Below are 55,601 nucleotides of genomic sequence, written 5' to 3'. Positions count from 1 at the left end.
CCGCTTCCTCGATCGCCCGTCCGGTGGCCTGTCCGCCGGGCAGAAGACGCGGGTGGCGCTGGCCAAGGCGCTGCTGAACCGGCCGGAACTGCTGCTGCTGGACGAGCCGACCGCCTCGCTCGACCCGGACACGGCCGACTGGATCCGCACCTATCTCGAGGAGTACCGGCGGGAGACCGGCGCCACGATCCTGCTGGCCTCCCACAACATGCTGGAGGTGGAGCGGCTGTGCGACACGGTCCTGATGATGCGCCAGGGGCGGATCGTGGACCGGGGGGCGCCCGTGGCCCTGCTGGCGCGCTATGGCCGCGGCTCGCTGGAAGAAGTCTTCCTCGACATCGCCCGTGCCCGTGGCACCGCCAGCGGCGCGGACAAGCCGGAGGCCGCCGATGCCGCCGAGTGAGGCCTTGGGCATGGAGCTGTCCGGCTTCTCGCCCCGGCGGGTCGGGGCCATGGTGCTGCGCTACTGGTACCTGCTGCGCGGGTCCTGGCCGCGTATCCTGGAGCTGGCCTACTGGCCGACGCTCCAGATGATCCTGTGGGGCTACATCAACCAGTTCATGGCCGGCAACAGCAGCTGGGTGGCGCAAGGGGCGGGCGTGCTGGTCAGCGGCGTGCTGCTGTGGGACGTGCTGCTGCGCGGCCAGCTCGGCGTCTCCGTCTCCTTCCTGGAGGAGATGTGGTCGCGCAACCTGGGCCATCTGTTCGTGACGCCCTTGCGCCCCGGCGAATGGGTGGCATCGCTGATGGTGATGAGCCTCTTGCGCACGCTGATCGGCGTCGCGCCGGCGGCGCTGCTGGCCATTCCCCTCTTCGGCTATTCCGTGTTCGACCTGGGCCTGCCGCTCGCCCTCTTCTTCGTCAACCTCATCCTGATGGGATGGGCCATCGGGCTGGTGATCATCGCGCTGATCCTGCGCCACGGCATGGGCGCGGAAGGGCTGGCCTGGATCGCCGTCTTCACGCTCGCGCCGGTCAGCGCGGTCTACTACCCGGTGAGCGTGCTGCCCGGATGGCTGCAATGGGTGGCGCTGTCGCTGCCCTCCACCCACGTGTTCGAGGGCATGCGCGCGGTCCTGTTCGACGGCGCGGTGCGCTGGGACCATCTGGCCTGGGCCTTCGGCCTGAACGGGCTGTTCATGGCGGCTGGGGTGACGATCTTCCTGCGTGCCCTGCACCGGGCGCGGGTTCGCGGGGCGCTGCTGCAGACCGGGGAGTAGCAGGCGCCGGGCGGCACCGAGGCGCTTCGCCCGCGCCGGTTATCCATGCTAGCGTCGCGGCCCCTCCACTGCCCCGGACTCCGTTCCCGCCATGAAGCTCTCCGAGATCGCCGCCGCCCTGGACGCCCGTGTCGAGGGCGACGGTTCCATCGAGATCCTGCGCGCCGTCCACCCGTCCGAAGCCGAGGGGCCGGGCGACCTGGCGCTCGCCATGGACAAGGCGCTGCTGGCGCTGCTGCCCGGCAGCAAGGCCCGCGCCGCCGTGGTCGCCGAGGGGGCGGAGGTTCCGGAAGGGCTCGCCGGCCTGATCGTCGTCAAGCGCCCGCGCTTCGCCATGGCGGGGCTGCTGGACGTCTTCGAGAAGCCGGTCCACGCGGAGCCCGGCGTGCACCCGAGCGCCTTCGTGGCGCCCGACGCCGTGCTGGGGCAGGGCGTGTCGGTCGGTCCCTTCGCCTATGTCGGGCCGCGGGCGGTGGTCGGCGACGGCACCATCGTCATGCCGCAGGTCACGGTGGGGGCGGAGGCGGTGATCGGCCGGGACTGCCTGCTGCATCCCGGCGTGCGCGTCGGCGAGCGGGTGGTGATGGGCGACCGCTGCATCCTCCACCCCAACGCCGCCGTCGGCAACGACGGCTTCAGCTTCGTCACGCCGGAGCCGGGCAGCGTCGAATCGGCCAAGGCGACCGGCCGGGTGGTCGGCACCAACGTGCTGATCCACCGCATCAACTCCATCGGCACGGTGATCCTCGGCGACGACGTGGAGATCGGCGCCAACGCCACCATCGACCGGGGCACGGTGAAGGCCACGCGCATCGGGTCCGGCACCAAGATCGACAACCTCGTGCAGATCGGCCACAACGTGGAGATCGGCACCAACTGCATGTTGTGCGGCCATGTCGGCGTCGCCGGCAGCACGGTCATCGGCGACCGGGTGGTGCTGGCCGGCAAGGTCGGGGTGGCCGACCATGTGCGGATCGGCAGCGACGCGGTGGTCGCCGCCAACTCCGGCGTCGGCACCGACATCCCGCCCAAATCCGTCTACATGGGCTATCCGGCGGTGCCGCGCGCCCGCGCCTTCGAGCAGTACAAGGGGCTGGCGCGGCTGAAGCGGCTCTTCGCGGAAGTGGCAGACCTAAAGAGCCGGGTGAAGGCGCTGGACGGGCGCGATAGCCTGCCCGTCGGCAGCAACGCCGCTGGCGCGCCACCGGAGGGCAGCGAATGACGGAACTGGTTGAGGACGTCCTGACGATCATCGCCGAGAAGGGCCGGGTCGGGCGCGAGCGCCTCGTCCCTGAGGCGCGGCTCATGGAGCTGAACATCGCCTCGCTGGACGTGATCGAGATCATCTTCGCGCTGGAGGAGCGGTTCGACATCGAGATCCCCTTCAACGCCAACGACGCGGCGAGCGGCTTCAACACCGTCGGCGACGTGATCGGCGCGGTGGAGCGGGCGGTGGCGTCCCCGAAGGCCGCCCCCTCCGCCACCCCGTCCGCCGCCTGATCCCCATGGCGCAGACCGGCACCGGGATCGCCGTCACCGGTATCGGCGTGGTGTCGCCGGTCGGGATCGGGCTGCCGGCCTTCGCCGAGGCCCTGTTCGCGGGGCGCCCGGGCATCGGTCCGCTGACTCTCGTGCCGACCGAGCGCCTGTCGGTGCGCATCGCCGCCGAGGTGAAGGGCTTCGATCCGGCGGCGCTGTTCGACCCCGCCCGCCTCGGGCTGCTCGACCGAGCCGCGCAGTTCGCGCTGGCCGCGGCACGGGAGGCGGTGGCGGCGTCGGGCCTGTCCTTCGACGCGGAGCTGGGCGCGCGGACCGCGACCATCCTCGGCACGGGCGTCGGCGGCATCTCGACACTCGACGACAGCTTCCACCGCCTCTACGCGCAAGGGTCGAACCGGCTGCACCCCGTCACGGTGCCGAAGCTGATGATCAGCGCACCGGCCTCCCACCTGTCCATGGAGTTCGGGCTGACCGGCCCGGCCTTCATGACGAGCAGCGCCTGCGCCTCGGCCGGGCACGCCATCGGCATGGCCTGCCAGATGCTGCGCGCGGGCATGGTGGACGCGGCGCTGACCGGCGGCACGGACGCCGCCCTGACGCTCGGCTCGCTGAAGGGGTGGGAGGCGCTGCGCGTCGTCAGCCCCGACGGCTGCCGGCCCTTCTGCCGCACCCGCAACGGCATGGTGCTGGGGGAGGGCGCGGCGGTCCTCGTGCTGGAGCGGATGGACCGCGCCCGCGCCCGCGGCGCCGAGATCCTGGGGGAGATCGCCGGCTTCGGCATGTCGGCGGACGCCAAGGACATCACCGCCCCGGACGCCGCCGGCGCCGGCCGCGCCATGGCGGCGGCCCTGACCGATGCCGGGCTGGCGCCCGAGGACATCGGCTACGTCAACGCCCACGGCACCGGCACCACCGCCAACGACGCGACGGAGGCCCGCGCGATTCACGGCCTGTTCGGCGATCACGCGCGCCGGCTGATGGTGTCGTCCAGCAAATCCATGCTGGGCCACGCGCTGGGCGCCGCCGGTGCCCTGGAGGCGGCGGCGACGCTGCTGGCCCTGCGTCATGGTGTGGTGCCGCCGACCATAGGCGTGGTCGAGCCCGACCCGGCATGCGCGCTGGACGTCGTGCCGAACGAGGCGCGGCAGGCTTCCATCGGGGCGGCCCTGTCCAACTCCTTCGCTTTCGGCGGGCTCAACGCCGCGCTGGCCTTCCGGCGGGTGTGACCGCGCGCGTGATGGCGGGCGGTTGAAAAGGCCCGCGATCCGCGCGATCCTGGGGCTACCCGCAACGCTCCCCACAACGTCCTTGAGGTCCGGCATGGCCCGCCCGGTGTCCGATCTCCACCGCTTCTGGCGCGATCCCGCTCTTCCCTTCCTGGAGGCGCGCGAGGTCGCGGACGGGCGCGACGTCTGCTACGGCCTGCACAGCCACCCGACCTTTTCCATCGGCCTCGTCACCGGCGGGCGCAGCGAATACCGGAACGGGCGCGCCCGGCACGAGGCCGCACCGGGCACGGTCGTGCTGATGAACCCGGAGGAGGCGCACGCCTGCAACCCGCTCCAGGACCTGCCCTGGTCCTACCGCATGCTCTACGCGGACGTGCCCTGGCTGACGGAGATCCAGCAGGGCGGCGGTTTCCGGCCCTATGGTGCTGTCCTCAGCACCGATCCGGCGCTCTACGGCGCGCTGAACGGGCTTTTCGACCGGCTGTTCGACGGGACGGCGGAGGTGTTGGAAAAGGAATGCGCGGCGACGTCCTTCTTCGCCGGCCTGCACCGGCGGTTGGAGCAGGGCGGCGAGCAGGCCCGGCGCATGGACGCGGACGGGACGCCCGCCGGTCTGGAGCGCGCGGCCGACTTCATCACCGCCAACTGCACCGAACCCCTCCGGCTGGCGGATGTCTGCGCGGCCTCCGGGCTTTCGCCCTCCTATCTGGTGCGCGCCTTCAAGGCCCGTTACGGGCTGACGCCCCACGCCTATCAGGTCAACCGCCGCATCCAGTACGGCCAGAGGGAGCTGCGCCGCGGCCGGCCCATCGTGGAGGTGGCGCTGGAGGCCGGCTTCGCCGACCAGGCCCATTTCCAGAGGGCCTTCAAGCGCCACCTCGCGGCGACGCCCCGCCAATACGCCGTCACCGGATACGCCGTCGCCAGGGCGGCCTGACCTCTACGGGATCGTCGTGTAGGCGGCGCCGGCGGCGAGCAGGACGGCCATCGCGCGGTTGAACAGGCGCATCCGCCCCGCGTCGGCGAAAAGATGCCGCAGGCGGGCGCCGGCATAGGCCCAGGCGGCGATGGAAGCGTAGCAGACCGCGAAATAGACCGCCGCGAACAGCAGGATGCGACCGGTGCCCTCGCCGGCCCCATAGGCGCTCATCCCGGCGACGGCGGCGATCCAGGCCTTCGGATTCAGCCATTGCAGCGCGGCGCCGTGCAGGAGCGACGGCGGGCGCACGCCGGCCGGTCCCGAGACGGCGCCCCCGGCCCTCCAGAGCGTCCAGGCCATGTAGAGCAGAAAGGCCGCCCCGGCCCAGCGCGCGGCGTCGGCCGTGGCCGGCCAGCGGGCCAGCAGTTCGGCAAGGCCGAAGCCGGACAGCAGGAGGAGCAGCGTGAAGCCCACCGTCGCCCCCGTCACATGGCGCAGGCTGGCGCGGAAGCCGTGATGGACGCCGCTGGCCAGAGCCACGACGTTGACCGGACCGGGCGAGATGGAGGCGGCCAGGGCGAAGGAGCCCATGGAGAGCCAGAGTGCGGTCGACATGGCGGGCCTACTTCATCAGGGGCAGGTTGCCGGTCAGCGACCGGACGAGATCGGCGGGGCCGTGGACGCACAGGCCGAGGTAGCGCAGGCCCTCCTGCGGGGTTTCCGCCAGCCGCGCCGCGTATGCGTCATAGCTCTTGGCCTGCTGCGCCGCGTCGGTCACGCCGATCAGCCCCAGCCCGGCGGGCTCCTGCGACGCCGCCCGGCCACGCAGGGCCTTCAGCCCCTCGGCGTCCGCGGCCAGGATCGGCATGACGACGGAGGTGATGCCCCGGTGCCGGTTGCCGTCGGCGTCCCGGACGTCGGGGCCGACCAGGTCGGGCCGCTCCATCCCCAGCGTCATGGCGAGGATGGCGGCGGTGTTGGCGACGAGCCCCTGCGGCAGGCTCCGGTCGATGATGAAGGCGCAACGTGTCACGGCCGTTCCCTTGAAGGTCTGTTCCTCCGGGGAAGATCGGCGAGGCGTGGGGTTGCGGTATTGAAGGAAATTGCCCTGGGTGCGAAGCACCTTTCCGGTTCTCAGAAAGGACGGGCGGGCATGTTGGCGTTGACGGTCACCACCCGCCAGACGCCTTCGCCGCCGGGCAGGGCGATGTGGTCCAGCCGGGTCAGCGACAGTGTGTTCACCGCCACGCGCAGGGCAGCCTCGGGCGTGAGGTCCAGCGCCAGGGCGAGAGCGGCGCGGATCGAACCGCCATGGATCACGGCGACATGGTCGCGCCCGGCCCCCTCCGCCGTCAGTCGGGGCAGGGCGCTGGCGACGCGCGCCATGACCTCGGCGAAGCTCTCGCCACCCGGCGGACGTTCCGTCGCCGGGGCGGCCCAGAAGCGGCGGGCCTCCTCGGGGAAACGGGCGCTCACCCCGTCATGGGTGAGCCCCTGCCAGGAGCCGAAATGCTGCTCGGCCAGTTCGGGCACGGCCAGCGGGTCCCGGCCGCCCAGCGCCTGGGCCGTCTGGATGGTGCGTCGCAGATGGGTGGCCACCCAGCGCGCATCCTCCGGCAGGACGGCGGCGAGCGCCGTCAGGGCGGCGCCGTCACCGAGGTCGGCGGGCGGGTCGTCCTGCCCATAGATCAGCCCCTCCGGGTTGAGGACGGGAGCGTGGCGGATCAGCCACCAGCGCGTGACGCCATCCATCATACTGTTGCTCATTGGGGGCCGCTCATCGCAAGGCCGTCAGGGTGAGCAGCACGGCGGCCTCCGCCACCTGCTGCGCCGCGCCGAACACGTCGCCCGTATGGCCGCCGATCTGCCGCCGGGCGAGTGCCGCCACCGCCCAGCCGCCCAGCGCCGCCGCTGCCAGGGCTGCGGGCGCCGCCATCCCCAGAGCCGCCGTCGCGATTGCGGCGGACAGGGCGAGCGACAGGGCGACGGTTCCGGTTCCCGGCCGGCCCTGCCGCGCGGCGAGCCCGTCGGCGCGGGCCGGAGCCATGAGCCGTGCCATCACCGCCATGCCGCCGCGCGACAGCGCGCCGGAGGCGGCCAGCGCCAGCACGGCCTCCAGCGGCCCGGCCAGCGCTGCGAGAGCGGCGGCGCGGATGCCCACGGAAAAGACGATGGCGAGCACGCCGTAGCTGCCGACGCGGCTGTCGCGCATGATCTCCAGCTTGCGGGTCCGGTCGCGGCCTCCGCCGAAGCCGTCGGCGACGTCGGCGGCCCCGTCCTCGTGCAGCGCCCCGGTGGCCCAGGCCATCGCCGCCAGCGCCAGCAGCGCCGCCGCCAGCGGCGGCAGGTTGGCGAGCAGGGCCAGCGCATGGACCCCGCCGCCCAGCAGCCCGACCCCCGCCCCGACCAGCGGGAACCACCCCATCGACCGCGCCTGCGCTCCCTCCGCCGGGGCGCCGCGCAGCCGCAGGGGCAGGCGCGTCATGAAGACGACCGCCAGGGCCAGATCGTCGGTCCAGCGCGGCGCGGGCGGGGCAGGGTGGCTGTCGGGCATGGTGCTTCCGAGCAGGGAAAGGAGCCTGGCGAAGGAATGCCCTGAACCACCGCATCCCCCTTCAGGGAATGCGTTTCACACAGGTGCGGAGCAGAAGCTGTTCGGAAATCAACAACTTACGCGTCATCCCCGCGAAAGCGGGGATCCAGGCCTTCCCAATACGGCAGCATCGGGACTGTTCTGGATCCCCGCTTTCGCGGGGATGACGGAAGAGTGTTCTTCTTCGACCAACTGCTGCGAGGCGACCTGTGCGACTCCCGCTCTCAAGGGAGAGAGAGCCAGGCACTCGCTTCGCTTAAGCGTTGCTTCCGAGTAAGCCAAGGGCGGTTGCCCTGCAACGTCTTTGACACAGCTATCTGGCGGGCGGCCCGTCCGCCGCTTTGACAGGGCGGCACCTTTGGTCCAAGGTCCGCCCGCTTTTTGCCCCGCAATGCCCGGAACTCCCCAGGAACTCCCATGAGCAACCCGCAGCCCGCCATCAGCTTCGAGGAAATCCGCTCCCTTCTGCGCAACCTGCCTGGCCCGGACCTCGACTCCGGGACGGCGGCGCTCCAGCGGGAGCGGCAGCTCACCAAGCCGGCGGGCTCGCTCGGCCGTCTGGAGGAGCTGGCGCAATGGATGTCCACCTGGCAGGGCCAGCACCCGCCCGACCTGCGCCGTCCGCGCATCGCGGTCTTCGCCGGCAACCACGGGGTGGCGGCGCGCGGCGTCTCGGCCTATCCGGCGGAGGTCACGGCGCAGATGGTCGCCAACTTCCAGAACGGTGGCGCCGCCGTGAACCAGCTCAGCGAACAGGCCGACGCCGACCTGCGCGTCTACGAGCTGGACCTGGACAACCCCACCGCCGACTTCACCCAGGGTCCCGCCATGGGCGAGGAGGACTGCTGCCGGGCCATGGCCTATGGCATGATGGCGGTGGAGATGGGGGTCCAGCTCATCGCGCTGGGCGAGATGGGCATCGGCAACTCGACCTCGGCGGCGGCGCTCTGCGCGGCGCTGTTCGGCGGCGACGCCCGCGACTGGACCGGGCGCGGCACCGGCGTGGACGACGAGGGGCTGGCCCGCAAGGTCGCGGCGGTGGAGGCGGGCCTCGCCGCCAACCCCGAGGCCAAGGACGATCCACTGGAGGCCCTGCGCCGCCTCGGCGGTTACGAGCTGGCGGCCATCGCGGGCGCCATCATGGCGGCGCGCATGGCGCGGGTGCCGGTGCTGCTGGACGGCTTCGCCTGCACGGCGGCGGCGGCGGTGCTGCACAAGGCCGACCCGCGCGCGCTCGACCATTGCGTCGTCGGCCACCGCTCGGTCGAGCCGGGCCACAGCCGGCTTCTGGAGATCATCGGCAAGGAGTCGCTGCTGGACCTCGGCATGCGGCTGGGCGAGGGATCGGGTGCCGCACTCGCCATCAACATCGTCAAGGCCGCGGTCGCCTGCCACTCCGGCATGGCGACCTTCACCCAGGCGGGCGTCAGCGGCCGGAAGGACTGAAACGAGCGGCGCTTCCCTCCGGGGAAGGAAGCGCCGCCCCGGTCCTTACACGTTGAAGCGGAAGTGGAAGATGTCGCCGTCCTGTACGACGTATTCCTTGCCTTCCTGGCGCATCTTGCCGGCGTCCTTCGCACCCTGCTCGCCGCCGAGCGTGACATAGCTGTCGTAGTCGATGGTCTCGGCGCGGATGAAGCCGCGTTCGAAGTCGGTGTGGATGACGCCCGCCGCTTCCGGGGCCTTGGCGCCGCGGCGCACGGTCCAGGCGCGGGCCTCCTTCGGGCCGACGGTGAAGAAGGTGATCAGGTCCAGCAGCTGGAAGCCGGCGCGGATCAGCTTGTTCAGGCCGGTCTCCTCCAGACCCATGGAGCCCAGGAACTCGGCCTTCTCCTCGGCGTCGGTGAGCTGGGCGACTTCGGACTCGATGGCGGCGGAGATCACGACCATGCCGGCGTTCTCGGCCGCCGCCTTGGCGGCGACGCGCTCGGTGAAGCCGTTTCCGGTGGCGGCCGAGGCTTCTTCCACGTTGCAGACGTAGAGGACGGGCTTGGCGGTCAGCAGCATGAACTGCTTGAAGACCGGCTTGTCCTCCTCGCTCAGCTCGACGACGCGGGCCGGCTTGCCGTCCTGGAGGACCTTCAGCGCGCGCTCCATCAGGTCGGCCTTGACCTTGGAGTCCTTGTCGCCGCCCTTGGCCTTCTTCTGGAGGCTGGTGATCTGGCGTTCCAGGCTCTCCATGTCGGCCAGCATCAGCTCGGTCTCGACCACCTCGGCGTCGCGCAGGGGATCGACGTTGCCTTCCACGTGGGTGACGTCGTCGTCCTCGAAGCAGCGCAGCACATGGACGATGGCGTCCACTTCGCGGATGTTCGCCAGGAACTGGTTACCCAGCCCCTCGCCCTTGGAGGCGCCGCGGATCAGGCCGGCGATGTCCACGAACTCGAGCTGGGTCGGGATGATCTTCTGCGACTTGGCGATGTCCGCCAGCTTGTCCAGCCGCGGGTCGGGCACGCCGACGCGGCCGACGTTCGGCTCCTTGGTGCAGAAGGGGAAGTTGGCCGCCTCGGCCGCCTGGGTGGCGGTCAGCGCGTTGAACAGGGTGGACTTGCCGACGTTCGGCAGGCCGACGATGCCGCAGTTGAAGCCCATGGGATGCTCGCCGTCGTTCGGGGAAGGGGCTGTTTGCCCGGATTGGGGCGCTTTATCCACCTTACCGGCGCAAAGCGCAAGCAAGCGCCGCCTTTCCGGCGCGCCGAAGGCCGTGGAAGCCCGTTTTCAGACGGCGACGACCCGGTTGCGCCCGGCTTCCTTGGCCGCGTAGAGGCGGCGGTCGGCGAGCGCGAAGAGGGGATCGAACTGGCTGGCCTCGCGCGAGGTCTGGGCGGCGCCGATGCTGACGGTCAGCGGCACGAGCCCGCAAGCCAGCGCCAGCGGGCTGTCGGCGACGAGCTGGCGGACCTTTTCCGCGACCATGGCGGCCTGATGCGCGCTGGTTTCCGGCAGCAGCAGGGCGAACTCCTCGCCTCCCAGCCGGCCGACCACGTCGTGGCGGCGCGTGTTGGCGGTCAACAGCCCCGCCATGTGGCGGATGGCGGCGTCGCCCACATCGTGCCCGTGCCGGTCGTTGATCTTCTTGAAATGGTCAATGTCGAGGACGAGCAGGCTGATCGGCGCGCCCGTCCGCCGGGCGCGCGCCAGCTCCGTCTCGAAGCGGTCGCGGAAGCCGCGCCGGTTCAGGAGGCCCGTCAGCGGGTCGGAATTCGCCGCGTCCTCCAGCAGCCGGTAGGTGTCGGCCCGGCCGTTCTCGTAGAAGAAGATCAGGATCGTCATCACGGCGCTGGCGCTGACGGCGTTCATGATGGCCGTGCCGCCATGCCCGTCGGAGGTCAGGGCCGCGCCGAGGCCGAGTCCCCCGAACAGCAGCGCGTCGAAGGCCAGCACATGGTACAGCCCGATCCTCGGGCCGTGCAGGAACAGCGGGATGGCCGGGAACAGCAGCGCCCAGACCAGCGACGAATCGGCGGGCGGGCTGGTCAGGACCACGGTGAGGACGACGGTGCCGACGAGCGCCGACATGGCGCTGGCGATCCGGTCGATGCGGGCGCCCCGCCGCAGGGCGATCCAGCCGATGCACAGGCCGATGGCGGCTGCCGCCTCGACGGCGGCGTGGAGATGGTAGCCGGTGACCAGCGCGTCGACCGCGGCGAAGAGGGCGCAGACCGTGAGGCTGCCCAGGAGCAGCCAATGGGCCAGCACGAAACGCCGCCGGAGCACGGGGTTCCCCATGCGGTGGCGCGTGCCGACCGTCGCGATGTCGTTGTAGGCGGAGAGGGTGCCGCGGATTCGCGATGCAACCCGGCTCTCCACCTCGCGGAAGCCCATGTCCTGCTGCGTGCCCGAATGTCGATGAAGCCCACAGAGTACAGCCGGGGCTCACCCTCAACAATCTGGCCAAGTCGCTAGAACGAAAGTCGTAACCGGCCGCCCTTTATTTCGGAGGAGGGGCTTTCGGCGCCCGTTCCTTCACGGGCTGCGTGGCGACCGCCACCTTGTTCATGAAATTCTCGGGCTGGCCCTGCGCCATCAGGGGGAAGGCGTCGGCGACCGCGTCGATCAGCGGGTCGAGCCAAGCCTGTTCCGTTTTCGAGAAATCATGCAGCACGTAGCCGGAGACGAGGTCCTTGTCGCCGGGATGGCCGATGCCGAGCCGCACCCGCCAGTATTCCTTGCCGATGTGAGCGTCGATGGAGCGCAGCCCGTTGTGGCCGCCGTGCCCGCCGCCCTTCTTGACGCGGACACGGCCGGGCGGCAGGTCCAGCTCGTCATGGATGACGACGACGTTCTCCGGCTTCAGCTTGAAGAACTGCATCGCCGCCGCGACCGACTGGCCGGAATTGTTCATGTAGGTCAGCGGCTCCAGCGCCAGCAGCTTGTCGCCGCCGACCGTGCCGTCCGCCGTCTGGCCCTGGAAGCGCTTCTTCCAGGGGCCGAAGCCGTTGCGCCGGGCGATGGCCTCCACCGCCATGAAGCCGATGTTGTGCCGGTTGCGCGCGTATTCGGCGCCGGGATTGCCGAGCCCCACGAGCAGCAGCATGGCCCATACCCTCGAAGCTGTTGGGACGGAAGAACAGTCTGCAAAAACAAACAGGGGGCCGAAGCCCCCTGTCCGTCCGAAACGCGGTGCCGTGCCCTTAGGAGGCGGCGGTCTCGTCGCCAGCGTCGGACTTCATGCCCGACGGAGCGACGATGGTGGCGATCGTGAAGTCACGGTCGGTGATCGTGGACGTCACGCCGGCCGGCAGCGTCACGGCCGAGATGTGGATCGAGTCGCCCACATCGAAGCCCTCGCACGAGACGGTGATGTGCTCGGGGATGTTGTCGGCGGCGCAGGTCACGTCCAGCTCGTGGCGGACGATGTTCAGAACACCGCCGCGCTTCAGGCCCGGGGACTTGTCCTGGTTGACGAACTCGATCGGCACCTGGACGGTCGTGCGGGTGTCGGCCGACACGCGCAGGAAGTCCACGTGCAGCGGCACGTCGGTGACCGGGTGGAACTGCACGTCGCGCGGCAGGACGCGGTGCGTGGCGCCGTCGACGGTCACGTCGAACAGGTGCGTGAAGAAGCCCGGCTTGTGCAGGATCTTGGTGAACTCGAACTTCTCGAGCGAGATGTTCAGCGGCGTCTGCTTGCCGCCGTAGATAACCGCCGGAATACGCCCGTCACGGCGCGTCTGGCGGGCCACCCCCTTGCCGGCCCCAGCGCGCGCCTCGGCGCTCAGCGGGAAAACGTCGGTCATGATGTGCTCCTCAAAACGAAAAGGCGCCAGCCTCCAGGGGTGCTGACGCGTGGGCGCGTGCTTACGCCAAAGGGGTGCGTTTCGTCAAGGAAAAGAGCTTGATTTCCATGCATCGGGAGCAGGGCTGGTTGCCGCAGCGAGTCCGCCGCTCAGAAACCCTGCATGAGGAGGTCCACGGCATCGACGATTTCGTCATGGTGCCGGGCGAGGTTCGCAATGGGCTGTCCGAGGGAAGAGGTTGGAACGGCGGCCAAATACTGGATCACCATGATAACCTCGTCATCGCCGACCCTGAACCGTGGATTCAGAGTTTTTGCGGGCACCGGTGCGTTTGATGGCGGCAGGAGCGGGGCGACAACGCGCGTGTTCAGGCTCTCGAGAAAATCCGCTTGCAAGTCGAGCAGGTAGCCGGGACCATCGGCATTCCTGTACACGTCGAAGCGCGCCATTAGAATTGCCGGTGCCTTCCCAAGGGGAGCCCCTGGGTTTCGACATACCGGTTCGAGCTTTCCAGGGCTTCCTTGTTGTCCCTGAGCCAGATTTCGGCCCGCTTTTCGGCGATGGCATGGGCCAAGCCTGCTTCCGCAGCCTGGGATGCCTCCACCTGAAGCTCTTTGGCCTGAGCGAGGAGATCCTCATCGACCGGAAGATTCGCGGCCCGCTTGGGTCCGTCCTTCACGCGACGCAAAGATGACCGCATTGGCGCCTCCAAACCGATGCGCAAGCTTGTGCGCAGGAACACGTGTCCGTCAACGGCGGCGCAAGGAAAGAGGCCCCTCTCCCGGCGGGAGAAGGGCCTTTTTCGAAGGCGTGGCGCTAACCGGTCAGGAGAACAGGCTGGAGACCGAACGCTCCTCGCTGATGCGCATGATCGCCTCGGCGAGCAGCGGAGCGATGGTGAGCTGGCGGACGTTGCGCGACAGGCTGACCGCCTCGGTCGCCTGGATGCTGTCGGTGGTGACCAGCGCTTCCAGCGGCGACACGGCCACGCGGGCGACGGCGCCGCCCGACAGCACGCCGTGGGTGCAGAAGGCGCTGACCGACTTGGCGCCGGAGTCCATCAGGGCGACGGCGGCGTTGCAGAGCGTGCCACCCGAATCCACGATGTCGTCCAGCAGGATGCAGCGGCGGCCCTGCACGTCGCCGATGATGTTCATCACCTCCGACACGCCGGCGCGCTCGCGCCGCTTGTCGATGATGGCGAGGTCGACGTCCAGCCGCTTGGCCAGCGAACGGGCGCGCACCACGCCGCCGACGTCGGGGGAGATGATGGTGACCTCGTTGATGTCCTCATAGACCGCGCGGATGTCCTTCTCGAACACCGGAGCGGCCATCAGGTTGTCGGTCGGGATGTCGAAGAAGCCCTGGATCTGGCCGGCGTGCAGGTCCATCGTCAGCACGCGGTTGGCGCCGGCCTGGGTGATCAGGTTGGCGACCAGCTTGGCGGAGATGGGCGTGCGCGGGCCGGTCTTGCGATCCTGCCGGGCATAACCATAGTAGGGAATGACCGCCGTGATGCGCCGGGCCGAGCCGCGCCGCAGCGCGTCGATGGTGACCAGCAGCTCCATCAGGTTGTCGTTGGCCGGGAACGAGGTCGACTGGACCACGAACACGTCTTCGCCGCGCACGTTTTCCAGGATCTCGACGAACACCTCCATGTCGGAAAACCGGCGGATGCTCGCTTTGGTCAGCGGCACGCCGAGACAGTTGGAGATGGCCTCGGCCAGCGGACGGTTGCTGTTGCCGGCAAGCACCTTCATCGCAGTCGGCTCTCTTCTGCAGGGAATGGCTAGGGCATGGCCTGCCGCGCGGACGCGGCACCACCCCTTGAAATCGGGCCGGACGATAACAAAGGGCCGCGCCCGTGTAAATGTTCCATGACGGTCCCGCGACGGGCCGGGTCCACCCTTCGTTGCATACCGGTGCAGCGTCCCGCGCGGCCCGGACCGGCTTCCCGGCCCCGGCCTCAACCCGGCAGGATGATCGCCGAAAGCCCGCGTGCGTAGTCGCCCTCGCCGCGCAGGGTGGCGCGGCGGTAGCTGAAGAACAGCTCCTCCTCCGCCACCGTGTCGTGCGCGCTGGTTTCCACCCGGCCGACACCGGCGCGCGTCAGGCGGCGCGCGACGTAGCCGGGCAGGTCGAACATGAAATGGCCGGCGCGCGCGGCCGGGGCGAAGAAGTCGTGGTTGGCCGGATCCTCCTCCAGGAAGCCCGCCGGGAACTCCGGCCCCACCTCATAGGACTGCTGGGTGATGCAGGGTCCGACGGCGGCGGTGATGCGGCCGGGCTCCGCACCCAATTCCACCATGCGGGAAACCGTCGCCTCCAGCACGCCGCCCCTGGCACCCTTCCAGCCGGAATGGGCAGCGCCGATGACGCGCGCCTCGCGGTCGGCGAAGAGCACCGGCGCGCAGTCGGCGTGCAGCACGCCCAGCATGATTCCCGGCACGCGGGTCGCCATGGCGTCGGCCTTGGGCATGGTCTCGCGCGTCCAGGGCTCCTCCACCACGACGCAGGTCGGGCTGTGGATCTGGTAGCAGGTGATCAGCCGGTCGGGTGCCGCACCCAGCATGGCGGCGGCCCGCGCGCGGTTCTCCGTCACCGCCTCCAGCGAATCGTTGGAGCCGTAGCCGGCGTTGAGGGAGGCGTAGATGCCGGTCGAGACCCCGCCCTGCCGCGTGAAGAAGGCGTGGCGGATGTGGCCGATGTCGTTGAGCGCACCATTGGTGATCACGGGCGCAATCCCTTGCTGGTTTTCAACTGGCTGGCTTGAGCGGACCGGTTTGACCGGCCGGCTTTCAGGAGGACTCGAACCCCGCGGGGGCTCCCAGGCCGGGGCTGGCGAGCGCCAGCGCCTTGAACAGGGTGCCCATTTGGTCCGTTCCGATCAAGCGCGCCAGGGCCGCATCGATGCCGGAGGCCTGGGCGGGCGTGGCGTTGCGCTTGAGCATCGCCGCGCGCTGCGCGATGCCCAGCCGGGTCAGCCAGGCGCCCTGGTCCACCGGACCGAAGGCCTCGGCGCCGCCCTCCCGCGCCGCCCCGGCGAGGCTGGCGAAATCCACATGCGCCGTCAGGTCGGCCTCGCCCGGCGCCTCCAGCACCGGGGCGTAGGCGTGCCCCCGCAGGGCCTGGAGCGTGTCGCCGACCGCCGGCCCATGGGCGTAGCCGTAATCGATAAGGATGGCCGCACCGGGATGCGTGGCGATCCGCTCGCCGATCAGCCGGGCGACCGCGCAGGACGCGGGTGAGACCTCGACCACGCTGCCCTCCGGCGCGCCGCGCAGTCCCCCCGGCACCAGCCGCGCGCCGGAGCTGCCGAAGGCTTCCAGCACGAAGCGGAAGCGGGGCGTCTCCTCGGTCGAGTCCGGCTCGACGTCGATCAGCCGCTCGAACCAGCCGTGGCTGGTCTTCTGCACCTGGCGGATGGGCAGCGCGTCGAAGAACTCGTTGGCGATGAGCAGCATCGGCCCCTCGGGCACATCGTCCAGCCGGTCGTGCCAGAGCGGTTCCCGGGGGAGCCCGCCCAGCGTCTCCTTCTGGCGGGCGCGCAGGGCCGGGCTGGTCTCGACCAGATGTACGGTGGCGGCGCGGGCGAAGTCCGGCACCACGGCGGCGGCGCGGAGCGCGTCCCGCATCAGCGTGCCGCGCCCCGGCCCCAGCTCCACCAGATGGAAGGGGGAAGGGCCGCCCAGCCGCGCCCATGTGTCCACGCACCACAGCCCGACCAGCTCCCCGAACATCTGGCTGATCTCGGGCGCGGTGGTGAAGTCGCCGCCGGCCCCGAAAGGATCGCGGCCCATGTAATAGCCGAAGCGCGGATGGCCCAGCGCCTCGCCCATGAAGGCGGCCACGGTCATCGGGCCGTCCACCAGCATGCGGCGCGCCAGATGGCGGGCGAGGCTGTCCGCCGCCTGCCTGCCGTCGCCGCCGCTCATTGCGCCGCCGTTCCGGCGGGCACGGCGGGGCGCGCGCGCAAGGCCAGCCACAGGCCGAAGGCGAGCATGGGCAGCGACAGGAGCTGCCCCATGGTGGCCCCGGCAAAGAGGAAGCCGAGCTGCGGGTCGGGCTCTCGGAAGAACTCGACGATGATGCGCGACAGCGAATAGCCGATGAAGAAGAGCCCGCCGATCAGGCCGGGCCGCGCCCGCACCGCCGGGTTGCGCGCGAGGATCGCCAGCACGATGAACAGCACGGCGCCCTCCAGCACGGCCTCGTAGAGCTGGCTGGGGTGGCGGGGGACCTGCAGGGGGTCGCGCGGGAACACCACGGCCCAGGCCACCCCGTCGGCTGGGCGGCCATAGAGTTCGCCGTTGATGAAGTTGGCGATGCGGCCGAAGAACAGCCCGATGGGGGCCGCGGCGCCGATCAGGTCACCGAAGGCGAGCGGCGAGATGCCCCGCTTCTTCGAGAAGAGGAAGATCGCGACCAGCACGCCGAGCAGCCCGCCGTGGAAAGACATGCCGCCCTGCCAGACCTTCAGCGCCTCCAGCGGATTCTGCAGGTAAAAGGGCAGGTTGTAGAACAGCACATAGCCGATCCGCCCGCCGAGGATCACGCCGACCACCGCCCAGGTCAGGAAGTCGTCGAAATCCTCCGGGTTCGGGCGGCCGGGGTTGCTCCGCGCGAGACCGAGGCAGTAGCGCCAGCCCAGGACGAAGCCGGCCAGATAGGCCAGCGCGTACCAGCGGACGACGAGGGGGCCGATTTCGATCGCGACCGGGTCTATGGCGGGAAAGGCGATGGCCAGCATGCGTCTACGCGACCTCTCGGGTGGTCTGTCGGGCGGTTCGGGTCAGGAAGTGGGGAGCCGGCGGCGGAACTTGAACCGTTCCCCTCCAGCCCCGCCCGACCCTTCGGCGGTAGGGGGCGTCGGGGTCAGCGGTACGGGTCCGGGCGGGCCAGGAAGTCCCGGACGTAGCGGCGCACCCCGTCCTCCAGCTCGGTGAAGGGCCGGTCGAAGCCGGCGGCGCGCAGCCGCTCGGTCTTCGCCTCGGTGAAATACTGGTACTTGCCCTGGAGATGCTCGGGCATGTCGAAATACTCGATGCGCGGCTCCCGACCCAACGCCGCGAAGGTGGCGAGCGCCAGGTCCCGGAAGCTGCGCGCCTTGCCCGTGCCGACGTTGAAGAGGCCGTTGACCTCCGGATGGTCGAGCAGCCAGAGCATCACGGCCACGCAATCCTCCACGAAGATGAAGTCGCGCAGCTGCCCGCCGTCCTCGAAGCCGTCGCGGTGGGAGCGGAACAGCCGCGCCGGCTCCCCCGCGGCGAGCTGTGGGTACAGCTTGGCGACGACGCTCATCATGTCGCCCTTGTGCCGCTCGTTCGGGCCGTAGACGTTGAAGAACTTCAGTCCGGCCCATTGCGGCGGGGCCTGGTCCCCTTCGGCGATGGCGCGGGCGATGCGGCGGTCCACCAGATGCTTGGACCAGCCATAGGCGTTCAGCGGGCGCAGCCGCGCCAGACCCTCGGGCGTGCCGTCGTCGTCGAAGCCGGCGGAGCCGTCGCCGTATGTGGCCGCCGAAGAGGCGTAGATCAGCCGTGCCCCGCGCCAGGCGCACCAGCGCCAGAGATCCAGCGTCAGGGCCACGTTGTTGGCGACGATCTTGTCCACGTCGCGCTCGGTGGTGGCGGAGACGGCACCCAGATGGAAGACGACCTCCACCTCGGCCGCGTGCTGGTCGAGGAAGGCCAGCGTGTCCTCCGGCGCCACCAGGGCGGCGACCTCGCGCTTGGCGAGGTTCTGCCACTTCTCCCCGTCGCGGAAACGGTCGGCCACCGCGACGTTCGTGACGCCGCGCTCCGCGAGCGCCGCCACGAGGTTCGAACCGATGAAGCCGGCCCCGCCGGTGACCACGATCATGCCATCCGCCTCCGCCGCCGGGCACCCAGGCCCGGCCGTTATGGATGTGGCCCTTATAGGGGGCGCTTGGCGGCGCGGCAAGGCGCGCCGGCCACGGGGAAGGGGCGCGGCGGTCCAAACCGACAGCCGGCTTACGCCGGCTTGCCCGCGTTATTCCTCGTCGTCGTTGAGGTCGGCCATCAGGCCGGCGACATCGTCGAACCGGGCGACCTCGCTGCGTCGTGCCGCATGTAGGGCCGCCTGCGTTGTCTCGTTCGGAACACGCACCTCGAAGGGCAGGGCGCGTTCGGCGGCTTCCCGCTTCAGATCGGGGTCGTTTTGAGGGCGGACGACATCGGTGGGAGCCATGGGACACCTTTCAATGCTTCATCGACACCCAGGCGAATCGCACAGCGAGCTGTTCTGATAAGGGGCATCAGGATCGCCAAGGGGCAGGCCGCCCCTTGGCAACGTCCAGAGACGCTCCGCCCCTCAGCGCGACGCGCGGTTGGCGGCGCTGACCAGGGCGCGGAGCGAGGCGGTGACGATGTCCTCGTCCATGCCGACGCCGAACAGGGTGCGGCCGTCGGCGGTCTTCACCTCGACGTAGGCGCAGGCGCGGGCGTCCTCGCCGGCGCCCACCGCGTGCTCGCGATAGTCCTCGACGTGCAGATCGATGCCGCAATCCTGGCGCAGCGCGTCCAGGAAAGCGTCGATCGGGCCGTTGCCCTTGCCCTTGATGGTCACCGGCTTGCCGTCGCGGTTGACGATGGCCGTCAGCTGGCGCGGGCCGGAGTTGGGGCCGCGCGCGCCGACCTCGTGCTCGACCAGCGCCAGGGGCGCCTCGGCCTCCAGATACTCGGTGCGGAAGGCGTCCCAGATGGTCGTGGGGGTCAGCTCCTTGCCGGTCTCGTCGGCGATGCGCTGCACGATCTTCGAGAATTCGATCTGCAGGCGGCGCGGGATCTGGATGCCGTATTCGGTCTCCAGCACATAGGCGACGCCGCCCTTGCCCGACTGGCTGTTGATGCGGATCACCGCCTCGTAGGAGCGGCCGATGTCGTGCGGGTCGATGGGCAGGTAGGGCACCTCCCAGACGCCGGAATTGGACTTCGACAGCGCCTTCAGCCCCTTGTTGATGGCGTCCTGGTGCGAGCCGGAGAAGGCCGTGAAGACCAGCTCCCCCGCGTAGGGGTGGCGCGGGTGGACCGGCAGCTGGGTGCAGTATTCGGAGGTGCGGACGATCTCGCGGATGTCCTGGATCTTCAGCTCCGGATCGACGCCCTGGCTGAACAGGTTCATCGCCAGCGTGACGATGTCCACGTTGCCGGTGCGCTCGCCGTTGCCGAACAGCGTGCCCTCGACGCGGTCGGCGCCGGCCATCACGGCCAGCTCGGCGGCGGCGATGCCGGTGCCGCGGTCGTTGTGGGGGTGGACCGAGATGATGGCGCTGCCGCGGTTCTTCATCGTGCGGCAGAACCACTCGATCTGGTCGGCATAGACGTTCGGGGTGGACATCTCCACCGTCGCCGGCAGGTTCAGGATGATCTTGCGCTCGGGCGTCGGCTGCCAGACCTCCATCACCGCCTCGCAGATCTCCACCGCGAAGTCCAGCTCGGTGCCGGTGAAGCTCTCCGGCGAATATTCCAGCACGATCTCCGTCTCCGGCGTGGCATCGGCCATCTGGCGGATCAGCTTGGTGCCGGCCACGGCGATGTCGATGATGCCCTGGCGGTCCAGCCCGAACACCACGCGGCGCTGCAGCTCGGAGGTGGAGTTGTACAGGTGGACGACCGCGCGCTTGGCACCCTTGATGCCCTCGAAGGTGCGGCGGATCAGCTCCTCGCGCGCCTGGGTCAGCACCTGGATGGTGACGCCGTCGGGGATGCGGCCCTCGTCGATCAGCTCGCGGCAGAAGTCGAAATCGGTCTGCGAGGCGGCGGGGAAGCCGACCTCGATCTCCTTGAAGCCCATGTCGATCAGCAGGTCGAACATCGCCCGCTTGCGGTCCGATCCCATCGGCTCGATCAGCGCCTGGTTGCCGTCGCGCAGGTCCACCGAGCACCAGGCCGGCGCCTTGTCGATGGTCCGGTTCGGCCATTGGCGGTCGGCCAGCTGCACCGGCTTGAAGGGAACGTACTTGTGGACCGGCATCGCGGGGGTGCTGGCTGCGGTCTGGGTCGTCATGGTGCTTGAACTCCTGTGTGCCCCGCCGGTCCCGCTTCGGGTTCCATCGGAAGGGCGTCGTCTCGTCTCGGGTGTGACCGGCCGTTGCCTACGGTCGCGGAGCCGCCGGGGAGGGCTCAGCGACCGCCGCTAAGTCGCGGGGCGCGCTCCGCCGGAATGGGGCGGATGGGCGGACAGACACGAGTGGCGGACATGGGAGAGTGACTTCGGCCGATGATGGATGAACGAACGCAGGCGGACCCGGACGCTGTCAGAGCGCCGGGACGATAAGTCGAAGCAGTGCGGTCGTGCGGTCGAAAGTCAACATGGCGCGCACTGTGCAAAGGCAAGGGCGTTCCTGTCAAGGCGCTTATGCTCATCGCGCGAACAATCTGTAACCACTGGGCTGCAAACCATCGGGCCGCAACCATCGGCGGTCCGGGCGTGTTGAAGCCCGGACCGCGTCCGCCTTTCCGGCCATACGGGCGAAGGCGGCGGAAAAGGCCGGGCGGATCATCGCGCAAGGCGGTGCGCCGGCCCCTCCGGCTCCGCGGAAAGGGAAGGGTGCGCCGGTCCGCGGCGGGGCGGGTTCTCCTTCAACTTGTGACAAAAGCTGCCGAACCCCTTGACGGAATTGGGTTTCTAATCCTTTATTGCAGGGACCATGGTTTCGGCTCGCGGTTAAAGGCGGACACCCTGGCCCGGCTCCTCCCCGGGATCACGCACCGCTTCGAGGTCCTGTCCTGATGGCGTCCACCAGTTCCTCCCGCACCACCGTCTGGCCGGGAAAGCCCTATCCGCTGGGAGCCAACTGGGACGGCTTCGGCGTGAACTTCGCGCTCTTCTCGGCCAACGCCGAGAAGGTGGAGCTGTGCCTGTTCGACAAGACCGGCCAGCGCGAGCTGGAGCGCATCCTCCTGCCGGAGCGGACCGACGAGGTCTGGCACGGCTACCTGCCCGACGCGCGGCCGGGCCAGCTCTACGGCTACCGCGTCCACGGCCCCTACGACCCGATGGCCGGGCACCGCTTCAACCCGCACAAGCTGCTGCTCGACCCCTACGCCAAGGCCCATTTCGGCGCGCTGCGCTGGTCGGACGCCCATTACGGCTACCGGGTCGGCTCGACGAAGGAGGATCTCTCCTTCGACCGGCGGGACAACGCCCGCTCCATGCCGAAATGCCGTGTCGTGGACAGCGCCTTCACCTGGGGCCAGGACCGCCACCCGGACGTGCCCTGGTCGGACACCGTCATCTACGAGGCGCATGTCCGCGGCTTCACCATGCGCCATCCCGACGTGCCCGCCCCCATGCGGGGCACCTTCGCCGGCATGTCCACCCAGGGTGTCATCGAATATCTGCGGGCGCTCGGCATCACGGCGGTCGAGCTGCTGCCGGTCCAGTCCTTCACCGACGACCATCACCTGGTGATGCAGGGGCTGCACAATTACTGGGGCTACAACTCCATCGGCTTCTTCGCGCCCGAGCCGCGCTACATGACCACCGGCGTCCTGTCGGAGTTCAAGACGATGGTGGCCCGCCTGCACGAGGCGGGGATCGAGGTCATCCTCGACGTGGTCTACAACCACACGGGCGAGGGCAACCACATGGGCCCGACCCTCAGCTTCAAGGGCATCGACAACGCCAGCTACTACCGGCTGCTGCCGGACCAGAAGCGCTACTACATCAACGACACGGGCACCGGGAACACGCTGAACCTGACCCACCCGCGCGTGCTGCAGATGGTCATGGACAGCCTGCGCTACTGGGTCAGCGAAATGCATGTGGACGGGTTCCGCTTCGACCTCGCCACGGTGCTGGGGCGCGAGATCTACGGCTTCGACCCCGGTGCCGGCTTCCTCGACGCGGTCCGGCAGGATCCGACGCTGGCCCACGTGAAGCTGATCGCCGAGCCCTGGGACATCGGCCCCGGCGGCTACCAGGTCGGCAATTTCCCGCCGGGCTGGGCGGAGTGGAACGACCGCTACCGCGACACGGTGCGCTCCTACTGGAAGGGCGACGAGGGCAAGCTGCCGGAGCTGGCCGGCCGCATCGCCGGCTCGTCCGACCTGTTCGAGAAGGGCGGGCGGCGCCCCTGGTCCTCGGTCAACTTCGTCACCGCGCATGACGGCTTCACGCTGCACGACACCGTCTCCTACAACGAGAAGCACAATCTGGAGAACGGCGAGAACAACCGCGACGGCCATTCCAACAACCACTCCTGGAACCACGGGGTGGAGGGTCCGACCGACGATCCCGCCATCAAGGCCCTGCGCGCGCGCCAGATGCGCAACCTGCTGACCACCCTGTTCCTGTCGCAGGGCACGCCCATGATGCTGGCGGGCGACGAGATCGCCCATTCCCAGAAGGGCAACAACAACGCCTACTGCCAGGACAACGCCACCTCCTGGCTGGACTGGACGCAGCGGCAGACGCGCGACGGCGCCGACCTTCTCGCCTTCGTCAAGCGGGTGATCGCCTTGCGCAAGGCGCATCCGGTGCTGCGGCGCACCGCCTTCCTGCACGGCCGCGAGACCTCGGCCAACGGGCTGAAGGACATCGTCTGGTACACGCCGCGCGGGCTGGAGAAGACGGCGGAGGACTGGCGCAACCCGCAGGCCCGCAGCATCGGGCTGCTGCTGAACGGCCATGCCGGCCGCTATCCGGGAAGCGACGGGCTGCCGGTCGACGACGGCGTGCTGATGATCGTGCTGAACGCCCACGCCGACCCGGTGTCCTTCACCCTGCCGGCCGTTCCGGGCGGGCTCGGCTGGCGCTGCATTCTCGACACGCGCGTGGCGGACGGGGCCGGCGACGAGCGGATGCTGCTGTCCGGCAGGCCCATCCTGGTGGACGGCCGCACGGCGCTGGTCTTCTCGCTGGTGGAGTCGCCCGACCGCCCGGGAGCCTGACCGCACAAGGCCTGACCGCACAAGGCCTGAATGCCCAAGGCTTGCCGGGCGCCCGGACCACCACCCGGCACAAGAGCCGTCGCGCTCAGATTCGCTTAACGATTGCGCACCTATTGTGATCGCCGGATGACAATCGCCGGGGCAATGGGCAACGGATCATGCGCGCTTACGATTTCTCCCAGGTCGAGGCCGCCGTTCTCGACTCGCAGCACAGCACCCTGCGCATGTTCCGCGAGGTGCTGACCCGCCTTGGCGTCGGCAAGGTGGAAACCTACAGCTCGATCCGCGAGGCGGGGCCGCTCCTGGCCGGCGCCACGCCCGACCTGATCATCGTCAGCTCGGACGGCGACGACCTCGCCGAGGCCTTCAAGCTGGTCCGCGCCCTGCGCAACGACCCGGCGACCCAGAACCCCTTCGCGGGCATCGTCGTCACCACCTGGCAGCCGACCCAGGCGCTGCTGCTGCGCGTCAGCAACTCCGGCGCCGACGACCTGCTGATGAAGCCGGTCTCGCCCAAGCAGGTGCAGGACCGCATCACCGCCCTGATCGAGGCGCGCAAGAGCTTCGTGGTGACGGCGGACTACATCGGCCCCGACCGCCGCAAGTCGCCGCGCGAGGGCACCCAGGTGCCGCTGATCGACGCGCCCAACACGCTGCGGCTGAAGGCGGTGCGCGGCGCCACCCCGGCCCAGCTCCGGCCCTTCCTGGCCAAGGCCGGCCTGCAGGTCAACACGCAGAAGCTGGTGCGCCTCGCCATCCAGATCGCCTTCCTGGTGGATTTCGCCACGCCCGGCCTGGCGGCGTCGCCGCCCGAGCGCATGGCCGTGGAGCATCTGGCCCGCGTTCCGGGCTTCGCCGAGGAGATGGCGCGGCGCCTGCACATGGCCCACGCGAAGCCCGGCGCGGAGAACGGCGAGGCCGAGGCCATGCCGGTCCACAAGAGCTGCGCCGAGCTGCGCGCCATCGCCGAGGAGATCCGCGGGCTCGCCGAGGCGGGGCCGGTGCCGGCCGCCAAGCTGGAGACGGCCTGGGAACTCGCCGGCGACCTCATGCAGGGCGCCGATCCCGGCCGCCCCCGCGCGGCGATGGAGCAGGAGGTGCGGTCCGCCGTCGCCGGCTATCGCGCCCGGCTGGAGCAGATGGTTCAGGCCAAGGCCGCCGAGCGCGCGGCGGCATCCGCTCCGGCATCCGTCCCGGCCGACTCGAACCCTGCCGGGGAAGAGGCGGCCTCGGCGGCCTGAGCCATCCTTCCGGAGCCGCCCGGAGCCGCCATCCGGCTCATTCGGCCTTCTGTCTTTCGTGCGGTGGAGCAATCCCGCGGGTTCGTTGTTGTTCGCGTGCCGGACCCAACCATACCCGCGAGAACAGCCCGCCATGACCCGACCCACCTCCCACGCCATGCCCTTCGGTGCGCAGCTCCAGCCGGATGGGAGCGTCCGTTTCCGCCTTTGGGCTCCCAGCGCGCCGGCGGTCTCCGTCGAGCTTGGGGAGGGGGAGCGGCTGGAGATGGCCGCCGCCGGGGAGGGCTGGTTCGAGCTGACCACGGACCATGCCACGGCCGGCACCGAATACCGTTTCGTGCTGCCCGACGGGCTGAAGGTCCCCGATCCCGCCTCGCGCTTCCAGCCGCGCGACACCAGCGGGCCGAGCGTCGTCATGGACCCCGGCGCCTACCGCTGGCGCAACGAGGGCTGGACCGGGCGCCCCTGGAACGAGGCCGTGCTGTACGAGCTGCATGTCGGCACCTTCACGCCCGACGGCACCTTCTTGGCCGCCATCGACAAGCTGGACCATCTGGTCGATGTCGGCGTCACGGCGATCGAGCTGCTGCCGCTGGCGGATTTCGCCGGCACGCGCAACTGGGGCTATGACGGCGTGCTGCCCTACGCGCCCGACTCCGCCTACGGCACGCCGGACGACCTGAAGGCCCTGATCGACGCCGCGCACGAGCGCGGGCTGATGGTCTTCCTCGACGTCGTCTACAACCACTTCGGGCCGGAGGGGAACTACCTCAACGCCTATGCGGGCAAGTTCTTCACCGAACGTCACCACACCCCCTGGGGTGCCGCCATCAACTACGACGGCGAATCGTCGCGGCCGGTGCGCGACTTCTTCATCCACAACACCCTTTATTGGCTGGAGGAGTTCCGCTTCGACGGGCTGCGTTTCGACGCGGTCCACGCGATCATCGACGACAGCGACAAGCACTTCCTGGAGGAGCTGGCCGAGCGGGTGCGCTCCGGCCCCGGCCGCGACCGCCACGTCCATCTGGTGCTGGAGAACGACGACAACATCGCCCACCTGCTCGAGCGCGGCGCGGACGGCACGCCGGTCCACTACACCGCCCAGTGGAACGACGACTACCACCATGCGGCCCACACGCTGGTCACCGACGAGGCAAGCGGCTATTACAGCGAATACGCCAAGAGCCCGATCGACCAGATCCTGCGCTCCCTGACGGACGGCTTCATCTACCAGGGCGACCCCTCGGCCTACCGCGACGGCGAGCCGCGCGGCGAGCCCTCGGCCCACCTGCCGCCGCTGGCCTTCGTGAACTTCCTGCAGAACCACGACCAGATCGGCAACCGCGCCTTCGGCGACCGGCTGGCGGCTATGGCGGACCACCGCCGGCTGCGCGCGCTGATGGCGGTGACGCTGCTCGCCCCGACCGTGCCGATGCTCTACATGGGCGAGGAGTGGGGCGAGGTGCGGCCCTTCGCCTTCTTCTGCGACTTCCACGGCGATCTGGCCGACGCGGTGCGCGAGGGGCGGCGGCGCGAGTTCGCCCGCTTCCCCGAATTCGCCGACGAAAAGAACCGGGAACGCATCCCCGACCCCAACTCTCCCGCCACCTTCGAGCGATCGAAGCTGGACTGGGAGGCGCGCTCGCGCGATCCTCACTCCGCCTGGCTGGACTTCACCCGCCGGCTGCTGCGCGCCCGCGCCTCGGAGCTGGCGCCGCGGCTGGCCGGGGTGGGCTCGAAGAGCGGGGTCGTCTGGCGCCGGGACGCCGCCTTCGCCGTCGAATGGACGCTCGGCGACGGCAGCCGCTGGACGCTGGTCGCCAACCTCGGTGGCGCCCCGGCCGCGGATGTCGCCGTGCCGGAGGGGCGGCTGGTGGCGGAGAGCGAACCCGGACTTTCGGAGGGGCTGTCGAAAGGCGGGCTGGAAGGCTGGTCGGCGCTGTGGTTTCTGGACAGCCGGGCCTGATTCCGGATGAGGCCGGACGGGCCGGCCGGTTGCTGCGCAGGGGGAAGTGAATGAGCGATCTCGGACGGTTGGCCCGCTTGGTCGGTATCGAGCCCTTCTATCACGACATCTGGGGCAACCGGCGGGAGACCTCCGACGCCACGGTGCGGGCGCTGGCCGGCGCCATGGGGCTCGCCACCGGCAGCGACGAGGAGGTCGCCGCCAGCCTGCGCCGGGAGGAGGAGCGGACCTGGCGGCGCATGATGCCGCCCGTGCTGGTGCTGCCGGACACGGCCCTGCCCAGCGTGACGCTCAGCCTGCCGGCGGGGCTGGACGACGCCGAGCTGACCTGGACCCTGACGGCGGAAGGCGGTGCCGAGCAGCACGCCACCCTGACCGTGGGGCAGCTTCCGCTGGCCGGGGCCACGGTGCTGGACGGCGTCGCCTTCGAGCAGCGCACGCTGGCCCCCGCCGCCGCCATGGCGCTGGGCCAGGGCTACCACCGGCTCGCGGTGGAGATCCGCCCGCACGGGCTGGGCGGGAGCCTGAGCGGCGAGACGACGCTGATCCTGGCGCCCGAACGCTGCCTGACGGTCGAGGACATGGTGCCCGGCGGGATGACCTGGGGCATCGGCCTCCAGCTCTATTCCCTGAAGACCAGGGACGACTGGGGCGTCGGCGACTTCGGCGGGCTCGCCCGCTTCGCCGAGACGGCGGCGGGGCTCGGCGCCGGGCTGGTCGGGCTGAACCCGCTGCACGCGCTGTTCCCCGGCGACCCCAACCACATCGGCCCCTATTCGCCGTCGAGCCGCAGCTTCCTCAACATCCTCTACATCGACGTGGAGCGGGTGCCTGAGCTGGCCTCCACGCCCGGCGCCCGCGCCCTGATCGACGGGCCGGAGTTCCAGGCCCGGCTCTCCGCCGCCCGCGATGCGGAGCTGGTGGACTACCCGGCGGTGTCCGGCCTGAAGCTGCCCGTGCTGGAGCTGCTCTTCGCCGCCTTCCGCGCCGACGGGCCGTCCAGCCCGCGCCAGCGGGAGTTCGAGTCCTTCCGCGCGGAGATGGGCGGCGCGCTCCGCCGCCACGCCCTGTTCGAGGCCCTGCACGAGCATTTCTTCCACAAGGACCATGGCCTGTGGATGTGGCAGAGCTGGCCGCCGGCCTTCCGCGACCCGAACAGCCCCGAGGTTCAGGCCTTCGCGCGGGAGCATGCCGAGCGGGTGGAGTTCTTCGAGTTCCTGCAATGGGAGGCCGACCGCCAGCTCGGCCTCGCCGCGGCGCGCGGGCGCGACGCCGGGCTCGCCATCGGCTTCTACCGGGACCTCGCCGTCGCGGCCCATCCCGGCGGAGGGGCCGCCTGGGCCGACGCCAGCATCCTGGTGCAGGGTGCGAACGTCGGCGCGCCACCCGACCAGTTCAACATGAAGGGGCAGAACTGGGGGCTGGCGCCCTTGTCGCCGCTGGGGCTGCGCGAGGCCGCCTACCGGCCCTTCATCGACATGCTGCGCGCCAACATGCGCCACGCAGGCGCGCTCCGCATCGACCATGTCATGGCCTTGCAGCACCTGTTCTGGATCCCGTCCGACGGGTCCGACGGCGCCTATGTCGAATACCCGTTCGAGGACCTGCTGCGCATCATCGCGCTGGAGAGCCGCCGCAACGGCTGCCTCGTCATCGGCGAGGATCTCGGCACCGTGCCGGAGGGCTTCCGCCCGGCCCTGGAGCGGGCCGGCATCCTCGGCTACCGCGTGCTCTATTTCGAGCGCACGGAGGATGGCGGCTTCAAGCCGCCGGAATCCTATCAGCCCTCCACGATGGCGACGATCTCCACCCACGACCTCGCCACCTTCAAGGGCTTCTGGACCGGCCACGACCTCACCTGGCGTCGGCGGCTCGACCTCTACCCGGACCAGGCGGCGAGCGACAAGGACGTCTGGGACCGCGGCGTGGACCGCCACAAGCTGCTGGTGGCCCTGTCGGCCGCGGGGCTGCGTCCGGCCGGCTACGCCAGCGACGACGGCAGCCAGCCCTACACCCCGGAGCTGTCCCGCGCGGCGCACCGCTACCTCGCCCGCTCGCCCGGCCGGATCGTCATGGTCCAGATCGAGGACGCGCTGGGCGAGATCGAGCAGCCCAACCTGCCTGGCACGGTGGACCAGCACCCGAACTGGCGCCGCCGCCTGTCCAAGGACGTGGAGGAGATCGCCGCCGACCCCGAACTGCGCGCGCTCGCCGAGGCGGTCGCCGCCGGGCGCCGGGAGGCCGCCGGGCGCTGACACGCCCTGCGCTGACCCGCCCGGCTCTGGCTCTTGGCAGGCGCCAGTCGAATGAAATGCATTCGCAATGAAAAGCGCTCGTAATGAAAGGCGTTCTCATTATTCGACGGTGGTGCCGCAATCGCGCGGCAGGTAATCGCCCAATGCAGCGGATTCCGGTTTCCTCGATCCTCTGTCTTGTTTAGAATTGCTTTAGCTTTCGACAAGCCATGAAACCGTCACCAGGAACGATCCGGGCACAAGGCCGCCCGGACCGCACGACCGGGACCGCACCAAGGGGGCTCAAAAATGAAGGGTGATCCGAAGATCATCGCTCATCTCAACACGTTGCTCACCAACGAGTTGACGGCGATCAACCAGTATTACCTGCACGCCCGCATGCTGAAGAACTGGGGCCTGCTGCGTCTGGGCAAGAAGATCTACGAAGAGTCGATCGGCGAGATGAAGCACGCCGACTACCTCATCGAACGCATCCTCTTCCTGGAAGGTCTGCCCAACCTCCAGGACCTGCACAAGCTGCGCATCGGCGAGGACGTGCAGGAGATGTTCACCTCCGACCTCGCGCTGGAGACGCTGAACCGCACGAACCTCCAGACGGCCATCGCCGACTGCGACACGGTCCGCGACTACCAGACCCGCGAGATCCTGCTGAAGATCCTCGAGGACACGGAAGAGCACATCGACTGGCTGGAAACCCAGATCGACCTGATCAACCGCGTCGGCCTGACCGCCTACCAGCAGGAACAGATCTACGGCGACGACGACTGAGACGCGTCACCCCTGTGCGAAAAAGCCCTCTTCCCCTGACGGGGAGAGGGCTTTTTCAATTGCGCCGCTTTCAGAACGCCTTGCGCGTTCCCTGGGTCAAACCGCCACCTGCGTCAGCATCGGCGTGACGTGGCCGGCATCGGCGCGGCGGTAGGCGTCGATGGCGTCGGACCAGGGTTCGATGTGCAGGCCGGCGCCCATGGCCTCCTGGTGGATGCTCTGGGCTGTGAAGGCGGCGCTGGGCGTGGCGGTCAGGGGGACGAGGCCCGGGCTGACGGGGCTGTCCTCGCCCAGGGAGAAGCGGCCGGCCTGTGTGCCGGGGGCGCGTGAGCGGCGGCCGGCGGTTTCGTCCAGCCCGGCCCCGCGGCCGCCCCGGATGGCGTCCCCGGCCGCTTCCAGCTCGGGCGGAGGGCGGCGGTCCTGTTCGCCGGGGATGCGCCTGACGGGGGTGACGGCCGCGGCGTCGCTGGCCAGCATCTGCCGCAGCCTCGCCACACCGGAGAGGTGCGGGGCGCTGGAGGGCGCGGACAGGGCGGCGATGCTGGACAAGGGGGAGCGGTCCGGGCTCGGTCAGACTCTATCGGTTGCAGAGTAGCAGAGATTCCGCTCGCGCCGAAATCTAAAATGCCGCATAAATGTGAACAATCCGGGTGGGGCGGGAGCCCCGGACGGAGGACCCCCATCGGCCCGATCCATCCAGGCGCACCCCCATCCATGCCGCAGCCCACGTCCGGCGACAGCCTCCGGCTCGCCCTCCCGGCACTGGCGCTCGCCGCCTCCGGCGACATCGCCTATGTGTGGGACATCGGCAGCGACACGGTCCGCTGGGAAGGCGGTCCGGAGGCGCTGATGCACGGTGCCCGCCCGCCCGGCCCCGACGGCGCCAACCTCATCTCCGGCGACGAGCTGCGGGCGCGCATCAACCCGCAGGACCTGATCCGCCGCCGCAAGGCGCTGTCCCGGCACATCGAGACGGGGGAGCCCTTCGACTGCGATTACCGCCTGCGCCTGCCGAACGGGGCGATCCACTGGGTCCATGACCGCGGGCGCGTGGAGCAGGCGGCGTCCGGCGTGCCGGCGCGCCTGTGCGGCGTGCTGCGCGTGATCGACCACCGCAAGGCCTATGAGGTCGAGCTGGAGCATCAGGCCCATTTCGACCCCATGACCGGCCTGCTCAACCGCCACCGCCTGTGCGAGATCCTGAACGCGGCGACGGAGGAGGCGGGCCAGCTCGGCCGCTCCTCCATCTATCTCGCCGTCGGCATCGACAAGCTGGGGCTGGTGAACGACGCCATGGGCCATGCGGTCGCCGACGCGGTGGTGCAGGAGGTGGCGCGCCGGCTGCGGCGGGCCTTGCGTCCCGGCGACACGGTGGGTCGTTCGGGCGGAGACATCTTCGGCATCGTGCTGCCGCACTGCCCCGAGCACAGTATGGTCCAGGTGGCCGAGAAGCTTCTGCGCGCCGTCCGCGCGCAGCCGGTCGCGACCCCGGCCGGCCCGGTCCATGTGACGGTGTCGGTCGGCGGCGTCGCGGCGCGGCGCGAGGACGCCGTGCGGTCGATGACCCGCGCCGAAACGGCGCTGCAGGAGGCCAAGCGGCAGGGCCGCGACTGCTTCTGGCCGCACCACGCCACCAGCGCCGCGCAGAGCGAACTGCGCGCCAGCCTCGCCGCGGGCCAGGCGGTGAACGCCGCGATCCAGGCGGAGACCCTGCGCTTCGCCTTCCAGCCGGTGGTGGACAGCGACGGCTGCGTCGCCTTCTACGAATGCCTGCTGCGCCTGCCGCAGCCGGACGGGACGGTTCTGAACGCGGGCGCCTTCATGCCGGCGGTCGAGAGGCTGGGCATGGCGCGCCGCGTGGACCATCAGACGCTGGCGCTCGCCATGCGCGCGCTGGAGGAGAACCCGGATGTCTCGCTGGCGCTGAACCTCTCGGCCACCACGACGGCCGACCGCACCTGGCTGACGGCGCTGGAGGAAATGCTGCGGGAGCGGCCGGGCGTCGCCAGCCGTCTGATCATCGAGGTCACCGAATCCGCGGTGATCGAGGATCTGGAGGAGACGGCGGCCTTCCTCGCGGCGGTGCGGGCGCACGGCTGCCGGACGGCGCTGGACGATTTCGGCGCCGGCTACCTGTCCTACCGCCACCTGAGGTCGCTGCCGGTGGACATCGTCAAGATCGACGGTTCCTTCGTGCGCGAGATGGCCGAGTGCCCGGACGCGCTGCTCTTCATCCGCACGCTGGTGATGCTGGCCAAGGGCTTCGGCCTCGCCACCGTCGCCGAGTTCGTCGAAACGGAGGAGCAGGCCACGGCCCTGCGCCGCGAAGGGGTCCGCATGCTGCAGGGTTACCGCTTCGGCCGCCCCAGCCTGGACCGTCCCTGCCGCGACGGGCTCCCCGCCGTGGCGGAACCCGCCACCGGCTGACGGGTCCCTCGGCGGCCGTTTCTGCGGCCTATCGACATCCGGCCTGCGTGTGTCGGATCGCCGGCCTCCGGCCTGTGTGTCTCGGATTGCCGGCCTCCGGCCGGCAGGCCTCAGATGGGGAAGCTCACGGTGGCGGTGTTGCCGCTGGCGTCGCTGTCGGTCGACAGCGTGTCGCCGAGCTGGCCGGCCAGAGCCTCGGCCAGCATGAGCCCGTCGTCGGCGCTGGTGTCGAAGCCGGCGGGCAGGGCGCGGCCGTTGTCCTCCACCGTCAGGCGGCCGCGGCCGTTGTTCTCCTGCGTCACCGACACGCGGATCCAGCCCTCCTCCGGATAGGCGTGGTGCAGGCTGCTGCTGATCAGCTCGGCGATGATGAGGCCGAGCGGCATGGCCTCGTACAGCCCGATCTGGACCGGGTCGGAGGTGACGGTGATCGGGATGTTCGGCACGTTGCCGGGGGTGCCCTCCTTCACCGCCTCGCACAGCGCCTCCACGTAGCGGCCAAGCCCCAGATGCGTGCCGGAGCCGGACTCGTGGAGCAGGCGGTAGAGGATCGCCAGCGCCTCGATGCGCAGGAGCGTCTGGTCGTAGGCGGCGCGGGCGTCGGGGTCGCGGATGCGGCCGGCCTGGAGCTTCAGCAGGCTGATGACGAGCTGAAGGCTGTTCTTGGCGCGGTGCTGGAGTTCCCGCAGCTCGCTTTCCAGCTCCTCGATGCGGGCCAATGCCTCGTTCACGGGAGAGTCAGCCCCGGTCGCGGCCCCGGTCGCGGCCCCGCTCGCGGCGGTGCCGCCGGACGGGCGGTCCGGGGAAAGGGCGACCGTCGTGGGCCTGTGCGGCATCGGCATCGGTCAGGTTCCGGCTGAGACTGTGCGGCGTTCGCGCATGATGGGAAACAATTTAGGCATTTTGTCGCCCTCCCGAACGCGCTCTCATGAAGTAACCCCGGCTGCATAAGCGGAAGGACGGGGCTTCGGTCCATTCGGAGAGCGTCCTATCCACAAACACCCGGCGTGGATTCGGTTCCGCTGCCGCAACGGCCTCGAATTCCGCACCTCTCCGCACCACCTCAGCCCAAGCTGCATCGTGGCGGCTCGGAAATGGAGGCAAGTCCTTGATGTGTGCACGAAGGCTTTGGATGTCCACTCTCCTCTCCCTGCTGGCCGCCGGGATCGTCGCCGGTTGCGGCGTGGCGAGCGGCGGCGGGGTGGGGACGGCGTCCCGGCCGGTGCCGCTGAACGGCCAGCCCTCTCCGGGAATGCTGAGTTTCTTCGGCGTGGTGGAACTGACGGCCGCCGGAGTCGGCGGCCTGTCGGGCCTCTGGGTGTCGGAGGACGGGAAAAGGCTGGCCGCCGTCAGCGACATCGGCGAACGGGTGGAGGCGCGCCTGTCCTACGACCCCCGGGGGCGCCTGTCTTCGGTCAGTGACCTGACCGTGACCCCGCTGACGTTGGAGACAGGGGCGGGGCGGGGCAAGAGGATGGGCGACTCCGAGGAACTCGCCCGGCTGCCCGAGCGCGCCGGCGGCGGCTGGCTCGTCTCCTTCGAGCGGGAACACCGCATCCTGCGCTACCCGGCCTCCCCAAACGGGCCGGAGGGCAAGCCCGAGCGTCTGCCCATCCCGGAGGCGCTGAAGGACGCGCCGCGCAACGGCGGCATCGAGGCCATGGCCGCGCTCTCCGACGGACGCCTGCTGATCCTGGAAGAGGGCGACGACGACGGCGCGCGGGAGCGGCGTGGCTGGATCGCCGACGCGCTGCCGGGCGGCGTGGAGCAGGCTGACCGGAAGGACTCCGGCCGGAAGGGCGGCGCACGGGGGAAGGACGCGCGGATCGGCTGGAACCGGCTGACCTACCGGGCGGCGCCGGGCTTCCGTCCGGCCGGAGCGGCCCTCCTGCCGGACGGCGGCGCCCTGGTCCTGGAGCGGCGGGCCTCCTTCCTCGGCGGCTGGGGGACGCGCATCGTCCGGCTTCCGGCCTCCGCGCTGAAGGCCGGTGCCGTGGTCGAGGGGGAGGAGCTGGCCAGCATCGAGCCGCCCCTGCCCACCGACAATTACGAGGGCATCGCCGTGCGGCCCGTCGCCGGCGGCGAGACGCTGATCTATCTCCTCTCGGACGACAATTTCAGCCCGATCCAGCGCAGCTACCTGATGATGCTGGCGCTTCCGGCCAACGGCAAAGAAGAAGCTCGGGAATCGGCCCTGAGTGGAAGGCGGAGCGCCTTGTAATCGCACAGAAATACCAAAAACCAGGTTAGCCGGAACGCCACCTCTACAAAAGACATACTCACGATGAGGGGGCGCTATTTCCTGCGCCAAGGCCCGTTTTACGTTGCATTCATCGGACGCATGGGCTTCATTGACAGGGTCAATCCTGCCTTGGAGATCCCCCGTCCGGGGGCCTCCGGCGCCGTCAGCGGTGTCGTTCCTGGCCAAAGACTGATGCGCCGCGTGGGTTCGCGCGACGCCCTACCATTACGGAGATTTGCGATGCCGGTCGGCACTGTGAAGTGGTTCAACAGCACCAAGGGTTTTGGTTTCATCCAGCCGGAAAACGGTGGTGACGACGTGTTCGTCCACATCTCCGCCGTCGAGCGCGCGGGCATGGGCAATCTGGCCGAGGGCCAGAAGCTGTCCTACGAAGAGCAGCGCGACCCGAAGAAGGGCAAGATGGCCGCGGCGAACCTCAAGGCTCTCTGACCGCATCAGGTTTTCGGACCGACTTCCCGAAAAGGGGGCGCCAGGCGACCGGCGTCCCCTTTTTGCTGTCCAGCTTTCAGGGAACGGGTTTCAGGATACCGGCTTCAGGGCAGGCGTCCGCGCGACGTAGAGCCGCGGGGCCGGATAGGTCACGGTCGCGGTGGTGCCCTGGCCGAGGCGGCTCTCCAGCACGAGCGAGCCGCCATGCAGCTCGATCAGCGACTTGACCAGCGGCAGGCCCAGCCCGGTCCCGGAGTAGCGCCGGGTGTGGGAGTTGTCGACCTGGTGGAATGGTTCCAGCACGCGCGTCAGGTCCTCGCGCGCGATGCCGATCCCGCTGTCGGCGACGGCGAGCGCGAGGCTGCCGTCCTCGGCCAGCGCCGCGCTCACCTCCATCCGTCCGTCCGGCGGGGTGAACTTGACGGCGTTGGACAGCAGGTTCAGCAGGATCTGCTTGAAGGCGCGCTCGTCGGCGTAGAGGTCCGGCAGCGCGCCGGGGAGGCGGATGGCGAGCGCGATGCGCTTCTCGGCCGCCAGCGGCTCCACCTGGCGCACGCATTCGGTCACGAGGTCCGGCACGGTCAGGATACGCTCGCGCAGGACGTACTTGCCGGACTCGATCTTCGTGCTGTCGAGAATGTCGTTGATCAGGCTCAGCAGATGCAGGCCGGCGCGCCGGATGTCGCCGACATATTCGGCCTGCTTGGCAGCGAGCCTGCCGAAGATCCCCGCCTCCAGCGCCTCCGAGAAGCCGATGATGGCATTGAGCGGGGTGCGCAGCTCATGGCTCATGTTGGCGAGGAACTGGGTCTTGGCCCGGTTCGCCGCGTCCGAGGCCCGCGTCGCCGCGATCAGCTCCGCCTCGACCCGGTGGCGGGCGGCGATGTCCTCGGTCAGCCGCTTCTGGCTCTCGCGCAGGGCCGTCTCGCTGGCCTGGAGATCGCTCAGCATCCGTTCGCGCCGCCCGATCTCGCGGGCCAGCAGCCAGGTCAGCTCGCCCAGCAGCAGCCCGCCCAGCAATGCGATGAAGGCGCCGTTCATGATGCTGCCGTACCAGGGCGCCAGCACCGCCTCGCGCTTCATGGACACGGCGACGCTCAAGGGCAGGGTGGGGGAGGAGCGCAGGTTGAGGATGAGGCCGTCCTCCTCCAGCGTCCGCCCGCCGGCGTCGCCCGGGCCGGAGAGGGGAAGGCCGGCGGCGGGCCTCCCGACGGAGGCCTCATGGTCCGGCTGGCGGGCCAGCACCGTCCCGTCATGGCGGAACAGCGTCACCTCCATGCCGGCCGGCAGGTTCAGGTCCCGGTAGACGTCGCGGAAGGCGGAGGGTTCGACGAGCGCCGCCACCACGCCGGCGAAACGGCCGTCCGGGGTTTCCAGCCGGCGGCTCATCCCGACGAACCAGGCCTGGCTCGAACGGCCCAGCGCGGGGTGGCCGAGGAAGGTGCCCGGCTGCCTCTCCTCCGCGTCCCCGTTGCGGTGGTGCGCGACATAGTCGCGGTCGGACAGGTCGAGGGTCGGCGGGTCCGGGTCGGTCGAGCTGTGCAGCACCCGCCCGTCCGCGCCCACGACGATGAGCGTCCGGATCAGCGGGGCCTGCGCGGCCTGGCGGCGCAGCAGCGCGTGGATGCCGCCGCCGCCGCGCGACGCCGCGTCGGGATGGATGGACAGCACCTCGGCGGTGCCCGCCAGGATCTTGTCGACCAGGGCCAGGCTGCTGCTGGCGTGCCGCTCCAGGAGAAGGCTCAACCCGTGCGTCTGGTCGCGCGCGCCCTGCAGAAGGGCCGCGTGCTCGCGCCGCAGGTTCTCGCCGATCATGACGACGAAACCCAGGATCAGCACGGCGCCGAACGCGCCCACCCCCCACCGAAGCCGCGAGATCACCGGTCCGCCTTTCTTCCAAGGCCCAGGGGAAGGAAGCCTATCCCGCTCCGTCCGGTGGCGGAAGCTGGCGGGAAGGCGCAGTGGGGGGCGTAGACGGAAGGGCCGGGCCTACTCCTCGGACGGGTCGACGACGGAGAGCGCCACCACGTCGGTGTTGATGAGGACCTTTCCGGCATGCTCGAAATTCACCGTGACGCGGGCGCCGACCGCCGACTGCACCTGGCCGAGGCCCCAGTCCATCTGCGTCGGCAGGCGCACCCAGGCGCCGGGAACCAGCGTGTCGTCCATGACGGGGATTCCTTCCTTTGTCCGGGCCTTTGTCCCGGCTCTGTCCCGGCGGGCGGATCCAGCGAGGGAGCGTCCGCCCTCCGCCGGTGTTGCAGGTCCATCCTACAAAATGGGGAGCGGCGGGAGGAAGTTCCCCGTGCTAAGTGTGCTGTTCCGGCGGCATGCCGCCACACCCATTCGCCCCAATGCCTGGAGACGACCGTGGCCCTGGACATCCGCGTTCTCGAGCTTCTCGCCTCGCACATCTGCCATGACCTCGTCAGCCCGGTCGGCGCCATCCGCAACGGGCTGGAACTCATCGAGGAGATGGAGGACGAGCCGGCCGGCGGCTTCATGGAAGAGGCCGTGAAGCTGATCGACCATTCCTCCGGCCAGGCCGACCGCAAGCTGCGCGCCTTCCGCCTCGCCTACGGCACCGCCGGGCGGGAGCAGAAGGGCTTCAACGACATCCGGGCGGCGGCGGCCGGCTGGGTGTCCGGCGGGCGCAGCCGGCTGGACTGGCCCGCCGGCCTGCCGAACGACCAGCTCGCCTTCAAGCGCGGCGTCGCCAAGGCCCTGCTGAACCTCGTCATGATGGCCGAGGAGGCCCTGCCGTCCGGCGGCACGATCACGGTCGGCGGCACCGCGTCCGAGGAGGCCGGCCGCCTGACCGTCACCGCCGCCGGCCGGCCCGGCGCCCTCAAGCCCGAGGTCGCCGCGGCGCTGGCCGGCACCGTTCCGGCCGCCGAATTGAGCGCCCGCAGCGTCCACCCCTACCTGACCGGCCGCCTCGCCGAGGATGACGGGCTGCGCCTTTCCGTCGCCCAGCCCGCCGCCGAGACGGTGGTGTTCACGGTCGAGTGGTGAGGCTGGGCGTCCGGTAAGCCGGGGAGGGAGGGAGGGCCCTCTCTCCCGCGATGCCGCCCCCCTACAGCCTTTTGAAGATCTGCACGTCGGCGACCAGCCGCTCCACGCCGCTGGTGGTCTGGTGGGCGGTGGTGCGCAGCTTGACCGCGAGCCCGCCGCGCGCGGCGAGCGACAGGGCTTCGTTCAGCGCGGCCACGGCCTCGCGCAGCGTGCGGGCAATCTCTTCGTCCTGCATCGGTCCTCCTGTGACAACGTCGCCGTTTCAATGAAGCGCTCTCGATAATCCCAAGCGGAGCAACGCTTTGGCCCTGTGCGACTATCGAAAGGGGTAACAGTCTGTTAATCAGTGTTTGCCACGCTCCGGCCATACCTGGAATGGCTCGTGCCGGCGGCTTGTGCAAGCGCGGCGACGGGCGGCCGGGACGAACCAATCACTTTTCGGGCTTAGGGATCGCGACATGGATGATCTGCTCTCCGAGTTCCTGACAGAGACGAATGAAAATCTGTCGGTGCTCGATGTCGAACTGGTCCGGCTCGAGCAGAATCCCAACAACCCGGAACTGCTGTCGAACATCTTCCGCCTGGTGCACACCATCAAGGGCACCTGCGGCTTCCTCGGCCTGCCGCGCCTTGAAAAGGTGGCGCACGCCTCGGAGAACGTGCTCGGCAAGTTCCGCGACGGTGAGTTGGTGATCACGCCCGAGGCCGTGTCGCTCATCCTGCAGGCGCTTGACACGATCAAGAGCCTGCTCGCGGTCCTGGAGGCCACCGAGGCCGAACCGCCGGGCGACGACCTGCCGCTGATCGAGCGGCTGAACCTCTGCGCGGAGGGCAAGCTGGCCCCGGCGCCGGCCGCCCCGGCGGCGCCCGAGCCGCCGGCCCTGTCCAAGGCCGAGGCCGAGCGCCAGGCCATGCTGGCCGAGCTGGACGCGCTGTGGGACGCCACCCCCGGCCCCGACGCCACGCCCGCCGCGGCGCCCGGCACCGCGCTGACTCCCGTGGCGGCCGAGCCCGAGGCCCCGGTCCCCTCGCAGAACCTCGTCGTGCACGAAGCACCCGAGCCGCCGGCTCCCGTCAAGGCCGCGGCCCCGGCCCCCTCGGCGGCGCCCGCGTCCGGCATGGGCGGCAGCGTCGCCGAGGACGGCGGCACCAAGGAATCCTCGGTCGCCTCGCAGACCATCCGCGTCAACGTGGACCTGCTCGAGAACCTGATGACCATGGTCTCGGAGCTGGTGCTGACCCGCAACCAGCTTCTCCAGATCCTGCGGTCGCAGAAGGAGAGCGAGTTCGCGGCCCCGCTCCAGCGCCTGAACCACGTCACCTCCGAGCTTCAGGAAGGGGTGATGAAGACGCGCATGCAGCCCATCGGCAACGCCTGGGCCAAGCTGCCGCGTCTGGTGCGCGATCTCGCGCACGAACTGGGCAAGAAGATCGACCTGCAGATGCTCGGCGCCGACACCGAGCTGGACCGCCAGGTGCTGGAGCTGATCAAGGATCCGCTGACGCACATGGTCCGCAACTCGGCCGACCACGGGCTGGAGACGCCGGCCGACCGGCTGCGCTCCGGCAAGTCGGAGACGGGCCGCATCACGCTGAACGCCTATCACGAGGGCGGCCACATCATCATCGAGATCCAGGACGACGGCCGGGGTCTCGCCATCGACAAGATCAAGGCCAAGGCCATCCAGAACGGCCTGGCGACCGAGGGCGAGCTGGCCGGCATGTCCGACCAGCAGATCATCCAATTCATCATGAAGCCGGGCTTCTCGACGGCGGCGGCGATCACCAACGTGTCGGGCCGTGGCGTCGGCATGGACGTGGTGAAGACCAACATCGAGAAGATCGGCGGCACGATCGAGATCAAGTCGGTCTTCGGGCGCGGCTCGACCTTCGTCATCAAGATCCCGCTGACGCTGGCCATCGTGTCGGCGCTCATCGTCGAATGCGCGACCGAGCGCTTCGCCATCCCGCAGATCAGCGTGGTCGAGCTGGTGCGCGCCGCCGCCGACAGCGAGCACACGATCGAGCGGCTGAAGGGCACGCCGGTCCTGCGGCTGCGCAACCGGCTGCTGCCGCTGGTCTCGCTCCAGACGCTGCTGCGGCTGGAGTCCGAGGACGGCAAGCAGCGCGGCGACGACGACGAGGCCTTCATCGTCGTCACCCAGGTCGGCACCTACACCTTCGGCATCATGGTCGACCGGGTGTTCGACACCGAGGAAATCGTCGTGAAGCCGGTGTCGCCGATCCTGCGCCACATCGAGATGTTCTCGGGCAACACGATCCTCGGCGACGGTTCGGTCATCATGATCCTGGACCCCAACGGCATCGCGTCGGCCACCGGCGAGATGGCGATGGGCGAGACCGGGGCCAAGGACACCTCGACCGTCCACGCCGCCCGCCAGGACGACAAGATGGCCCTGCTGCTGTTCCGGGCCGGCGACGGCGCGCCGAAGGCGGTCCCGCTCTCGCTGGTCGCCCGCCTGGAGGACGTCGATCTCGCCTCGGTCGAGATGTCCAACGGCGCGCCGGTCGTGCAGTACCGCGGCAAGCTGATGCCGCTGGTGCCGATCGACCCGAACTTCCAGATGGGCAGCGAGGGGCGCCTGCCGGTGCTGGTCTTCGCCGACGGCGACCGCTCCATGGGCCTCGTCGTCGAGGAGATCGTGGACATCGTCGAGGAGAAGCTGGTGGTCCAGCTCACCGCCGAGCGTCCGGGCCTGATGGGCTCCGCCATCATCGCCGGAAAGGCGACCGACGTCATCGACGCGGGCTTCTTCCTGACCCAGGCCTACAAGGACTGGTTCGGCAACGCCGAGGAGAGCCTGGGCGACGACCGCGCGGCGCGCGTGCTGCTGGTGGACGACAGCCCCTTCTTCCGCAACCTGCTGACGCCGCTGCTGTCGGTCGCCGGCTACGAGGTCACGGCGGTGGAGACCGCCGCCGACGCCCTGGCGCTGTGCGAGCAGGGCGAGGACTTCGACGTGATCGTCTCCGACATCGAGATGCCCGGCATGACCGGCTTCGAGTTCGCCGAGACGATCCGCCGCGGCAGCCGCTGGCAGGACGTGCCGATGGTGGCGCTCTCCAGCCACGCCACGCCGCGCGACCTCGACCGGGGCCGCCAGGTCGGCTTCACCGATTATGTCGCCAAGTTCGACCGTGACGCTCTGCTCTACGCCCTGCAGCAGACGCTTTCCGACCAGAAAGGTGCAGCATGAGCAACGCCAATCTTCCCGCGACGACCCGCAAGGGCAAGGGAGACGACCTGGTCACCGTCGGCAGCCAGGACTATGTGACGATGACGATCGCCGACCATCTGTTCGGCATCCCCGTCCTCCAGGTCCAGGACGTGCTCGGCCACCAGCGGATCACCCGCATCCCGCTGGCCCCGCCCGAGGTGGCCGGTGCGCTCAACCTGCGCGGCCGCATCGTGACCGCCATCGACGTGCGCCAGCGGCTGCACCTGCCGTCGCGCGCCAAGGACAAGCCGGGCATGTCCATCGTCGTCGACTTGCGCGGCGAGCTGTACAGCCTCATGGTGGACTCGGTCGGCGAGGTGCTGAGCCTCTCCGCCCAGGACTACGAGCGCAACCCGGCCACCCTGGACCCGCGCTGGCGGGAGGTGTCCACGGGCATCTACCGCCTGAACGGCCAGCTCATGGTCGTGCTCGACGTGCCGCGCCTGCTGAACTTCGCCAATCTTGAAGCGGCTTTAGGCTGACACCGCCGACTCCGAGAGAAAGTCCGAGGCCCGAACCGTTATGAAATCCTGTCTGGTCGTCGACGACAGCCGCGTGGTCCGCAAGGTCGCGCGCAAGATCCTGGAAGAGCTGGACTTCGCCTGCACCGAGGCGGAGGACGGCCGGCAGGCGATGGAGGTCTGCGCCTCCCAGATGCCCGACGCGATCCTGCTGGACTGGAACATGCCGGTCATGACCGGGATCGAGTTCCTGCGGCGCCTGCGCAAGATGAACGGCGGGGACGCGCCCAAGGTCGTCTTCTGCACGACGGAGAACGACCTGGCGCACATCCAGGAGGCGCTGTCGGCCGGGGCGAACGAGTACATCATGAAGCCCTTCGACAGCGACATCATCCAGACGAAGTTCCAGCAGGTCGGGCTCCTCTAGCGCATCGCGGGCACCAGCCGGCGCACCCCCGCGGACTTCCCGCAGCAGCGATCACGAGACCAAGATCCCGACCATGGCCGACACACTAGGCAGCAGAACGCCCGCCGCGCCGGGGGCCGCCCACCCCGACCCCTACCGGGTCATGGTGGTCGACGACAGCGCCGTCATCCGCGGGCTGCTGACCCGCGCGCTCGAGGGCGACAGCGAGATCAGCGTCGTCGCATCGGTCGGTGACGGCCAGATGGCGGTGAATTCGCTGAAGCGCCATTCCATTGACGTGATCGTGCTCGACATCGAGATGCCGGTGATGGACGGCATCACCGCCATCCCGCAGCTGCTGGCGGTGGCGCCGCAGGTGAAGATCATCATGGCCTCCACCCTGACGCTGCGCGGGGCGGACATCTCCATGCGCTGCCTGTCGGCGGGAGCGGCCGACTACATCCCCAAGCCGACCTCCACCCGCGAGATCGGTGGTGCCGAGGACTTCAAGACCCAGCTCGTCGCCAAGGTGAAGGCGCTGGGTGCCGCCGCACGGCGCGCCGGATCGCGCACCCGCGGGGAGGTCCGCCCGGCGCCGCGCCCGGCGGCGAGCCTGCTGCGCCCGCGGGAGCCCGCCCAGGTGGTCCTGCGGCCGATGCCCGTCGCCTTCGGCCGCCCGGACGTCATCGCCATCGGAAGCTCGACCGGCGGCCCGCAGGCGCTGTTCGAGGTGCTCTCGCACCTCAAGGGTCTGCGCCAGCCGATCCTGATCACCCAGCACATGCCGGCGACCTTCACCACCATCCTGGCGGAGCATATCTCCCGCCAGTGCGGCATCGCCGCGGCCGAGGCCAAGGACGGCGAGCCGATCGTGGAGGAGCGCTGCTACATCGCCCCCGGCGACAACCACATGCTGGTGGACCAGCGTGCCGGCGTGAACGTGCTGAGGCTGACCAAGGATCCCCCCGAGAATTTCTGCCGCCCCGCCGTTGACCCGATGATGCGCACCATCGTGCGGGCCTACGGGCGCAAGGTGCTGGCCTGCATCCTGACCGGCATGGGCCAGGACGGCACGCGCGGCTGCACCGAGGTCGTCAACGCTGGTGGCCTGATGATCGCGCAGGACGAGGCGAGCAGCGTCGTCTGGGGCATGCCGGGCGCCGCCGCCCACGCCGGCATCTGCCACGCCGTGCTTCCGCTGACGGAAATCGGCCCCACCATCCGCAAACACGCGTCGAGGGCAGCATGAGGGTCGAGGATTTCGACATGTTCGCCACGTTGCTCAAGCAGCGTTCCGGACTGGTGCTGACGAAGGACAAGGCCTACCTGCTGGAATCCCGGCTGATGCCGGTGGCCCGCAAGTGGAACATGAAGGGGCTGGAGGATCTGGCCGCCACCGTGCGGACGCGCAAGGACGAATCCCTGCTGCGCGACATCACCGAGGCGATGACCACCAACGAGTCCTCCTTCTTCCGCGATCAGAAGCCGTTCGACATCTTCCAGAACCTCGTGCTTCCGACGCTGCTGGAGACGCGTGCGTCGCGCAAGCATATCCGCATATGGTCGGCGGCCTGCTCCTCGGGGCAGGAGGCCTATTCGCTGGCGATGCTGCTGTCCGACAACGCCGCCCGGCTGGCCGGCTGGCGGATCGAGATCATCGGCACGGACATTTCCGCCGAGATGGTCGAGCGGGCCAGGGCCGGTGTCTACAGCCAGTTCGAGGTGCAGCGCGGCCTGCCGATCCAGCATCTGGTGAAGCATTTCAAGCAGAACGGCGACAAGTGGCAGATCAGCCAGGCGCTGCGCCAGATGGTCTCCTTCCGCGAATTCAACCTGCTGGGCGACCTGTCGCCGCTCGGCCAGTTCGACGTGGTCTTCTGCCGCAACGTGCTCATCTATTTCGACCAGCCGACCAAGACCAAGGTGCTGGAGGGAGCCGCCCGCCAGATGGCGCCGGACGGCGTGCTCTACCTCGGCGGTGCCGAGACGGTGCTGGGCCTCACCGACCGCTTCAAGTCGGTGGAAGGGCAGCGCGGCCTCTACACCCCGGCCGCCGGGGGCTTCGTCCCGGCGCCGGGCCTGAAGCTGGTGACGGCGTAAGGCTCAGGTCCGGCCTGTCGGCCTGGAGGATGCGGCCGCACAGAACCTCCGCCTCGTCGAGGCGGCCCTCCTGCTGCAGGTCGAGGACGAGGAGCACTGCCTCGGCGATGCTGGCCATGGCCGGGCGCTTGCCGGGTCAGCGGCCGGCGAGCAACGCGATCACCGCGCGGAACTCCGCCAGCACCGCCTCGTAGACCGGGCGCTTGAACGGAACGATCATGCGCGGCAGCTCTTCCGCCTCGACCCATTTCCAGGCGTCGAACTCCGGATGCTCGGTGGCGAGGTCGATGTCCGACTCCGCCCCGGTGAAGCGGGCGGCGATCCAGACCTGTTCCTGGCCGCGCCAGCGCCCGCCCCAGACCTTGCCGATCAGATGGGCGGGCAGGTCGTAGCAGTGCTTGCCGGCCGACTCGGCGAGGATCTCGGCGCGGTCGGTGCCGATCTCCTCCTTCATCTCGCGCAGGGCGGCCTCGCGGGCCGTCTCGCCCTTGTCGATGCCGCCCTGCGGCATCTGCCAGGCGTCCTCCGTGCCGCAGCGACGCGCCACGAACACCTGCCCCCGGTCGTTGAGCAGCATCACGCCCACGCAGGGGCGGTAGGGGAGCGAATTGGGGTCGATGGTCCGGGTCACCCGCCAAGGCCTTTCTGTCTGTTGACGACGGCCGACACCGGCGCGATGGCGATCCCACGGTCCGCCAGCCCGGTCAGCCAAGTGTTGATGCGCTCGATCGTGCTGGGATAGGGGGAGCCGATGCCGACGGCGGCGCCGTTGGCCTTGGCGGCGGCCTCGAGCTCCCGGAGCTGGTCGTCGATGGCGCCGCGCGACAGGTCGCGGTCGATCACCCGGTCGGCGACGGCGCGCGGAACCCCGGCCTTCTGCGCCATGGAGGATCCGACGGTCTTCGGGTTGGCGCGGCTGTCCAGGAACAGCAGGCCGCGCGCCTTCAAGGCCTCGACGACCGGCTTCATGGCGTCCTCGTTGCCGGTGAACTTGCTGCCGGTGGTGCTGGTCACGCCGACATAGCCGACGGCGCGGCCGAGCGACCATTCCAGCCGTTCCCGGTTCCGGTCGGGCGCCAGCATGGTCAGCAGCGCGTTGGGGCCGGGATCGTCGCGGGGATAGCCCAGCGGCTCCATCGGCAGGGAAAGCATGATCTCATGCCCCTTGGCCCGCGCCCGCTCCACCCAGCCGTCGAGCCGGTCGGCGAAGGGGACGAAGGCCAGCGTCACCGTCGGCGGCAGGTTCTGGAGCGCGTTGCCGGTGGTCACGCCGGACAGGCCCATGTCGGTCAGCACGATGGCGATGCGCGGGCGCTTGTCGGCCTCCGGGAAGGGACGGGCGTAGACCTGCCAGGGCTTGCGCCCATCCTCGGCGATGCGGGGCAGGGGACCGTTGCGCGTCTCCTCGACTAGGCCGGGCACGGGGGCCGCGACCAGCGTCACCGGGCCTTCCGCCGGGGCGGGGGCCGGCGCAGCCGGGGGCACCGGAGCCGGCGCCGTTTCGGCCGTGGGTGCCGCCTGCGCCAGAGCCGGCGGCGGTGCCGGGCTGGCCGCGGGCGCGGCGGGGGCGGGCGCACCCGCCACCGCGACCGTCACGCTGGGGGTCAGCGCCTCCCGCGCGTGGATCGTCTCCTCCGCGTTCAGGGCGAGCCAGCCGAGGAGGCCGGCGGCGCCCAGCGCGGTGACGCCGCCGGCGACGGCCAGCGCCTTGGGCAGCGGTTCCCGGTCGTGGCCGTAACCGTGCCGGGCGCCATGCCGGGCGTGTTCGGGGCGGGAACGGCCGCGCCCCCGTGCTCCGAACTTGAAGCGGCCCAGCAAGGCGGCGGCGTTCACGGAGCGGCCACTCCTCAGTTGGTCGCGCGGGCCTGGAACAGGGCGACGCCCCGCAGCAGGTCGAGCGCGCGAGCGAGCTGGTAGTCGAAGGGCGGCTCGGCGGCGGCACCCTCGGCCTGAGCCGCGGGAGCCGTGCCGGCCGGAGCCGCGCCCGGAGCGGCGCCGGGGGCTGCCGGAGCGGCGGCACCCGGACCCGGAGCGGGCCGGGCGGGCTGCTGGCCGGCGGGCGGCTGACCGGCTGCGGGCGGGGTGGTGGTCGCGGGAGCCGGGGTCCGTCCGGCGGCATCGGGGTTGGCCAGCGAGTGCGGCAGGTCGGCCTCGCGGCGGCGGACCGCCTGCTCGATCTCCTCCACCTTGGCGGGCTGCACCTCGATGTCCGGGGTGACGCCCATCTGCTGGATCGACCGGCCGCTCGGCGTGTAGTAGCGCGCCGTGGTCAGGCGCATGGCGCCGTGGCCGGGCAGCGGGATGATCGTCTGGACCGAGCCCTTTCCGAAGGACTGGGTGCCCATGATGATCGCCCGCTTGTGGTCCTGGAGCGCGCCGGCCACGATCTCGGAGGCCGAGGCCGAACCGCCGTTGATCAGCACGACCACCGGCAGATTGCCGGCGAGGTCGCCCGGCTTGGCGTTGTAGCGGGAGCCGTCCTCGGCCTTGCGGCCGCGGGTGGAGACGATCTCGCCCTTGTCGAGGAAGGTGTCGGAGACCGACACCGCCTGGTCGAGCAGACCGCCGGGGTTGTTGCGCAGGTCGAGCACGTAGCCCTTCAGCTTGTCGCCGAGCTTCTGCTTGATCTCGGCCATCGCCTTCTCGAGCCCCTGCTGGGTCTGCTCGTTGAAGCTGGTGATGCGGACGTAGCCGATCTCGCCCTCGGTGCGGTAGCGGACCGACTGCACCTTGACGACGGCGCGGGTGAGAGTGACCTCGAAGGGCTCGCCGGCCTCGCCGCGCCGGACGGTGATCTTGATGTCGCTGCCGACCGGCCCGCGCATCTTCTCCACCGCCTCGCCGAGGCTCAGGCCCATGACCGGCTCGTTGTTGAGCTGGAGGATCAGGTCGCCCGGCTGCAGGCCGGCGCGGAAGGCGGGCGTCTCGTCGATGGGCGAGACGACCTTGATCAGGCCGTTCTCCATCGTGACCTCGATGCCCAGCCCGCCGAACTCGCCGCGGGTCTGCACCTGCATGTCCTGGAAGCTTTTCCGGTTCAGGTAGCTGGAATGCGGGTCGAGCGAGGTCAGCATGCCGTTGATGGCGGCTTCCACGAGCTGCTCGTCGGTGGTCTGCTCGACATACTCGGCGCGCACGCGCTCGAAGACGTCGCCGAACAGGTTGAGCTGCCGGTAGGTCTCCGACGTGTTCTGCGCGGTGACGGTGGCAACGCCGGCTCCCAGGAACACCAGGGCGGCGGCGGTCGCGGCACGCTTGATCATCCTCATTTACCCTTGTCCTTTCCCCTTCGGGGTGCCGGGCCCGCTTTGCGGGTCCACCGGCTGACCGTTTCGTCGCAGCTCGAAGTAAAGATCTGGGGCGCCGTCGGTGGGCATCAACGCGATCGGCTCTCCCGAGGCGACGCGCTTGCCGACGGCCGTGTCGATCCGGCCCAATCCCGCGATCAGACTATGATATCCGTTGCCGTGTTCAACGATCAAGATTCGCCCGTAGCCCCGGAAGGGGCCGGCGAACACGACCGAACCGGCGAGCGGGGACACCACGGCCGCCCCCGGCCGGGTCGAGATGGTCAGTCCACGGCTGGTGGCGCCATAAGGGTCCTTGCCGCCGAAGCCGGTGACCACGCGCCCGCCCACGGGCAAACGCATCCCGTTGGAGAGCGCGGCCCCGGAGGGCGGCTCCGGCGCGCGAGGGGCCGCCGCCAGGGCCTGCTGCCGCCGCTCTTCCTGCCGGGTTTCCTGTTCCGCGGCCCTCTGGCGGGCCTGCTCCGCCGCCAACCGCTCCCGTTCGGCGCGCTGCTCGGCCATCTTCTGTTGGGTGGCCTGCTGTTCGGCCAGCCGGCGCTCCCGCGCCTGGCGTTCCGCCTCCTGGCGGGCGGCGACCGCCCGCTCGTTTTCCTGGCGCCGGGCCTCGGCGCGCTCCGCCTCGATCCGGGCGGCCTCCACCCGGGCGGCTTCCCGGCGCGCGGCCTCGATGCGTTCCGCCTCCAGACGCGCGGCCTCGATCCTGGCGGCGGCCTCGGCGGCGGCGCGGCGCTCCGCTTCCAGCCGCTCGGCCTCGATGCGTTCCATCAGCTGGCGCAGGTCGCTGGCCTGATCCGACAGGCTGGCCATCTTGCGCCCGACCTGGATGCGCTCCTCGTCGGTCTGGCGGGACAGTTCCTCGCGGCGGGCGACGAGCCCGGCGATCTCCGTGCGCCGGTTCGCGAGCGCCACCTGGGCCGCCAGCGTGCGGGCGCGCTGTTCCTCCAGCCGCTCGCGCACCCCGGCCAGCCGGTTCAGGGTGCCCGCCAGCGCGTCGGCGCGGGCGCGAAGCGCCGGCACCGTGTCGCGCAGCAGCAGGGCCGAGCGCAAGGTTTCCACCGGCCCTTCCGGACGGGCGAGCGCGGCCTCCGGCGGGATGCGGGACAGGCGCTGGAGGGCCGCCAGAAGCTCGGCGATCTGATGGCGTTCCGTTTCCAGACGGGCGGCCTGGGCGCGCTCCTCTTCCTTGAGCGCCTCCATGGTGCGCTCCAGTTCGCCCAGCTCCTCTTCCTGGGCGCGCTCCTCGTCGGACAGGGCGATCAGCCGGCCGCGCAGCTCCTCCAACTCCTTCTGGAGCACCTGAGACTGCTGGTCGAGATGCTTGCGGCGCGCCTCGTCGGCGCGGAGCTGCTGCTCCACCCGCTTCAAGGCCTGGTCGGGGGATTCCTTGTCCTTGCCGGCCTCCTGCGCGCCGGCGGGTGCCGCGAGCAGTCCGGCGAGCAAAAGCCCGCCCAGCCGGAGGGCGGCGCGCCGGACGTGCGGCGGGGGCGGGGGGCTCCCCGGTGCGGATGCGGTTCCGCGCGGCGCGGCGCGGCGAGCCCCCTTCTCCATGCTTATTCCGCCGCCGCCGCTGCCGCGCCGCGGTCGATCAGGCTGGCGCCGGTCATCTCCGCGGGCTGGGGCACGCCCATCAGCTCCAGCAGGGTCGGGGCCACGTCGGCCAGCCGGCCGGTGCGCAATGACTGGAGCCCCGCCGGGCCGCCGACCAGCACCATGGGCACGCGGTTCAGCGTGTGGGCGGTGTGCGGCTCGCCCGTCTCCGGGTCGCGCATCACCTCGCAGTTGCCGTGGTCGGCGGTGACCAGCATGGCCCCGCCCTGGCGGCGCACCGCTTCCACCAGCCGGCCCAAGCCCGTGTCCACCGTCTCCACCGCCTTGACCGCCGCCGACAGCACGCCGGTGTGGCCGACCATGTCGGGGTTGGCGTAGTTGATCACGATCAAGTCGTACTTCCCGGAGTCGACCGCCGCCACGACCTTCTCGGTCACCTCGGGCGCAGACATCTCCGGCTGGAGGTCGTAGGTCGCGACCTTGGGCGAGGGCACCATGATGCGGTCCTCGCCGGGATAGACCCGCTCCTCGCCACCGTTGAAGAAGAAGGTGACGTGGGGATATTTTTCGGTTTCGGCGATACGCAATTGGGTCAGGCCCGCCTCGGACACCACTTCGCCCAACACCTTGGTCAGGGATTTCGGCGGAAAGATGGTCGTCATGTGCCGGATCAGCTCGGACGAATATTCGACCATGCCGAGGGCCGCCGACAGCTTGGGCAGGCGGCTCACGTCGAAGCCGTCGAAGCCCGGCACGACATAGGCGCTGAGGATCTCGCGCGCGCGGTCGGCGCGGAAATTCGCCATCAGGATGGCGTCGCCGTCCTTCATGCCGGCGTAATCGCCGATGGCGGTCGGCAGGATGAACTCGTCGGTCGTGCCGGCGGCGTAGCTCTGCTCGATGGCCTGGATCGGGTCGTCGGCCCGCAGCCCCTCGGCATGGGTCATGACGGCGTAGGCCTTGCCGACGCGGTCCCAGCGCTTGTCGCGGTCCATCGCGTAGTAGCGGCCCGACAGGGTGGCGATGCCGACGCCCGGCAGCTCATGGATGTCGGCCATGAACTCGGCGACCTGGTCCTTGGCGCTCTGCGGCGGCACGTCGCGCCCGTCGGTGAAGGCGTGGACCTCCACCGGGATTCCCTCGTGCGACAGGATGCCGGCCAGTGCGGCGATGTGGTCCTGGTGGGCGTGCACGCCGCCCGGCGACAAAAGCCCCATCAGATGGCAGCGCCCGCCGCTCTTGCGCAGCGTTTCGATGAAGCTGTTCAGCGCCGCGTTGCGCTCCAGGTCGCCCACCGCGATGGAGTGGTCGATCATGACGAGGTCCTGCATGACCACGCGCCCCGCGCCGAGATTCATGTGCCCGACCTCGGAGTTGCCCATCTGACCCTTGGGCAGGCCGACCTCCTCCTCGGAGGCGTTGAGGAAACCGCGCGGCCCGGCGGCCCACAGGGCGTCCCAGTTGGGCGTCCTGCCCTGGAGAACGGCGTTGTCGGCCTGGTCCTCTCGGTAGCCCCAGCCGTCCAGGATGCACAGCACGACGGGGCGCGGGCGCTTGGTCTCGGTCATCGCTTTCCTCTTCAAGCCAAATTCTGCGGTTCTTCTTATGGACGGCGCGGCACGGCCCGAAGGCTCGTGCTGCGCCTGCACAATCATTACCCTCGCGCGTGCGTTTGCGCACGTCGATACATCGGCTTAGGCCCGGTGATATGGGTGGCCGGCCAGAATTTGCTGGGCGCGATAGAGTTGCTCCGCAAGCATGCCCCGGACCAGCATGTGCGGCCAGGTCATGGCTCCGAGACCCAGAAGCAGATCGGCGCGGGCGCGCACGGCGTCCCCGTGCCCGTCGGCCCCGCCGATGAGGAAAGCGATGTCGGAGGCGCCCTGGTCCCGCCAAGCGCCGATCTTCGCGGCGAAGCCGGCGCTGTCCAGCGCCTTGCCGCGCTCGTCGAGCGCCACGACGAGGGCGTTGGCGGGGATGGCGGCGAGCAAAAGCTCCGCCTCCTGCCGCTTGAGTTCGTCCGGCGGCAGCCGTTTCTTGACCTCGACCTCGCGGAGCGTCAGAGGCCAGCTCAGCCGGCCGGCATACTCCTCGTAGAGGTCACGCGCCGGACCGGCCCTTGACCGCCCGACGGCGGCGAGCCACAAGCGCATCGGTCCGGCTCCCTTCCCGTTCCGTCCTTACGCGCTGAGGCGCGAGGCGGAGTCCGGCTGGTCCAGGCCCCACATCTTCTCGATGTTGTAGAAGGTGCGGACCTCGGGGCGGAACAGGTGGACGATGATGTCGCCGGCGTCGACCAGGACCCAGTCGCACTGCGCGAGGCCCTCGATCTCGACGCCGCGGATCCCGGCTTCCTTCATCCGCTCGGACAGCTTCATGGCGATGGCGGCGATGTGGCGGGTGTTGCGGCCCGACGCCACGACCATGTAGTCGGCGAAGGTCGTCTTGCCGGCCAGGTCGATGACGGTCACGTCGTCGGCCTGATCCTCGTCAAGGGACCGTTCGATGAGCGCCTTCAGATCCTGCGGACCGGGAGGCGCGGGCCGCGGTGACGAAGCGGCCGGTTCGGTGAACGTGCTGATGGTACCCACCTCGGTTATGGGGTTTTGGTCATTGAGCCTGAGACCCGAGGGCACGCGCCCGCCGGATCGCCGTCGCCGAAGCCGGGTGCAAGCGGTTTCGGAGAAAAACCCAGGCCGGCGTCCTCGTGCCGGCGAGTCTCTTGACCCGATGCACCGCCATTCGACGACGGGCATAGCGTTGCGCGGCTTTTCCGCCCAACGCTCCTAAAGAATAAGTTGGACGGCTGAACACTGCAACGGGCACGGACAGAAAGATTCGCGTCCAATGCTGCCAGCGCGGTATTTGCCGTAAATTATCCGCCCCCATCAGCCAGACGAAGCGCGTCCGCGGGAAGCGTTGCTTCAGACGAGCCAGAGTGTCTGCCGTGTAGCGGGTGCCGAGTTCGCATTCCATTTCGGTGACCTGGATGCGCGGATGGCGCGCCGCCGCCCGGCCCGAGGCCAGCCTTTCCGCCAGCGGAGCCATGCCGGCCCGCGCCTTCAGCGGGTTCTGCGGGCTGACCAGCCACCAGACCCGGTCGAGACCCAGCGTCTTCAAAGCGTAGGTGCTGATGTGCCGGTGCCCGGCATGGGCCGGGTTGAAGGAGCCGCCGAGCAGCCCGACGCTCAGGCCCGCATAGTGCGGACCCGAGTAGCGGTGCGGTTTGGAGGCGAAGGTCACGGCCGGGTCTGGCCGTCGCCGCGCACCACGTACTTGTAGCTGGTGAGCTGCTCGGCCCCGACGGGGCCGCGGGCGTGGAACTTGTCGGTGGAGATGCCGATCTCCGCCCCCATGCCGAACTCGCCGCCATCGGCGAACTGGGTCGAGGCGTTCCACAGCACGATGCCGCTGTCGATGCGCTGGAGGAAGCGTTCCGCCGCCGCCGCGTCCTCGGTCACGATGGCGTCGGTGTGGTGCGAGCTGTGGCGGTTGACGTGGGCGATGGCGCCCTCCACCCCGTCCACCACGCCGCAGGCGATGATGGCGTCGAGATACTCGGTGTCCCAGTCCTCCGGCGCCACCGGCTTCACGCGGGGATCGACGGCCCGGGCGGCCTCGTCGCCGCGGACCTCGCAGCCGGCGTCCAGCAGCTCCTTGACCAGGACGGGCAGGTGAGTGCCGGCCGCCGCGCGGTCCACCAGCAGCGTTTCCGTCGCCCCGCAGACCGACGTGCGGCGCAGCTTGGCGTTCAGCACCAGCTTGCGGGCCTTCTCCAGGTCGGCGGCGCCGTCGATGTAGAGATGGCAGTTGCCGTCGAGATGCTTGATGACGGGGATGCGGCTTTCCTCGGCGATGCGCTGGATCAGCGACTTGCCGCCGCGCGGCACGATCACGTCGATGAACTCGCGCATCCGCAGCATGTGGCCGACCGCTGCCCGGTCCGTGGTGGGGAGGAGCTGGATCGCCGCCTCCGGCAGGCCGGCCGCGCGCAGCCCCTCGGCGAGTCCGGCGGCGATGGCGCGCGAGGAATGGAAGCTTTCCGAGCCGCCGCGCAGGATGGCGGCGTTGCCGGACTTCAGGCACAGCCCGCCCGCGTCGGCGGTGACGTTGGGGCGGCTCTCGTAGATGATGCCGATGACGCCCAAGGGCACGCGCACGCGCTGGATGCGCAGGCCGTTGGGGCGCGTCCATTCGGCGAGCACGGTGCCGATGGGGTCGGGGAAGTCGGCGATGGCCTCCAGCCCGGCGGCCATGGCCTCGATCCGCTTCTCGTCCAGCAGCAGCCGGTCGATCATCGGGCCGGAGAGGCCGCGCTCGCGGGCGGCGGCCACGTCCGTGTCGTTGGCCGCCTGGATCTCCGCCCGGCGGGCGCGCAGAGCCGCCGCCGCCGCCCGCAACGCCTGGTCCTTCGCCGGGCCTGGCACGTTCGCCAGCTCCGCCGAGGCGGCGCGGGCGGCGCGGCCGAGGGAGAGCATCTGATCGTGCAGGGCGTCGGCGGTCTCAAGCAGGGCGGACATGGCGCTCACTCCGTGAAAGGGACGGCAACTCTAACCAATAGGGCTGGAAGTGAAAGGCCAAAATTGTCGGCTCTTCCCCCTGGAAAGCGTATGATTGCCTGAATAGCGTCCTCTTATCGACAACTCGGCAGCCGTTGGGCGGGAGGTTCGCATGAGGGACGTGCTTGGACGCGGGATGAGGGTTGCGCTGGCGGCCGCGGCCGTCCTGCTGGCGCTGCCCGGCGATCCCGCCGGGGCCGCGGGCGACGCGGAGCGGGGCGGATATCTCGTGAACGGCATCGTCGGCTGCGGCAACTGCCACACGCTGCCGCCCGGCCCGGACGGTGGGGCGCCGGGGCCGGAGCTGGCCGGGGGGCCGCCGATGGCCGAGGTGATGTTCACGGCCCACGCGCCCAACCTGACGCCGGATCCGGAAACCGGGCTCGGCCGCTGGACGGACGAGCAGATCATTCGGGCGATCCGGGAGGGCAAGCGCCCGGACGGCTCCACCATCGGGCCGCCGATGCCCTTCCAGTTCTACGCCGGCCTGTCCGACCGCGACGCGCGGGACATCGTGGCCTATCTGCGCGGCCTGACGCCGGTGCGCAACGAGACCCCGGCCTCCAGCTACAAGTTCCCGCTGCCGCCGGCCTGGGGGCCGCCGGTGACCTCCGTCGCGGAGGTGCCGCGCACGGACAAGGTCGCCTACGGCGCCTACATGGCGCACGCGCTGGGCCACTGCATGGAATGCCATTCCCCGCTGCTGCCGACGGGCCTGCGCGACCTCTCCCGCATGGGCGTCGGTGGCCAGCAGTTCGCCGGCCCCTGGGGCGTGACCGTCGCCCGCAACATCACACAGGACAAGGAACAGGGCATCGGCGCCTGGACCGACGGTGAGATCAAGGCGGCGATCACGCAAGGCGTGCGTCCCGACGGCAGCCGGCTCGGCCCGCCCATGGCCTTCCATTACTACCGGAACATCGCGGCGGAGGACCTGGACGCACTGGTGGCCTATCTGCGGACGGTGCCACCCTTGCGCTGACGCGAAGGAGGAAACGGGCAGTCGCAATTTGCACTGCACAAAGCGGCCGGCGGCGGGCATAGTGCGCGCCCCCGCCGACGCTTGATACGACGTAAAATGTTGATTCTGCTGATTGTTTCCGCCTTCTTCGCCGGTGTCCTCAACTCCGTCGCCGGGGGCGGCAGCTTCCTGACCTTTCCCGCCCTCGTGATGGCGGGCGTGCCGCCGCTGAACGCCAACGCCACCAGCACGGTGGCCGTCTCCCCGGCCGCTCTGGCCGCCGCCTACGGCTACCGCAAGGAGCTGGGCCGCATCCGCGAGGTGCGCCTGCCGTCCTTCCTCGGCGTCAGCCTCGTCGGCGGGCTGGCCGGCGCGCTGCTGCTGCTGTGGACGCCGAGCAAGCTGTTCGAGGAGGTGGTGCCCTGGCTGCTGCTCTTCGCGACGGTGCTCTTCGCCTTCGGCCCCACGATCTCCGCGGCGATCCGCCGGCGCTGGACCGTCGGGCACGGAGCGGTGCTGGCCCTGCAATTCCTGATCGCGATCTACGGCGGCTATTTCGGCGGGGGCATCGGCATCCTGATCCTGGCGACGCTGGGCGTCTTCGGCATGACCGACCTGCACGCCATGAACGGGCTAAAGTCGCTCGTGTCGGGCCTGCTGAACCTCGTCGCGGTGATCGCCTTCATCGTGGGTGGCGTGGTCCACTGGCCCGAGGCCATCGCCATGACCGTCGCCGCCATCGCCGGCGGCTACGCCGGCGCCTCGGTCGCCCGCCGCATCCCGCCGCCGCTCCTGCGCAAGTTCGTGATCGCCGTGGGTGTGGCGATGACGGCGTATTTCTTCATTCAGGATTGAGGGAAGCTGTACCCCTCAGGGTTCGCAGTACAGCATTAGCAGAAAGAACATCAACTTATCCGTCATCCCCGCGGACGCGCATAGGCGCTAACTTTGAGAGCCTGTTTGACTGAAACCTGCTTCTGCCTGTTGGTGACGGCAGGAGGAGTGGACGATGTGGACAGACGCGCAGCGGGAAAA

54 protein-coding genes (1 of these 54 running past the window's edge) are annotated in these 55,601 nt (G+C 70.0%); 23 read left to right on the top strand and 31 right to left on the bottom strand.

Features of this window, described 5'->3' with window-relative positions; all coding sequences use genetic code 11:
- The 6 genes from JUB11_RS05515 to JUB11_RS05490 all read left to right on the top strand — a co-directional run.
- Positions 1 to 403, top strand: the 3' portion of a protein-coding gene (locus JUB11_RS05515) for an ABC transporter ATP-binding protein (protein ID WP_207456985.1). The gene continues 386 nt to the left of window position 1, outside the view; 403 of the gene's 789 nt are visible here — the last part of the coding sequence; its start codon lies beyond the left edge, outside the window; it ends in the stop codon at positions 401 to 403.
- Entirely contained in the window at positions 390 to 1,220 is an 831-nt protein-coding gene (locus tag JUB11_RS05510; protein WP_207456983.1) for an ABC transporter permease, read from the top strand. Before JUB11_RS05515 ends, JUB11_RS05510 begins: the two co-directional genes overlap by 14 nt.
- Before the next feature lie 91 nt (positions 1,221 to 1,311).
- Positions 1,312 to 2,442, top strand: a complete 1,131-nt coding sequence (gene lpxD / locus JUB11_RS05505; RefSeq protein ID WP_207456981.1) for a UDP-3-O-(3-hydroxymyristoyl)glucosamine N-acyltransferase — start codon at positions 1,312 to 1,314, stop codon at positions 2,440 to 2,442.
- Entirely contained in the window at positions 2,439 to 2,720 is a 282-nt protein-coding gene (locus tag JUB11_RS05500) for an acyl carrier protein (protein WP_207456979.1), read from the top strand. Before lpxD ends, JUB11_RS05500 begins: the two co-directional genes overlap by 4 nt.
- A 5-nt stretch (positions 2,721 to 2,725) precedes the next feature.
- Positions 2,726 to 3,946 (top strand): beta-ketoacyl-[acyl-carrier-protein] synthase family protein, encoded by a 1,221-nt coding sequence (locus tag JUB11_RS05495; protein ID WP_207456977.1) that lies wholly within the window; start codon positions 2,726 to 2,728, stop codon positions 3,944 to 3,946.
- A gap of 94 nt (positions 3,947 to 4,040) precedes the next feature.
- Complete coding sequence (locus tag JUB11_RS05490) at positions 4,041 to 4,886, top strand: AraC family transcriptional regulator (protein ID WP_207456975.1); 846 nt, start codon at positions 4,041 to 4,043, stop codon at positions 4,884 to 4,886.
- A 3-nt stretch (positions 4,887 to 4,889) separates the two neighbouring features.
- Here the strand turns inward: JUB11_RS05490 and JUB11_RS05485 are convergent, their stop codons facing one another.
- The 4 genes from JUB11_RS05485 to cobS all read right to left on the bottom strand — a co-directional run bounded on the left by JUB11_RS05485 (position 4,890) and on the right by cobS (position 7,422).
- Positions 4,890 to 5,483: a LysE family translocator gene (locus JUB11_RS05485; RefSeq protein ID WP_207456973.1), complete on the bottom strand. Its 594-nt coding sequence runs from the start codon at positions 5,481 to 5,483 to the stop codon at positions 4,890 to 4,892.
- A 7-nt stretch (positions 5,484 to 5,490) separates the two neighbouring features.
- Positions 5,491 to 5,901: a DUF2000 domain-containing protein gene (locus JUB11_RS05480; protein WP_207456971.1), complete on the bottom strand. Its 411-nt coding sequence runs from the start codon at positions 5,899 to 5,901 to the stop codon at positions 5,491 to 5,493.
- Between the two features lie 101 nt (positions 5,902 to 6,002).
- Complete coding sequence (locus tag JUB11_RS05475; RefSeq protein WP_207456969.1) at positions 6,003 to 6,635, bottom strand: histidine phosphatase family protein; 633 nt, start codon at positions 6,633 to 6,635, stop codon at positions 6,003 to 6,005.
- A gap of 10 nt (positions 6,636 to 6,645) precedes the next feature.
- Entirely contained in the window at positions 6,646 to 7,422 is a 777-nt protein-coding gene (gene cobS, locus JUB11_RS05470) for an adenosylcobinamide-GDP ribazoletransferase (RefSeq protein ID WP_207456967.1), read from the bottom strand.
- Positions 7,423 to 7,878: 456 nt separating this feature from the next.
- Here cobS and cobT point away from each other — a divergent pair, with 456 nt between their 5' ends.
- On the top strand, positions 7,879 to 8,907 hold the full coding sequence (gene cobT, locus JUB11_RS05465) for a nicotinate-nucleotide--dimethylbenzimidazole phosphoribosyltransferase (protein WP_207456966.1): 1,029 nt from the start codon (positions 7,879 to 7,881) through the stop codon (positions 8,905 to 8,907).
- Positions 8,908 to 8,952: 45 nt separating this feature from the next.
- Here cobT and ychF read toward each other — a convergent pair whose 3' ends face one another.
- The 13 genes from ychF to leuA form a co-directional block, all read right to left on the bottom strand.
- The gene (ychF, locus tag JUB11_RS05460; RefSeq protein WP_207456965.1) at positions 8,953 to 10,053 is read right to left on the bottom strand and encodes a redox-regulated ATPase YchF; all 1,101 of its coding nucleotides are present in this window, start codon (positions 10,051 to 10,053) and stop codon (positions 8,953 to 8,955) included.
- A 126-nt stretch (positions 10,054 to 10,179) separates the two neighbouring features.
- Positions 10,180 to 11,286 (bottom strand): GGDEF domain-containing protein, encoded by a 1,107-nt coding sequence (locus JUB11_RS05455; protein WP_207456964.1) that lies wholly within the window; start codon positions 11,284 to 11,286, stop codon positions 10,180 to 10,182.
- 106 nt (positions 11,287 to 11,392) lie between these two features.
- Positions 11,393 to 11,998: an aminoacyl-tRNA hydrolase gene (gene pth / locus JUB11_RS05450; protein ID WP_207456963.1), complete on the bottom strand. Its 606-nt coding sequence runs from the start codon at positions 11,996 to 11,998 to the stop codon at positions 11,393 to 11,395.
- 97 nt (positions 11,999 to 12,095) lie between these two features.
- Positions 12,096 to 12,701: a 50S ribosomal protein L25/general stress protein Ctc gene (locus JUB11_RS05445; protein ID WP_207456962.1), complete on the bottom strand. Its 606-nt coding sequence runs from the start codon at positions 12,699 to 12,701 to the stop codon at positions 12,096 to 12,098.
- 149 nt (positions 12,702 to 12,850) lie between these two features.
- Positions 12,851 to 13,150, bottom strand: coding sequence for a CcdB family protein (locus JUB11_RS05440; protein WP_207456961.1), 300 nt, complete (start codon positions 13,148 to 13,150; stop codon positions 12,851 to 12,853).
- Positions 13,150 to 13,401 (bottom strand): type II toxin-antitoxin system CcdA family antitoxin, encoded by a 252-nt coding sequence (locus tag JUB11_RS05435; protein ID WP_207456960.1) that lies wholly within the window; start codon positions 13,399 to 13,401, stop codon positions 13,150 to 13,152. Before JUB11_RS05435 ends, JUB11_RS05440 begins: the two co-directional genes overlap by 1 nt.
- Before the next feature lie 124 nt (positions 13,402 to 13,525).
- Positions 13,526 to 14,461: a ribose-phosphate pyrophosphokinase gene (locus JUB11_RS05430; RefSeq protein WP_207456958.1), complete on the bottom strand. Its 936-nt coding sequence runs from the start codon at positions 14,459 to 14,461 to the stop codon at positions 13,526 to 13,528.
- Positions 14,462 to 14,667: 206 nt separating this feature from the next.
- Positions 14,668 to 15,435, bottom strand: coding sequence for a peptidoglycan editing factor PgeF (gene pgeF / locus JUB11_RS05425; RefSeq protein ID WP_207456956.1), 768 nt, complete (start codon positions 15,433 to 15,435; stop codon positions 14,668 to 14,670).
- A gap of 64 nt (positions 15,436 to 15,499) precedes the next feature.
- Positions 15,500 to 16,636 (bottom strand): SAM-dependent methyltransferase, encoded by a 1,137-nt coding sequence (locus JUB11_RS05420; RefSeq protein ID WP_207456954.1) that lies wholly within the window; start codon positions 16,634 to 16,636, stop codon positions 15,500 to 15,502.
- The gene (lgt, locus tag JUB11_RS05415; protein WP_207456952.1) at positions 16,633 to 17,451 is read right to left on the bottom strand and encodes a prolipoprotein diacylglyceryl transferase; all 819 of its coding nucleotides are present in this window, start codon (positions 17,449 to 17,451) and stop codon (positions 16,633 to 16,635) included. The genes JUB11_RS05420 and lgt overlap by 4 nt, the downstream gene beginning before the upstream one ends.
- A 125-nt stretch (positions 17,452 to 17,576) precedes the next feature.
- Positions 17,577 to 18,563, bottom strand: coding sequence for an ADP-glyceromanno-heptose 6-epimerase (gene rfaD, locus JUB11_RS05410; RefSeq protein ID WP_207456950.1), 987 nt, complete (start codon positions 18,561 to 18,563; stop codon positions 17,577 to 17,579).
- Between the two features lie 150 nt (positions 18,564 to 18,713).
- A complete protein-coding gene (locus JUB11_RS05405; RefSeq protein WP_207456948.1) occupies positions 18,714 to 18,911 on the bottom strand; it encodes a hypothetical protein in 198 nt (65 codons plus the stop codon).
- A gap of 123 nt (positions 18,912 to 19,034) precedes the next feature.
- Complete coding sequence (leuA, locus tag JUB11_RS05400; RefSeq protein ID WP_207457323.1) at positions 19,035 to 20,696, bottom strand: 2-isopropylmalate synthase; 1,662 nt, start codon at positions 20,694 to 20,696, stop codon at positions 19,035 to 19,037.
- 758 nt (positions 20,697 to 21,454) lie between these two features.
- Here leuA and glgX point away from each other — a divergent pair.
- The 5 genes from glgX (at position 21,455) to bfr (ending at position 29,850) form a co-directional block, all read left to right on the top strand.
- Positions 21,455 to 23,617 (top strand): glycogen debranching protein GlgX, encoded by a 2,163-nt coding sequence (gene glgX / locus JUB11_RS05395; RefSeq protein WP_207456946.1) that lies wholly within the window; start codon positions 21,455 to 21,457, stop codon positions 23,615 to 23,617.
- Between the two features lie 158 nt (positions 23,618 to 23,775).
- On the top strand, positions 23,776 to 24,858 hold the full coding sequence (locus tag JUB11_RS05390) for a response regulator (protein ID WP_207456944.1): 1,083 nt from the start codon (positions 23,776 to 23,778) through the stop codon (positions 24,856 to 24,858).
- 133 nt (positions 24,859 to 24,991) lie between these two features.
- Entirely contained in the window at positions 24,992 to 26,827 is a 1,836-nt protein-coding gene (gene treZ, locus JUB11_RS05385) for a malto-oligosyltrehalose trehalohydrolase (RefSeq protein ID WP_247886862.1), read from the top strand.
- Positions 26,828 to 26,877: 50 nt separating this feature from the next.
- A complete protein-coding gene (gene malQ / locus JUB11_RS05380) occupies positions 26,878 to 29,082 on the top strand; it encodes a 4-alpha-glucanotransferase (RefSeq protein WP_207456942.1) in 2,205 nt (734 codons plus the stop codon).
- Positions 29,083 to 29,370: 288 nt separating this feature from the next.
- The gene (bfr, locus tag JUB11_RS05375; RefSeq protein ID WP_207456940.1) at positions 29,371 to 29,850 is read left to right on the top strand and encodes a bacterioferritin; all 480 of its coding nucleotides are present in this window, start codon (positions 29,371 to 29,373) and stop codon (positions 29,848 to 29,850) included.
- Between the two features lie 96 nt (positions 29,851 to 29,946).
- Here the strand turns inward: bfr and JUB11_RS05370 are convergent, their stop codons facing one another.
- Entirely contained in the window at positions 29,947 to 30,399 is a 453-nt protein-coding gene (locus JUB11_RS05370) for a hypothetical protein (RefSeq protein WP_207456938.1), read from the bottom strand.
- 165 nt (positions 30,400 to 30,564) lie between these two features.
- Here JUB11_RS05370 and JUB11_RS05365 point away from each other — a divergent pair, with 165 nt between their 5' ends.
- Positions 30,565 to 32,277, top strand: a complete 1,713-nt coding sequence (locus JUB11_RS05365) for a GGDEF and EAL domain-containing protein (RefSeq protein WP_207456936.1) — start codon at positions 30,565 to 30,567, stop codon at positions 32,275 to 32,277.
- 110 nt (positions 32,278 to 32,387) lie between these two features.
- Here the strand turns inward: JUB11_RS05365 and JUB11_RS05360 are convergent, their stop codons facing one another.
- Positions 32,388 to 33,119 (bottom strand): histidine kinase dimerization/phosphoacceptor domain -containing protein, encoded by a 732-nt coding sequence (locus tag JUB11_RS05360; protein ID WP_207456935.1) that lies wholly within the window; start codon positions 33,117 to 33,119, stop codon positions 32,388 to 32,390.
- A gap of 290 nt (positions 33,120 to 33,409) precedes the next feature.
- On the opposite strand from JUB11_RS05360, the gene JUB11_RS05355 reads away from it, so the two are divergent.
- Positions 33,410 to 34,498: an esterase-like activity of phytase family protein gene (locus JUB11_RS05355; RefSeq protein WP_247886861.1), complete on the top strand. Its 1,089-nt coding sequence runs from the start codon at positions 33,410 to 33,412 to the stop codon at positions 34,496 to 34,498.
- A gap of 261 nt (positions 34,499 to 34,759) precedes the next feature.
- Positions 34,760 to 34,969 carry a cold-shock protein gene (locus JUB11_RS05350; protein ID WP_207456931.1) on the top strand — a complete coding sequence of 70 codons (210 nt, stop codon included), beginning with the start codon at positions 34,760 to 34,762 and terminating at the stop codon, positions 34,967 to 34,969.
- A gap of 90 nt (positions 34,970 to 35,059) precedes the next feature.
- On the opposite strand, the gene JUB11_RS05345 is transcribed toward JUB11_RS05350, so the two are convergent.
- Together JUB11_RS05345 and JUB11_RS05340 are read right to left on the bottom strand one after the other, a co-directional pair.
- The gene (locus tag JUB11_RS05345) at positions 35,060 to 36,850 is read right to left on the bottom strand and encodes an ATP-binding protein (protein ID WP_348771361.1); all 1,791 of its coding nucleotides are present in this window, start codon (positions 36,848 to 36,850) and stop codon (positions 35,060 to 35,062) included.
- 108 nt (positions 36,851 to 36,958) lie between these two features.
- On the bottom strand, positions 36,959 to 37,138 hold the full coding sequence (locus JUB11_RS05340; protein ID WP_207456929.1) for a DUF3553 domain-containing protein: 180 nt from the start codon (positions 37,136 to 37,138) through the stop codon (positions 36,959 to 36,961).
- A gap of 201 nt (positions 37,139 to 37,339) precedes the next feature.
- On the opposite strand from JUB11_RS05340, the gene JUB11_RS05335 reads away from it, so the two are divergent.
- On the top strand, positions 37,340 to 37,984 hold the full coding sequence (locus tag JUB11_RS05335; protein WP_207457358.1) for a histidine phosphotransferase family protein: 645 nt from the start codon (positions 37,340 to 37,342) through the stop codon (positions 37,982 to 37,984).
- 61 nt (positions 37,985 to 38,045) lie between these two features.
- On the opposite strand, the gene JUB11_RS05330 is transcribed toward JUB11_RS05335, so the two are convergent.
- Positions 38,046 to 38,219, bottom strand: coding sequence for a hypothetical protein (locus tag JUB11_RS05330; RefSeq protein WP_207456927.1), 174 nt, complete (start codon positions 38,217 to 38,219; stop codon positions 38,046 to 38,048).
- 223 nt (positions 38,220 to 38,442) lie between these two features.
- Between JUB11_RS05330 and JUB11_RS05325 the strand changes: the two genes are divergently transcribed.
- From JUB11_RS05325 to JUB11_RS05305, 5 genes are all read left to right on the top strand, one after another.
- Positions 38,443 to 41,202 carry a chemotaxis protein CheW gene (locus JUB11_RS05325; protein WP_207456925.1) on the top strand — a complete coding sequence of 920 codons (2,760 nt, stop codon included), beginning with the start codon at positions 38,443 to 38,445 and terminating at the stop codon, positions 41,200 to 41,202.
- Entirely contained in the window at positions 41,199 to 41,705 is a 507-nt protein-coding gene (locus tag JUB11_RS05320; RefSeq protein WP_207456923.1) for a chemotaxis protein CheW, read from the top strand. The genes JUB11_RS05325 and JUB11_RS05320 overlap by 4 nt, the downstream gene beginning before the upstream one ends.
- 40 nt (positions 41,706 to 41,745) lie before the next feature.
- On the top strand, positions 41,746 to 42,111 hold the full coding sequence (locus tag JUB11_RS05315) for a response regulator (protein WP_207456921.1): 366 nt from the start codon (positions 41,746 to 41,748) through the stop codon (positions 42,109 to 42,111).
- Positions 42,112 to 42,184: 73 nt separating this feature from the next.
- A complete protein-coding gene (locus JUB11_RS05310; protein WP_247886860.1) occupies positions 42,185 to 43,339 on the top strand; it encodes a chemotaxis response regulator protein-glutamate methylesterase in 1,155 nt (384 codons plus the stop codon).
- On the top strand, positions 43,336 to 44,190 hold the full coding sequence (locus JUB11_RS05305) for a protein-glutamate O-methyltransferase (protein ID WP_207456919.1): 855 nt from the start codon (positions 43,336 to 43,338) through the stop codon (positions 44,188 to 44,190). Before JUB11_RS05310 ends, JUB11_RS05305 begins: the two co-directional genes overlap by 4 nt.
- 136 nt (positions 44,191 to 44,326) lie before the next feature.
- Here the strand turns inward: JUB11_RS05305 and JUB11_RS05300 are convergent, their stop codons facing one another.
- The 9 genes from JUB11_RS05300 to JUB11_RS05260 all read right to left on the bottom strand — a co-directional run bounded on the left by JUB11_RS05300 (position 44,327) and on the right by JUB11_RS05260 (position 53,566).
- Positions 44,327 to 44,821, bottom strand: coding sequence for an RNA pyrophosphohydrolase (locus JUB11_RS05300; RefSeq protein ID WP_207456917.1), 495 nt, complete (start codon positions 44,819 to 44,821; stop codon positions 44,327 to 44,329).
- Complete coding sequence (locus JUB11_RS05295) at positions 44,818 to 46,023, bottom strand: divergent polysaccharide deacetylase family protein (RefSeq protein ID WP_348771360.1); 1,206 nt, start codon at positions 46,021 to 46,023, stop codon at positions 44,818 to 44,820. The genes JUB11_RS05300 and JUB11_RS05295 overlap by 4 nt, the downstream gene beginning before the upstream one ends.
- Before the next feature lie 14 nt (positions 46,024 to 46,037).
- The gene (locus JUB11_RS05290) at positions 46,038 to 47,459 is read right to left on the bottom strand and encodes a S41 family peptidase (protein WP_207456915.1); all 1,422 of its coding nucleotides are present in this window, start codon (positions 47,457 to 47,459) and stop codon (positions 46,038 to 46,040) included.
- The gene (locus tag JUB11_RS05285; protein ID WP_207456913.1) at positions 47,460 to 49,046 is read right to left on the bottom strand and encodes a peptidoglycan DD-metalloendopeptidase family protein; all 1,587 of its coding nucleotides are present in this window, start codon (positions 49,044 to 49,046) and stop codon (positions 47,460 to 47,462) included.
- A 2-nt stretch (positions 49,047 to 49,048) separates the two neighbouring features.
- The gene (gpmI, locus tag JUB11_RS05280) at positions 49,049 to 50,614 is read right to left on the bottom strand and encodes a 2,3-bisphosphoglycerate-independent phosphoglycerate mutase (protein ID WP_207456911.1); all 1,566 of its coding nucleotides are present in this window, start codon (positions 50,612 to 50,614) and stop codon (positions 49,049 to 49,051) included.
- Positions 50,615 to 50,740: 126 nt separating this feature from the next.
- Positions 50,741 to 51,199, bottom strand: a complete 459-nt coding sequence (gene rlmH, locus JUB11_RS05275; RefSeq protein ID WP_207456908.1) for a 23S rRNA (pseudouridine(1915)-N(3))-methyltransferase RlmH — start codon at positions 51,197 to 51,199, stop codon at positions 50,741 to 50,743.
- A 27-nt stretch (positions 51,200 to 51,226) separates the two neighbouring features.
- The gene (rsfS, locus tag JUB11_RS05270) at positions 51,227 to 51,553 is read right to left on the bottom strand and encodes a ribosome silencing factor (RefSeq protein WP_348771368.1); all 327 of its coding nucleotides are present in this window, start codon (positions 51,551 to 51,553) and stop codon (positions 51,227 to 51,229) included.
- 103 nt (positions 51,554 to 51,656) lie between these two features.
- The gene (locus tag JUB11_RS05265) at positions 51,657 to 52,289 is read right to left on the bottom strand and encodes a nicotinate-nucleotide adenylyltransferase (protein ID WP_207456904.1); all 633 of its coding nucleotides are present in this window, start codon (positions 52,287 to 52,289) and stop codon (positions 51,657 to 51,659) included.
- Positions 52,286 to 53,566 carry a glutamate-5-semialdehyde dehydrogenase gene (locus JUB11_RS05260; RefSeq protein WP_207456902.1) on the bottom strand — a complete coding sequence of 427 codons (1,281 nt, stop codon included), beginning with the start codon at positions 53,564 to 53,566 and terminating at the stop codon, positions 52,286 to 52,288. The genes JUB11_RS05265 and JUB11_RS05260 overlap by 4 nt, the downstream gene beginning before the upstream one ends.
- Before the next feature lie 151 nt (positions 53,567 to 53,717).
- Between JUB11_RS05260 and JUB11_RS05255 the strand changes: the two genes are divergently transcribed.
- Positions 53,718 to 54,587 carry a c-type cytochrome gene (locus tag JUB11_RS05255; RefSeq protein ID WP_207456900.1) on the top strand — a complete coding sequence of 290 codons (870 nt, stop codon included), beginning with the start codon at positions 53,718 to 53,720 and terminating at the stop codon, positions 54,585 to 54,587.
- Positions 54,588 to 54,683: 96 nt separating this feature from the next.
- The gene (locus JUB11_RS05250; protein WP_207456898.1) at positions 54,684 to 55,421 is read left to right on the top strand and encodes a sulfite exporter TauE/SafE family protein; all 738 of its coding nucleotides are present in this window, start codon (positions 54,684 to 54,686) and stop codon (positions 55,419 to 55,421) included.
- Positions 55,422 to 55,601 lie beyond the last annotated feature (180 nt).

The sequence above is a fragment of the Azospirillum sp. SYSU D00513 genome, assembly GCF_017356015.1.
Lineage (GTDB): Bacteria > Pseudomonadota > Alphaproteobacteria > Azospirillales > Azospirillaceae > Azospirillum.
The sequence above is the reverse complement of the archived record's forward strand: the minus strand, read 5'-3'. Positions and strand labels throughout refer to the sequence as shown.

Bases quoted from the DNA above. Each gene is read 5' to 3' on its own strand.
- JUB11_RS05510 (WP_207456983.1), top strand. From the start codon at position 390: ATGCCGCCGAGTGAGGCCTTGGGCATGGAGCTGTCCGGCTTCTCGCCC.
- lpxD (WP_207456981.1), top strand. From the start codon at position 1,312: ATGAAGCTCTCCGAGATCGCCGCCGCCCTGGACGCCCGTGTCGAGGGC.
- JUB11_RS05500 (WP_207456979.1), top strand. From the start codon at position 2,439: ATGACGGAACTGGTTGAGGACGTCCTGACGATCATCGCCGAGAAGGGC.
- JUB11_RS05495 (WP_207456977.1), top strand. From the start codon at position 2,726: ATGGCGCAGACCGGCACCGGGATCGCCGTCACCGGTATCGGCGTGGTG.
- JUB11_RS05490 (WP_207456975.1), top strand. From the start codon at position 4,041: ATGGCCCGCCCGGTGTCCGATCTCCACCGCTTCTGGCGCGATCCCGCT.
- JUB11_RS05485 (WP_207456973.1), bottom strand. From the start codon at position 5,483: ATGTCGACCGCACTCTGGCTCTCCATGGGCTCCTTCGCCCTGGCCGCC.
- JUB11_RS05475 (WP_207456969.1), bottom strand. From the start codon at position 6,635: ATGAGCAACAGTATGATGGATGGCGTCACGCGCTGGTGGCTGATCCGC.
- cobS (WP_207456967.1), bottom strand. From the start codon at position 7,422: ATGCCCGACAGCCACCCTGCCCCGCCCGCGCCGCGCTGGACCGACGAT.
- cobT (WP_207456966.1), top strand. From the start codon at position 7,879: ATGAGCAACCCGCAGCCCGCCATCAGCTTCGAGGAAATCCGCTCCCTT.
- ychF (WP_207456965.1), bottom strand. From the start codon at position 10,053: ATGGGCTTCAACTGCGGCATCGTCGGCCTGCCGAACGTCGGCAAGTCC.
- JUB11_RS05455 (WP_207456964.1), bottom strand. From the start codon at position 11,286: ATGGGCTTCCGCGAGGTGGAGAGCCGGGTTGCATCGCGAATCCGCGGC.
- pth (WP_207456963.1), bottom strand. From the start codon at position 11,998: ATGCTGCTGCTCGTGGGGCTCGGCAATCCCGGCGCCGAATACGCGCGC.
- JUB11_RS05445 (WP_207456962.1), bottom strand. From the start codon at position 12,701: ATGACCGACGTTTTCCCGCTGAGCGCCGAGGCGCGCGCTGGGGCCGGC.
- JUB11_RS05440 (WP_207456961.1), bottom strand. From the start codon at position 13,150: ATGGCGCGCTTCGACGTGTACAGGAATGCCGATGGTCCCGGCTACCTG.
- JUB11_RS05435 (WP_207456960.1), bottom strand. From the start codon at position 13,401: ATGCGGTCATCTTTGCGTCGCGTGAAGGACGGACCCAAGCGGGCCGCG.
- JUB11_RS05430 (WP_207456958.1), bottom strand. From the start codon at position 14,461: ATGAAGGTGCTTGCCGGCAACAGCAACCGTCCGCTGGCCGAGGCCATC.
- JUB11_RS05420 (WP_207456954.1), bottom strand. From the start codon at position 16,636: ATGAGCGGCGGCGACGGCAGGCAGGCGGCGGACAGCCTCGCCCGCCAT.
- lgt (WP_207456952.1), bottom strand. From the start codon at position 17,451: ATGCTGGCCATCGCCTTTCCCGCCATAGACCCGGTCGCGATCGAAATC.
- rfaD (WP_207456950.1), bottom strand. From the start codon at position 18,563: ATGATCGTGGTCACCGGCGGGGCCGGCTTCATCGGTTCGAACCTCGTG.
- JUB11_RS05405 (WP_207456948.1), bottom strand. From the start codon at position 18,911: ATGGCTCCCACCGATGTCGTCCGCCCTCAAAACGACCCCGATCTGAAG.
- leuA (WP_207457323.1), bottom strand. From the start codon at position 20,696: ATGCCGGTCCACAAGTACGTTCCCTTCAAGCCGGTGCAGCTGGCCGAC.
- glgX (WP_207456946.1), top strand. From the start codon at position 21,455: ATGGCGTCCACCAGTTCCTCCCGCACCACCGTCTGGCCGGGAAAGCCC.
- JUB11_RS05390 (WP_207456944.1), top strand. From the start codon at position 23,776: ATGCGCGCTTACGATTTCTCCCAGGTCGAGGCCGCCGTTCTCGACTCG.
- treZ (WP_247886862.1), top strand. From the start codon at position 24,992: ATGACCCGACCCACCTCCCACGCCATGCCCTTCGGTGCGCAGCTCCAG.
- malQ (WP_207456942.1), top strand. From the start codon at position 26,878: ATGAGCGATCTCGGACGGTTGGCCCGCTTGGTCGGTATCGAGCCCTTC.
- bfr (WP_207456940.1), top strand. From the start codon at position 29,371: ATGAAGGGTGATCCGAAGATCATCGCTCATCTCAACACGTTGCTCACC.
- JUB11_RS05365 (WP_207456936.1), top strand. From the start codon at position 30,565: ATGCCGCAGCCCACGTCCGGCGACAGCCTCCGGCTCGCCCTCCCGGCA.
- JUB11_RS05360 (WP_207456935.1), bottom strand. From the start codon at position 33,119: ATGCCGATGCCGCACAGGCCCACGACGGTCGCCCTTTCCCCGGACCGC.
- JUB11_RS05355 (WP_247886861.1), top strand. From the start codon at position 33,410: ATGTCCACTCTCCTCTCCCTGCTGGCCGCCGGGATCGTCGCCGGTTGC.
- JUB11_RS05350 (WP_207456931.1), top strand. From the start codon at position 34,760: ATGCCGGTCGGCACTGTGAAGTGGTTCAACAGCACCAAGGGTTTTGGT.
- JUB11_RS05340 (WP_207456929.1), bottom strand. From the start codon at position 37,138: ATGGACGACACGCTGGTTCCCGGCGCCTGGGTGCGCCTGCCGACGCAG.
- JUB11_RS05330 (WP_207456927.1), bottom strand. From the start codon at position 38,219: ATGCAGGACGAAGAGATTGCCCGCACGCTGCGCGAGGCCGTGGCCGCG.
- JUB11_RS05325 (WP_207456925.1), top strand. From the start codon at position 38,443: ATGGATGATCTGCTCTCCGAGTTCCTGACAGAGACGAATGAAAATCTG.
- JUB11_RS05320 (WP_207456923.1), top strand. From the start codon at position 41,199: ATGAGCAACGCCAATCTTCCCGCGACGACCCGCAAGGGCAAGGGAGAC.
- JUB11_RS05315 (WP_207456921.1), top strand. From the start codon at position 41,746: ATGAAATCCTGTCTGGTCGTCGACGACAGCCGCGTGGTCCGCAAGGTC.
- JUB11_RS05310 (WP_247886860.1), top strand. From the start codon at position 42,185: ATGGCCGACACACTAGGCAGCAGAACGCCCGCCGCGCCGGGGGCCGCC.
- JUB11_RS05305 (WP_207456919.1), top strand. From the start codon at position 43,336: ATGAGGGTCGAGGATTTCGACATGTTCGCCACGTTGCTCAAGCAGCGT.
- JUB11_RS05290 (WP_207456915.1), bottom strand. From the start codon at position 47,459: ATGAGGATGATCAAGCGTGCCGCGACCGCCGCCGCCCTGGTGTTCCTG.
- JUB11_RS05285 (WP_207456913.1), bottom strand. From the start codon at position 49,046: ATGGAGAAGGGGGCTCGCCGCGCCGCGCCGCGCGGAACCGCATCCGCA.
- gpmI (WP_207456911.1), bottom strand. From the start codon at position 50,614: ATGACCGAGACCAAGCGCCCGCGCCCCGTCGTGCTGTGCATCCTGGAC.
- rlmH (WP_207456908.1), bottom strand. From the start codon at position 51,199: ATGCGCTTGTGGCTCGCCGCCGTCGGGCGGTCAAGGGCCGGTCCGGCG.
- JUB11_RS05260 (WP_207456902.1), bottom strand. From the start codon at position 53,566: ATGTCCGCCCTGCTTGAGACCGCCGACGCCCTGCACGATCAGATGCTC.
- JUB11_RS05255 (WP_207456900.1), top strand. From the start codon at position 53,718: ATGAGGGACGTGCTTGGACGCGGGATGAGGGTTGCGCTGGCGGCCGCG.
- JUB11_RS05250 (WP_207456898.1), top strand. From the start codon at position 54,684: ATGTTGATTCTGCTGATTGTTTCCGCCTTCTTCGCCGGTGTCCTCAAC.